The organism is Aeromonas sp. FDAARGOS 1419, from assembly GCF_019047045.1.
Lineage (GTDB): Bacteria > Pseudomonadota > Gammaproteobacteria > Enterobacterales > Aeromonadaceae > Aeromonas > Aeromonas veronii.
In genome coordinates this window covers 2,876,990-2,932,752 of sequence record NZ_CP077209.1, presented here as the reverse complement: position 1 = coordinate 2,932,752, position 55,763 = coordinate 2,876,990, and the positions used below count along the sequence as shown (strand labels likewise).

At 60.8% G+C, this 55,763-nt stretch carries 55 protein-coding genes (2 of these 55 running past the window's edge); 33 read left to right on the top strand and 22 right to left on the bottom strand.

Annotated features, from left to right (window positions below):
- A protein-coding gene (locus I6L49_RS13215; protein ID WP_216949710.1) for a S41 family peptidase crosses the window boundary here: on the bottom strand, positions 1-2,755 show its 5' portion. It extends 413 nt beyond the left edge of the window; 2,755 of the gene's 3,168 nt are visible here — the first part of the coding sequence; its start codon is at positions 2,753-2,755; its stop codon lies beyond the left edge, outside the window.
- 279 nt (positions 2,756-3,034) lie between these two features.
- Here I6L49_RS13215 and I6L49_RS13210 point away from each other — a divergent pair, with 279 nt between their 5' ends.
- The 6 genes from I6L49_RS13210 (at position 3,035) to I6L49_RS13185 (ending at position 7,688) form a co-directional block, all read left to right on the top strand.
- Positions 3,035-3,514: a murein L,D-transpeptidase family protein gene (locus tag I6L49_RS13210; RefSeq protein ID WP_042084254.1), complete on the top strand. Its 480-nt coding sequence runs from the start codon at positions 3,035-3,037 to the stop codon at positions 3,512-3,514.
- Between the two features lie 120 nt (positions 3,515-3,634).
- Positions 3,635-4,342 (top strand): AzlC family ABC transporter permease, encoded by a 708-nt coding sequence (locus tag I6L49_RS13205; RefSeq protein ID WP_005348822.1) that lies wholly within the window; start codon positions 3,635-3,637, stop codon positions 4,340-4,342.
- A gap of 1 nt (position 4,343) precedes the next feature.
- The gene (locus tag I6L49_RS13200; RefSeq protein WP_005340292.1) at positions 4,344-4,679 is read left to right on the top strand and encodes an AzlD domain-containing protein; all 336 of its coding nucleotides are present in this window, start codon (positions 4,344-4,346) and stop codon (positions 4,677-4,679) included.
- 122 nt (positions 4,680-4,801) lie between these two features.
- On the top strand, positions 4,802-6,328 hold the full coding sequence (locus tag I6L49_RS13195) for a YjjI family glycine radical enzyme (RefSeq protein ID WP_216949709.1): 1,527 nt from the start codon (positions 4,802-4,804) through the stop codon (positions 6,326-6,328).
- Between the two features lie 10 nt (positions 6,329-6,338).
- Entirely contained in the window at positions 6,339-7,226 is an 888-nt protein-coding gene (locus tag I6L49_RS13190) for a YjjW family glycine radical enzyme activase (protein ID WP_216949708.1), read from the top strand.
- Positions 7,227-7,364: 138 nt separating this feature from the next.
- Positions 7,365-7,688: a DUF1820 family protein gene (locus I6L49_RS13185; protein WP_005340296.1), complete on the top strand. Its 324-nt coding sequence runs from the start codon at positions 7,365-7,367 to the stop codon at positions 7,686-7,688.
- A gap of 63 nt (positions 7,689-7,751) precedes the next feature.
- Here the strand turns inward: I6L49_RS13185 and I6L49_RS13180 are convergent, their stop codons facing one another.
- The 3 genes from I6L49_RS13180 to I6L49_RS13170 all read right to left on the bottom strand — a co-directional run bounded on the left by I6L49_RS13180 (position 7,752) and on the right by I6L49_RS13170 (position 10,458).
- Positions 7,752-8,684 (bottom strand): LysR family transcriptional regulator, encoded by a 933-nt coding sequence (locus tag I6L49_RS13180; RefSeq protein ID WP_216949707.1) that lies wholly within the window; start codon positions 8,682-8,684, stop codon positions 7,752-7,754.
- A 174-nt stretch (positions 8,685-8,858) separates the two neighbouring features.
- Complete coding sequence (locus I6L49_RS13175) at positions 8,859-10,055, bottom strand: amino acid aminotransferase (protein WP_216949706.1); 1,197 nt, start codon at positions 10,053-10,055, stop codon at positions 8,859-8,861.
- 127 nt (positions 10,056-10,182) lie between these two features.
- Complete coding sequence (locus tag I6L49_RS13170) at positions 10,183-10,458, bottom strand: metal/formaldehyde-sensitive transcriptional repressor (protein WP_106843869.1); 276 nt, start codon at positions 10,456-10,458, stop codon at positions 10,183-10,185.
- Positions 10,459-10,529: 71 nt separating this feature from the next.
- Here I6L49_RS13170 and dmeF point away from each other — a divergent pair, with 71 nt between their 5' ends.
- Positions 10,530-11,504 carry a CDF family Co(II)/Ni(II) efflux transporter DmeF gene (dmeF, locus tag I6L49_RS13165; protein WP_216949705.1) on the top strand — a complete coding sequence of 325 codons (975 nt, stop codon included), beginning with the start codon at positions 10,530-10,532 and terminating at the stop codon, positions 11,502-11,504.
- A 47-nt stretch (positions 11,505-11,551) separates the two neighbouring features.
- Here dmeF and I6L49_RS13160 read toward each other — a convergent pair whose 3' ends face one another.
- Entirely contained in the window at positions 11,552-11,965 is a 414-nt protein-coding gene (locus I6L49_RS13160) for a hypothetical protein (protein WP_005348835.1), read from the bottom strand.
- Between the two features lie 262 nt (positions 11,966-12,227).
- Between I6L49_RS13160 and pulA the strand changes: the two genes are divergently transcribed.
- Positions 12,228-16,292 (top strand): pullulanase-type alpha-1,6-glucosidase, encoded by a 4,065-nt coding sequence (gene pulA, locus I6L49_RS13155; RefSeq protein ID WP_216949704.1) that lies wholly within the window; start codon positions 12,228-12,230, stop codon positions 16,290-16,292.
- Positions 16,293-16,502: 210 nt separating this feature from the next.
- Here pulA and I6L49_RS13150 read toward each other — a convergent pair whose 3' ends face one another.
- Entirely contained in the window at positions 16,503-18,950 is a 2,448-nt protein-coding gene (locus I6L49_RS13150) for a zinc/cadmium/mercury/lead-transporting ATPase (RefSeq protein ID WP_216949703.1), read from the bottom strand.
- Positions 18,951-19,134: 184 nt separating this feature from the next.
- On the opposite strand from I6L49_RS13150, the gene tpx reads away from it, so the two are divergent.
- The gene (tpx, locus tag I6L49_RS13145; protein WP_151286196.1) at positions 19,135-19,635 is read left to right on the top strand and encodes a thiol peroxidase; all 501 of its coding nucleotides are present in this window, start codon (positions 19,135-19,137) and stop codon (positions 19,633-19,635) included.
- Positions 19,636-19,693: 58 nt separating this feature from the next.
- Here tpx and I6L49_RS13140 read toward each other — a convergent pair whose 3' ends face one another.
- Entirely contained in the window at positions 19,694-20,521 is an 828-nt protein-coding gene (locus I6L49_RS13140) for a transporter substrate-binding domain-containing protein (protein WP_005348844.1), read from the bottom strand.
- 144 nt (positions 20,522-20,665) lie between these two features.
- On the opposite strand from I6L49_RS13140, the gene I6L49_RS13135 reads away from it, so the two are divergent.
- Entirely contained in the window at positions 20,666-21,886 is a 1,221-nt protein-coding gene (locus tag I6L49_RS13135) for a DEAD/DEAH box helicase (protein WP_216949702.1), read from the top strand.
- 2 nt (positions 21,887-21,888) lie between these two features.
- On the opposite strand, the gene I6L49_RS13130 is transcribed toward I6L49_RS13135, so the two are convergent.
- The 3 genes from I6L49_RS13130 to I6L49_RS13120 all read right to left on the bottom strand — a co-directional run bounded on the left by I6L49_RS13130 (position 21,889) and on the right by I6L49_RS13120 (position 25,018).
- Positions 21,889-22,674, bottom strand: coding sequence for a hypothetical protein (locus I6L49_RS13130; protein ID WP_216949701.1), 786 nt, complete (start codon positions 22,672-22,674; stop codon positions 21,889-21,891).
- Entirely contained in the window at positions 22,671-23,987 is a 1,317-nt protein-coding gene (locus tag I6L49_RS13125; RefSeq protein ID WP_216949700.1) for a sphingomyelin phosphodiesterase, read from the bottom strand. Before I6L49_RS13125 ends, I6L49_RS13130 begins: the two co-directional genes overlap by 4 nt.
- Positions 23,988-24,187: 200 nt before the next feature.
- Positions 24,188-25,018 (bottom strand): CPBP family intramembrane glutamic endopeptidase, encoded by an 831-nt coding sequence (locus I6L49_RS13120; protein WP_216949699.1) that lies wholly within the window; start codon positions 25,016-25,018, stop codon positions 24,188-24,190.
- A 120-nt stretch (positions 25,019-25,138) separates the two neighbouring features.
- Here I6L49_RS13120 and I6L49_RS13115 point away from each other — a divergent pair, with 120 nt between their 5' ends.
- Positions 25,139-25,876, top strand: a complete 738-nt coding sequence (locus I6L49_RS13115; RefSeq protein WP_216949698.1) for an ABC transporter substrate-binding protein — start codon at positions 25,139-25,141, stop codon at positions 25,874-25,876.
- Positions 25,877-25,944: 68 nt separating this feature from the next.
- Here the strand turns inward: I6L49_RS13115 and I6L49_RS13110 are convergent, their stop codons facing one another.
- Positions 25,945-26,241: a hypothetical protein gene (locus I6L49_RS13110; protein ID WP_005340323.1), complete on the bottom strand. Its 297-nt coding sequence runs from the start codon at positions 26,239-26,241 to the stop codon at positions 25,945-25,947.
- A gap of 53 nt (positions 26,242-26,294) precedes the next feature.
- Positions 26,295-26,669, bottom strand: a complete 375-nt coding sequence (locus I6L49_RS13105; RefSeq protein WP_031227767.1) for a YacL family protein — start codon at positions 26,667-26,669, stop codon at positions 26,295-26,297.
- A 209-nt stretch (positions 26,670-26,878) separates the two neighbouring features.
- On the opposite strand from I6L49_RS13105, the gene I6L49_RS13100 reads away from it, so the two are divergent.
- The 7 genes from I6L49_RS13100 to I6L49_RS13070 all read left to right on the top strand — a co-directional run bounded on the left by I6L49_RS13100 (position 26,879) and on the right by I6L49_RS13070 (position 34,306).
- Positions 26,879-27,994, top strand: coding sequence for a sugar diacid recognition domain-containing protein (locus I6L49_RS13100; protein WP_005340325.1), 1,116 nt, complete (start codon positions 26,879-26,881; stop codon positions 27,992-27,994).
- A 118-nt stretch (positions 27,995-28,112) separates the two neighbouring features.
- Positions 28,113-29,375, top strand: coding sequence for a GntP family permease (locus I6L49_RS13095; protein WP_005340326.1), 1,263 nt, complete (start codon positions 28,113-28,115; stop codon positions 29,373-29,375).
- A 9-nt stretch (positions 29,376-29,384) separates the two neighbouring features.
- Positions 29,385-30,518: a glycerate kinase gene (locus tag I6L49_RS13090; protein ID WP_216949697.1), complete on the top strand. Its 1,134-nt coding sequence runs from the start codon at positions 29,385-29,387 to the stop codon at positions 30,516-30,518.
- A 232-nt stretch (positions 30,519-30,750) separates the two neighbouring features.
- Positions 30,751-31,314 (top strand): NnrU family protein, encoded by a 564-nt coding sequence (locus I6L49_RS13085; RefSeq protein ID WP_216949696.1) that lies wholly within the window; start codon positions 30,751-30,753, stop codon positions 31,312-31,314.
- Between the two features lie 58 nt (positions 31,315-31,372).
- Positions 31,373-31,909, top strand: coding sequence for a glutathione peroxidase (locus I6L49_RS13080; RefSeq protein WP_005341435.1), 537 nt, complete (start codon positions 31,373-31,375; stop codon positions 31,907-31,909).
- An 82-nt stretch (positions 31,910-31,991) separates the two neighbouring features.
- A complete protein-coding gene (locus tag I6L49_RS13075; protein ID WP_005340335.1) occupies positions 31,992-32,927 on the top strand; it encodes a LysR family transcriptional regulator in 936 nt (311 codons plus the stop codon).
- 182 nt (positions 32,928-33,109) lie between these two features.
- Positions 33,110-34,306, top strand: a complete 1,197-nt coding sequence (locus tag I6L49_RS13070) for a NupC/NupG family nucleoside CNT transporter (RefSeq protein WP_005348874.1) — start codon at positions 33,110-33,112, stop codon at positions 34,304-34,306.
- A gap of 101 nt (positions 34,307-34,407) precedes the next feature.
- On the opposite strand, the gene I6L49_RS13065 is transcribed toward I6L49_RS13070, so the two are convergent.
- From I6L49_RS13065 to I6L49_RS13045, 5 genes are all read right to left on the bottom strand, one after another.
- A complete protein-coding gene (locus tag I6L49_RS13065) occupies positions 34,408-34,827 on the bottom strand; it encodes a DUF4426 domain-containing protein (protein ID WP_150390230.1) in 420 nt (139 codons plus the stop codon).
- A 43-nt stretch (positions 34,828-34,870) separates the two neighbouring features.
- Positions 34,871-35,173, bottom strand: a complete 303-nt coding sequence (yggU, locus tag I6L49_RS13060) for a DUF167 family protein YggU (protein ID WP_123173809.1) — start codon at positions 35,171-35,173, stop codon at positions 34,871-34,873.
- Entirely contained in the window at positions 35,173-35,724 is a 552-nt protein-coding gene (locus I6L49_RS13055; RefSeq protein ID WP_042011910.1) for a YggT family protein, read from the bottom strand. Before I6L49_RS13055 ends, yggU begins: the two co-directional genes overlap by 1 nt.
- Before the next feature lie 11 nt (positions 35,725-35,735).
- The gene (gene proC / locus I6L49_RS13050; RefSeq protein ID WP_216949695.1) at positions 35,736-36,560 is read right to left on the bottom strand and encodes a pyrroline-5-carboxylate reductase; all 825 of its coding nucleotides are present in this window, start codon (positions 36,558-36,560) and stop codon (positions 35,736-35,738) included.
- Positions 36,561-36,702: 142 nt separating this feature from the next.
- Positions 36,703-37,404 (bottom strand): YggS family pyridoxal phosphate-dependent enzyme, encoded by a 702-nt coding sequence (locus I6L49_RS13045; RefSeq protein ID WP_204480235.1) that lies wholly within the window; start codon positions 37,402-37,404, stop codon positions 36,703-36,705.
- Positions 37,405-37,443: 39 nt separating this feature from the next.
- On the opposite strand from I6L49_RS13045, the gene tapT reads away from it, so the two are divergent.
- The 4 genes from tapT (at position 37,444) to I6L49_RS13025 (ending at position 41,057) form a co-directional block, all read left to right on the top strand.
- On the top strand, positions 37,444-38,478 hold the full coding sequence (gene tapT, locus I6L49_RS13040; protein ID WP_005340354.1) for a type IVa pilus ATPase TapT: 1,035 nt from the start codon (positions 37,444-37,446) through the stop codon (positions 38,476-38,478).
- Positions 38,479-38,506: 28 nt separating this feature from the next.
- Positions 38,507-39,616 carry a type IVa pilus ATPase TapU gene (tapU, locus tag I6L49_RS13035; protein ID WP_005340356.1) on the top strand — a complete coding sequence of 370 codons (1,110 nt, stop codon included), beginning with the start codon at positions 38,507-38,509 and terminating at the stop codon, positions 39,614-39,616.
- Positions 39,617-39,663: 47 nt separating this feature from the next.
- On the top strand, positions 39,664-40,437 hold the full coding sequence (gene yaaA, locus I6L49_RS13030; RefSeq protein ID WP_064338818.1) for a peroxide stress protein YaaA: 774 nt from the start codon (positions 39,664-39,666) through the stop codon (positions 40,435-40,437).
- 194 nt (positions 40,438-40,631) lie between these two features.
- Entirely contained in the window at positions 40,632-41,057 is a 426-nt protein-coding gene (locus I6L49_RS13025) for a hypothetical protein (RefSeq protein WP_005340360.1), read from the top strand.
- 158 nt (positions 41,058-41,215) lie between these two features.
- Here I6L49_RS13025 and I6L49_RS13020 read toward each other — a convergent pair.
- The 3 genes from I6L49_RS13020 to arfB all read right to left on the bottom strand — a co-directional run bounded on the left by I6L49_RS13020 (position 41,216) and on the right by arfB (position 43,681).
- Positions 41,216-42,435 (bottom strand): IS3 family transposase gene (locus I6L49_RS13020; RefSeq protein WP_216949694.1). Its coding sequence is split into 2 segments (ribosomal slippage): positions 41,216-42,087 and positions 42,087-42,435, totalling 1,221 coding nucleotides; the frame shifts between segments, so codons are not numbered across the junction.
- 307 nt (positions 42,436-42,742) lie between these two features.
- Entirely contained in the window at positions 42,743-43,234 is a 492-nt protein-coding gene (locus I6L49_RS13015; RefSeq protein WP_216949693.1) for a methylated-DNA--[protein]-cysteine S-methyltransferase, read from the bottom strand.
- Between the two features lie 30 nt (positions 43,235-43,264).
- On the bottom strand, positions 43,265-43,681 hold the full coding sequence (gene arfB, locus I6L49_RS13010; protein WP_111806077.1) for an alternative ribosome rescue aminoacyl-tRNA hydrolase ArfB: 417 nt from the start codon (positions 43,679-43,681) through the stop codon (positions 43,265-43,267).
- 201 nt (positions 43,682-43,882) lie between these two features.
- On the opposite strand from arfB, the gene glnK reads away from it, so the two are divergent.
- The 5 genes from glnK (at position 43,883) to I6L49_RS12985 (ending at position 49,278) form a co-directional block, all read left to right on the top strand.
- On the top strand, positions 43,883-44,221 hold the full coding sequence (glnK, locus tag I6L49_RS13005; protein WP_005341406.1) for a P-II family nitrogen regulator: 339 nt from the start codon (positions 43,883-43,885) through the stop codon (positions 44,219-44,221).
- Between the two features lie 258 nt (positions 44,222-44,479).
- Complete coding sequence (locus I6L49_RS13000) at positions 44,480-45,487, top strand: Fe(3+) ABC transporter substrate-binding protein (RefSeq protein ID WP_005357960.1); 1,008 nt, start codon at positions 44,480-44,482, stop codon at positions 45,485-45,487.
- 39 nt (positions 45,488-45,526) lie between these two features.
- Entirely contained in the window at positions 45,527-47,152 is a 1,626-nt protein-coding gene (locus tag I6L49_RS12995; protein WP_216949692.1) for an iron ABC transporter permease, read from the top strand.
- Positions 47,153-47,234: 82 nt separating this feature from the next.
- Complete coding sequence (locus I6L49_RS12990) at positions 47,235-48,269, top strand: ABC transporter ATP-binding protein (RefSeq protein ID WP_216949691.1); 1,035 nt, start codon at positions 47,235-47,237, stop codon at positions 48,267-48,269.
- A 103-nt stretch (positions 48,270-48,372) separates the two neighbouring features.
- Positions 48,373-49,278, top strand: a complete 906-nt coding sequence (locus I6L49_RS12985) for a Dyp-type peroxidase (protein ID WP_005340377.1) — start codon at positions 48,373-48,375, stop codon at positions 49,276-49,278.
- A gap of 90 nt (positions 49,279-49,368) precedes the next feature.
- Here the strand turns inward: I6L49_RS12985 and argR are convergent, their stop codons facing one another.
- Positions 49,369-49,839, bottom strand: a complete 471-nt coding sequence (gene argR / locus I6L49_RS12980) for a transcriptional regulator ArgR (protein ID WP_005340378.1) — start codon at positions 49,837-49,839, stop codon at positions 49,369-49,371.
- A 201-nt stretch (positions 49,840-50,040) separates the two neighbouring features.
- Between argR and I6L49_RS12975 the strand changes: the two genes are divergently transcribed.
- From I6L49_RS12975 to I6L49_RS12950, 6 genes are all read left to right on the top strand, one after another.
- Positions 50,041-50,781 (top strand): ATP-binding cassette domain-containing protein, encoded by a 741-nt coding sequence (locus I6L49_RS12975; protein WP_216949690.1) that lies wholly within the window; start codon positions 50,041-50,043, stop codon positions 50,779-50,781.
- A 24-nt stretch (positions 50,782-50,805) separates the two neighbouring features.
- Positions 50,806-51,543 (top strand): transporter substrate-binding domain-containing protein, encoded by a 738-nt coding sequence (locus I6L49_RS12970; RefSeq protein WP_019445594.1) that lies wholly within the window; start codon positions 50,806-50,808, stop codon positions 51,541-51,543.
- Positions 51,544-51,546: 3 nt separating this feature from the next.
- The gene (artQ, locus tag I6L49_RS12965; RefSeq protein ID WP_043826111.1) at positions 51,547-52,197 is read left to right on the top strand and encodes an arginine ABC transporter permease ArtQ; all 651 of its coding nucleotides are present in this window, start codon (positions 51,547-51,549) and stop codon (positions 52,195-52,197) included.
- A gap of 3 nt (positions 52,198-52,200) precedes the next feature.
- Positions 52,201-52,863, top strand: coding sequence for an arginine ABC transporter permease ArtM (artM, locus tag I6L49_RS12960; RefSeq protein ID WP_005348902.1), 663 nt, complete (start codon positions 52,201-52,203; stop codon positions 52,861-52,863).
- Between the two features lie 221 nt (positions 52,864-53,084).
- On the top strand, positions 53,085-54,020 hold the full coding sequence (mdh, locus tag I6L49_RS12955) for a malate dehydrogenase (RefSeq protein WP_108541556.1): 936 nt from the start codon (positions 53,085-53,087) through the stop codon (positions 54,018-54,020).
- Positions 54,021-54,415: 395 nt separating this feature from the next.
- Positions 54,416-55,000 carry a tetratricopeptide repeat protein gene (locus tag I6L49_RS12950; RefSeq protein ID WP_216951651.1) on the top strand — a complete coding sequence of 195 codons (585 nt, stop codon included), beginning with the start codon at positions 54,416-54,418 and terminating at the stop codon, positions 54,998-55,000.
- Positions 55,001-55,099: 99 nt separating this feature from the next.
- On the opposite strand, the gene hmpA is transcribed toward I6L49_RS12950, so the two are convergent.
- A protein-coding gene (gene hmpA, locus I6L49_RS12945) for an NO-inducible flavohemoprotein (RefSeq protein WP_216949689.1) crosses the window boundary here: on the bottom strand, positions 55,100-55,763 show its 3' portion. 530 nt of this gene lie beyond the right edge of the window; only the last 664 of its 1,194 coding nucleotides appear in the window; its start codon lies beyond the right edge, outside the window; the stop codon is at positions 55,100-55,102.

Here is a 55,763-nt window from a genome sequence, read left to right as displayed (position 1 = left end):
TGCCGCTGCCGGTCAGAAACTCCACCAGGGTATTGGCGAGATAGCCGCCGCTGTTGAAGCGGACATCGACAATCAGCGCATCGCGATTGCGCTGTCTGCCGAGGGCATCCGCCACCACCGCATCGTAGACCTCGCTATTCATCGCCGGCAGATAGACGTAGCCGACTCGTCCTCCGCTCAGGCTGGCCACCAGCTCCCGCCGTTTCTCAATCCAGCGATCCTGTTGCAGCTGGTACTCCTGCTGTTTGTCGATGGCGGTGAGCACCACCTCGTCAGTTTGCTTGTTGCCCTCCTGCAGGAAGGTGAGGGCAAGCCGGGCGCCAGCCTGATGGTTGAGGGCCCGATCCAGCTCGGCCAGATTGGCAATCGGGACGCCGTTGATGGCGAGCAGGCGGGCGCCCGGGGCGATATCGCTCTCCTGATCCAGCGGGCCGCCAGAGAGCAGGGCGGTGAGCATCACCCCTTGCTCGCTATCCTGCCAGTAGCCGCCCAGGCTGGCGGTTTCGTCCGCCATGCGCGGGAAGGGGGCGGGGCCGCTGCCCCAGGTGTGGGAGACATTGAGCTCGCCAGCCAGCTCCGCCAGCAGGTTGCCAAAGTCCCGCGGGTTGCCGATGCCCGGCAGCAGGCGGCGGTAAGCGGCGACATAGCTATCCCAGTTCACCCCGTTCATGTCGTCCAGATAGAACTCGTCCCGGGTGAGCCGGGCGATCTGATCGAAGGCGGCGGTCATGCGTTCCTGCCAGCGGCTGGTGGGCTGCAAGGCGAAGGGGGCGCTGGTGGCCTCGCCGGAGTCGAGGTGGATCCGGGTGATCTCCCCATCGCGCACCAGGGTAGCCAGGGTGCCCTGCTGGTTGAGGCTTGCCAGCGCTGGGCCGGGCTGTTCGCCAAACAGTTCGCTGGTTTTGCCCTTGCGCAGGTCCTGGCTGTAGCCCTTGATCTCGCTCTCGCTGTTGACCCCCATCTCCTCCACCAGATAGATCAGCTGGTCGCCGATGATGCGGCTGGCAAGCAGGGTGCCAGTGGGTTGCAGCAGCAGCGCTTCGCGATGGTTGAGACGATCGCTCTCAAAACCGTATCCCCCTTTCGGCGGCTCCAGTTCGGCAATGGCATCGGCTCTGGCGGCGCGGCTGCTGTAAATGCCGAGCAGGTTGGTGACGAGGGGCTCGCCATCGGGCCCCAGTGCGCCAAACCGGGTCGATTGCCAGTAGAGGATGGCGCCATCCTGACTCCAGACCGGTTGCCCATCCTGATAGCCGTTGAGGCTGACATTGACCGGTTTGGCCTTGGGATTGGCCGTGTCGATCACCGCGATCTCCTGCTCTGCCGCATCGGGGCGGAAGGTGAGCGCCAGATGGCGGGAGTCGGGAGCAAAGGCGAGATGCACCTCGTGGCGCGAGGGGTTGAAGCTGGCAGGTACCAGCTCCCGCTGCTTGTTGCTCGCCAGGTCCAGCAGGTGGATGGCCTGGCCATCTACCACGAAGGCGAGCTGCTTGCCGTCGGGGGAGAGCACCGGACGGCTGATCCCCTTGCCGGGAATGGCCAGCAGCAGACTCTCGGTCAAAGTGCCGGGATCGCTGAACAGCAGATCCGGCTCTCCCTTGCGCAGGCGATAGAGGGCGGCGTGCCCCTGCTTCTCCGATAGATAGATGAGGGCGCGTCCCTGCTCGGCGAAGAGGGGGCTGGACTGCTCGCTCGGGTCATGAGTCAGCTGGCGCACCCGCTCCCGCTCGGGGTCGACGGCAAACAGGTTGCCCTCGCTCACCAGGATCAGCTCATCCGCCTCTTCGCTGACCAGCGCTTCGTCTGCCAGGGTCAGGGTCTCGCTCGCCTCATCCGGCGCGCTCGCCACTTGCGGGGTGAGGGTCAGCTTGCGTGGCTCGCTGCTACCGGCATCGAGGCGATAGAGCTCGCCCAGCCATGACCAGACCAGATCGCCACTGCGAGAGGCGCTGAGCCCCCGCACCGGATGGCCCTGATAGTGGGTCAGCTGTTGCTCCTTGCCGCTGGCGAGATCCCGGCACCAGACGTTGAAATCACCGCTGCGCTCGCTCAGGTAAAAGAGGGTATCTCCCTTGTCGCTCCAGACCGGATCGGTGGCCGCCACCCGATCTTCGGTCAGCTGCTTGTGCTGCTTGCCATCAAACAGCCAGAGACGGGGCACCGCGAACGAGTGCTGATGCTTGCGAAAGGGTTGATCCGCCGCGGGCATCTGGTAGACGAGCCGCTCCCCGTGGGGACGGGCGAGGGTCGCAGGCAGCGGCAGATCGGCCTGCAAGGTGCCGCCGGTGATCGGGGTCCAGTAGAGCTCGCCCCATTGGTAGCCTTCCGCGACAAAATGGTCGGCATCGGGCGCGCCCAGGCGCTGGCTGCTCAGCAGCAGTCGTTTGCCATCGGCGCTGAAGGCTTGCGGCAGATCGGTGCGCGAATCGCGAGTGAGGCGCACCATCTCGCCGCCGCTGGCGGGTACCACGAACACATCCTCGTTGCCGTAGAAATTGGCGGCAAAGGCGAGCTGTTTGCCATCCGGTGACCAGATTGGCCGCTGGCTCAGGTAGTCGCTGCCGGTGAGCGCCGTAGCGGGGCCACCCTCGGCACTGGCGACAAAAATGCGCCCCTGCCAGGTGAAAGCAAGCTGCTTGCCATCGGGGGAGAGGGCGGGCTCGCGCAGCCAGAGTGCATCGGCGGCGACACTGGCGGGCAGCCAGAGCAGGAGTGGCGAGAACAGCAGGGTGGCGAGGCGGCACGAAGAGCGCATGGCATGATCCTGTCGGGGAGTGGAGTGTTATCTTCGCCGATCATTGCCCCGGGTGCCAGCGCGATAATTTTTGGTATCTTGTTGTTTTAACTATTAATTACCAATGTCAAATGACGGCGTTCAAGGAAGATGGCCTGGCTGCGGCAAGATATGTTTTGCCGGGCATATTGAGTATTGATGGCGATCCAATATCATGGCGCTCGCTCGCCGCTCGGCGGGCATCGTTCAGATGATCTGGTAACAAGAAAAGCCCGCACCAGAGGCTTGTCGAGGGATGGAATGAGAGCCGTATTACTGTGTTTGTTGGGGCTTTGGCCCGCATTGAGTTTTGCCTTTACCGAAAAAGCCGATTTGGTGGTGGTCAAGAAGTCGACCTATAGCCTGACCCTGATGAAGGATGGCAAAGAACTGAAGCGCTACTGGATTGCTCTGGGCCCGGCGCCCAAGGGGCACAAGCAGCAGGAAGGGGATCAGCGTACGCCGGAAGGGCGATACACCCTCGACTACAAGAAGACCAATTCCGGCTACTACAAAGCCATCCATATCAACTATCCGAACCTGGATGACATCAAGCGCGCCAATGAGCTGGGTGTTCGTCCGGGTGGCATGATCATGATCCACGGCCAGCGCAACAGTATTGGCAACCGCAGGGTTCAGCCTTCCAACTGGACCAACGGCTGTATCGCCATGCTCAACCACGAGCTGGATGAAGTGTGGGACGCTATTGACCCGGGTACGCCCATCGTCATCGAGCCCTGATCCCCTTGTGCACGCCCGCGACTCCGCGGGCGTTTTATTTCCCGCCAGTGATGACGTGACAGCGCTTGCTGTCCCGTGCTAGTTTTTTCGGCTCGCTTTGGCTGTGACAAGGAAGATCACATGATGTCAGTAACGAGCGTGCCCGAGCGAACGGGGATGCTCTGGTGGCGTGCCACACTGGATATGCTCCCGCTCTCCATTTCGGTGATCCCCTGGGGGATCCTGTGTGGCGCTTTGGCGTTGCAGGCAGGGCTGAGTCCGCTTCAGGCTCAGCTGATGTCGTTGCTGGTCTACGCCGGAGCCGCCCAGCTCTCGGCCACGACCCTGTTCGGGGCGGGCACGCCCCTGCTGCCCATCATGGGCTCCACCATGGTGATCACTTCCCAGCATCTGCTATACGGCTTCACCTTCCGCCGTGACGTATTGCCGCTCTCCCTGCGCTGGCGTGCCAGCCTTGCTTTTTTCCTGACTGATGAGATGTTCGCTGTGGCGCTGAAAGACCGGGAGCGCAGCGGCCACTTTGATCCGGCCTACGCGCTCATCGCGGGATTCGTCTTCTATCTGTTCTGGAATCTGGCGACCCTGCTCGGCATCGCGGCCGGTCAGTACATCGATGGACTGGACAGCATGGGGCTGGATTTTGCCATCGCGGCCACCTTCATCGCCATGACCATTCCCGCCATGAAAAACTTGCCCATGGTGGCGGCCACTCTGGTGAGCGGCGGCACAGCGTTGCTTACCAAGCCGCTGCTGGCGGAGATCCACATCATCGTCTCGGCTCTGGCTGGCATGGTGGTGGGCTATGTGCTGCACCGGATGAGGAGGTAGCGTGAGCTGGCTGATGATTGGCCTGCTGGCCCTGATCACCTTTTTCAACCGCTTCGCTTTCTTTTCTCGGTTGACCCGATATCAGCCGGGTGCAGAGATGGGGGCGTTTCTCGGCTTCTCGGCCCAGTCGGTGCTGACTGCAATCTGGTTGCCCATCGTCTTTAGCTACGAGCCGGGGATAGGTCTTGACTGGGATCCTGACTACCTGACTGCCACCCTATGGGTGATGCTTTTGACCCTGTTGCGGCTGCCGACTCTGGTTGTGGTGGTGGGCGGAATGGGGGGCTTCTTTCTGCTGCGCTGGCTGGGAGGCATAGCCGAGCTCTTGCCTTGGTGAAGCGCGAGCCGTGATCTTGTGTAATGGATGTCATTATTCGACATCCGTCATGTCATGAATGTCACTTCAAAAAAAGCCTGCAAATGGTAAGGATATGGGCTCTATCCGTGAAGGAGTGTCCCATGTCTTTGATCGAAACCTGTCAGCGCATCGTGCGCGATCCCCATCTCTCCGCCGCCCAGAAGAGCCACGCGCTGGCGCTGGCCGCCGAGAATGCGTTGCCCTACCCCGACCTGCCTGCCGCAGTCGCCGAGGCGATGGAGCAGGGTTTTATCTGCGACATGTTCGAAGGGCACGCCCCCTACAAGCCACGTTATGTGCTGCCGGACTATGAAAAATTCCTGACTCAGGGCTCTGCCTGGCTGGAGCTGGCGGCGCCGCAGGATTTCGATGAGGCGCTCAACGCCCTGCGCATCCTCTATCACCATGTCCCCTCCGTCACCGGCATGCCGGTCTGGCTGGGGCGGCTCGACCATCTGCTGTTGCCGTTTGTCGGCGAACTGGATGACGAGACCCTCTATCGCAAGCTGAAGGGGTTCTGGGTCTATCTGGACAGGGTGCTGCCGGACGCCTTCATGCACGTCAACATCGGGCCGGATGACAACCGGATCTGCCGCCTGATCCTGCGCATCGACAACGAGCTCAAGCAGGTGGCGCCGAACCTCACCTTCTTCCACGATCCGGAGCAGACCCCGGACGATCTGCTGCTGCAGGCGGTGAAGAACATCGCCGAGTGCAGCAAGCCGCACATCGCCAACTACCCGATCCACCGCGATACCTTCGACACTCGTGGTTTTGGTATCGTCAGCTGTTACAACGCCCTGCCGCAGGCGGGTGGCGCCAATACCCTGGTGCGGATCTCCCTCAAGCGGGTCGCCGAGCAGTGTCAGGGGATCGATGACTTCCTCGGCTGCCTGCTGCCCCACTACTGCCGTCTGGCCTCCCAGCTGATCGAGGCGCGGGCCGCCTTCCTCCACGATGAGTCCGGTTTCTTCGACAGCTTCCTGGTGAAAGAGGGGCTGCTGGATGAGGATCGCTTCGTCCCCATGTTCGGCATCTACGGCATGGCGGAAGCGGTCAATATCCTGATGGATAAAGAGAATCTGCCGGATCGCTACGGCCATGGCGAGGAGGCGAACCAGCTTGGCTATCGCATCTCGGCCCAGCTCTCCGCCTATGTGACCACGACCCAGCAGACCCATGCCTGGGGTGGCCGCGCTTTATTGCATTCGCAAGGTGGCCTCAGCATCGATGTGGCTGTTACCCCCGGGGTGCGCATTCCCTACGGGCATGAGCCGGATCCGGCCAGCCATGTGCTGGCGCTGGCGCCGCACCACACTTATTACCATTCGGGGATCAGCGAGATCCTCACGCTGGATCCCACCATCCGTCAGAACCCGCAGGCCCTGCTGCAGCTTTGCAAGGGGGCGCTCGCCATCGGTATGCGCGAGTTCACCGCCAACGTGGCCGACAGCGATCTGGTGCGGGTGACCGGCTACATGATCCGCAAGAGCGACGTAGCTCGTTTTGCAGAAGAAGGGTCGCGCTTGCAGACCACCTGTCTCGGTGCCGAGGCGAGTGAAGTGACCGCCATTCGTCAGCGGGCACCGCGAGTGGTCGCCCACGAATCGACTATCGGCGAGTATTGAGTTCGCACCGATGGCTGATGTCTTGCCAACACGCAGCGCCCTGGTAAGCAGGGTGCTGCCGTTCTCCTGTGTCGACGGGCCGGGCAACCGGCTGGTGCTGTTTCTGCAGGGTTGCAACTTTCGTTGCCCCGGCTGCCACAACCCGCACACCATAGGGCTGTGCGACGATTGTGGCGACTGCCTTGCGGTCTGCCCGAGTGGCGCCCTTACCCTGAGTGAGGGCAAGACCCATTGGCAGGCAACGCTCTGCACCGATTGCGACGCCTGTCTGGATGCCTGCCCGCGCAGTGCCAATCCCAAGACGGCCAGCATGACGGTGGCCGAGGTGCTGGCCCTGCTGCGCCGCTACGGCCCACTGCTGAGCGGGATTACCGTCTCAGGCGGTGAGGCGACCACCCAGCTCCCCTTTGTGGTTGCGCTGTTTGCTGCCATCAAGGGCGCGCCGGATCTGACCCATCTCACTTGCCTGCTCGACAGCAACGGCTCACTGGCCGAAACCGGCTGGCAGCGGTTATTGCCGGTGCTCGACGGCGCCATGCTCGATCTCAAGGGGTGGCGTGACTCGGTGCATCACACCCTGACCGGCTATGGTCGCGAGCGGGTGCTAGGGTCGCTGCAACTGCTGGCACGCCACGGCAAGCTGACCGAACTGCGGCTGCTCCATGTGCCGGGCAAGAGCGATTTTCTGGATGCAGAGGGGAGGCTCGATCGCGGTCTCGCCGATTTTCTGCGTCAGCTCGGCGCAGTGCCGATTCGGCTCAACGGCTTTCGCCACCACGGGGTGCGGGGGGCGGCTGCGCAATGGCCAGAGGCTCATCAAACCGAGCTGGAACAGCTGGCCAGCCGTTTGCGTGCAGCGGGATTGGGGCCGGTCTCACTGCCTGCCTTGATGGGCTGAGTGGCTGCGTCATCCGGTGACCGTCATCGCGTGAGGTGCGGCATGGAAAGGCCGCAACTGTGATTTCTGTCTATTGGATGGGGCGAGAACGGCGGCTAGAATAATGGCCATCTTCTTACCCCTCAATGACAGATAATCATGAGTGAAAGCAAGGCGTTATATCGAGTTCAGTTTATTTGCCACAGTGAGCGCTACGAAGTCTATGTGCGCGAAGTCAATCAGGGCCAGCTGTTCGGTTTTATCGAAATTGCCGACTTTGTCTGGGACAACCACACGGCGCTTATCGTCGATCCCAGTCACGAGAAGCTCAAGAGCGAATTTGCCGATGTGCGCCAGACTCTTATTCCCATGCATCAGGTGCTGCGCATCGATCAGGTGAAAAAGCAGGGGGCTGCCCGCATCACGGATCTGGGCAGCAACGTCGCCTCCTTCCCCAGCCCCATCTATACCAAACGTCCCTAGTCCCTGCTTGCCCTTGATGTTTCGCCGCGGTGAAACATCAATCTCTTCTCGTTGTCGTCCGGCTCAGGGCTCAATCAATTCGCGACCCAGTTGCAGGATCCGCTGGCGGAACCAGTGACGGGCCGAGCCATCACCGGCCGGGCCATACCAGACCAGACTGTGACTCACCTTGCCGTAATCGAACGGTGCCGGACGTATCACCAGATCCGGCTGACTGGCCATGCAGGCCGCCCAGCCACCGATGGCGGTGAGGATCAGATCAGTCTGGGGCAGCAGGGCCGCCGCGCTGGCAAAATCGGGCAGGGTGGCGCCAATCTGACGACGCACCTGCTGCTGGGCCAGGCTCTGCTCGAAGAAGGGGTTAGCCAGCTCCTGATCCCGGATGGCGATATGGCGCCAGCTCAGGTAGGCATCGAGATCCCAGGGCTTGGCCAGCGCGGGGTGGTCTTTGCGCAGCAGGCAGACCAGTTTCTCTTCCCGCAGGGTCTCCCATACCAGCCCGGGCTGGCGCGGCAACGGCTGGCTCTGGTCATGGGGCAGGATCACGAAGTCGAGTTTGCCCGCTGCCAGCGCCTCCAGCCCCTGTTCATCCTTGTTCCAGATCTCCGGCACCATGCCCGGCACCTCTTTCATCAGCTGACCCAGAATAGGGCCCACCGGCCAGGTCATGACGCTTTCGCGCAATCCCAGCCGCAAGCTGCCCTGCCACTGCTGCGGGTTGAAGGCGTTCTGGCGAGTGAGGCCGTTCAGCTCCCCCAACAGCCGGTGCAGGGTGGGCGCCAGTCGCTCGGCCATGGGGGTGAGCAGCAACTGGTTACCCTGACGGTAGAGCAGTTGATCCCCCAGCAGATCCCGCAGCTGGTTGAGGGTCTTGCTGACGGTGGAAGGGGTGGTGCAGAGCCGCTCGGCGGTGCGGGTGACGCTCTGGTTGTCAAGCAGCAGGTGCAGGGTGACCAGATGGCGACCTCCCAGCCTAGAGAGAGCGATCAGACCCATAGTGGCTCCTGAAGTGGATAAAGATAAGCGGATGAAAAGACAGGCTCTGAATCAGTACGATACAGCGTGACCTGCTGGCATTCTCTCACAGCAGGGGGAGGGTGAGCAGACCCATCAAGAGGTGACTGCGAACGCAACAGACAAAAAGCCCCGCCAAAGCGGGGCTGATGCGGATTAGCCTTTGAGCACCGCCGCCATGGCGTCGGCCACATAGTCGACGTTGCGGCTGTTGAGGCCCGCCACGCACATGCGGCCTGAGCGCACCAGATAGACGGCGAACTCTTCGCGCAGTCTGTCAACCTGCTCCGGGGAGAAGCCGGTGTAGCTGAACATGCCGCGCTGGTTGATGAAGTAGCTGAAATCGCGGCCCGGCACCTTGGCGCTCAGCACTTCGAACAGCTTCTGGCGCATGGCCTTGATGCGGGTGCGCATCTCGGTCACTTCATCGACCCACAGGGCGTGCAGCTCGGGTTGGCTCATCACCGCCGCGGTGATCTGGCCACCGTGAGTGGGCGGACTTGAGTAGTTGCGACGCACGGTGGCCTTCATCTGACCCAGCACCCGGCTCGCCTCTTCGGCATCCTGGCAGATCACCGACAGGCCACCACAGCGCTCGCCGTAGAAGGAGAGGTTCTTGGAAAACGAGTTGCTGACGAAGAAGCTGACGCCGGCGGCCACCATGGCGCGGATGGCGTAGGCATCCTCTTCCAGTCCGTCACCGAAGCCCTGATAGGCGATATCCATAAAGGGGATCAGGTTCTTCTCGACCACCAGCGCGATCACCCGATCCCACTGGGCACGGGAGAGATCCACCCCGGTCGGGTTGTGGCAGCAGGGGTGCAGCAGCACGATGCTCTTGGCCGGCAGGCTGCTCAGGCAGTCGATCATCGCATCAAACTGCACGCCGCCAGTGGCCGCATCGTAGTAGGGGTAGTCATGCACCTTGATGCCGGCCCCCTCGAACATCGCCTTGTGGTTGTCCCAAGTGGGATTGCTGACCCACACCTCGGAGGTCGGGAAGTAGCGCTTGAGCAGATCGGCGCCGATCTTCAGCGCGCCTGAGCCACCGATGGTCTGGATGGTGGCGATACGTCCCGCCTTGACCGCTTCATGGTCGGCACCAAACAGCAGGTGTTGCACTGCGGTGCGATAGTTGGCGGCGCCTTCCATCGGCTGGTAGGGGCGCGGCGCCGGGGCGGCGGCGCGCTGGGCTTCGGCCTGCTGCACCGATGGCAGCAGCGGAATGCGCCCCTGCTCGTCGTAATAGAGGCCAATCCCCAGGTTCACCTTCTGCTCGCGGGTGTCTTTGTGGAAGGTCTCGACTAGCGTCAGGATGGGGTCGCCAGCATAGGCATCGACGTGTTCAAACATGGGGGATCCTTGAAATTGACTGTCCAGTAAAACCGGCGGTCAGCCGGGCTGGACATCATGGCGCAAAGCTGGCGGTGGCTCAAGCCCGACGCTGGTCGAGCCTGAAGGGATGGTGCCGCGATCCTGCTTACTTCAAATAGGATCGCAGGACGCTGACCACCTGATCCAGATCCTCCAGCCGCTCGGCCGGGGTGGCATCGGGGGCGCCGAGATGCTCGCGCATATGTCCTTCCAGCACTTCCAGCATCAGGCCGTTGACGGCGCCGCGGATGGCTGCGATCTGCTGCAAAATGGCGGCGCACTCGCTCTCCTGCTCCAGCGCACTCTCCAGCGCCCCGGCCTGTCCCTTGATGCGGCGCACCCGTGCCAGCAGCTTCTTCTTGTCGTGGATGGTGTGTGACATGCAGGATCCTCTCGATCAATAAAACTATACTGGGGTATAGTATATTGCATTATAGTTCTCAGGAGAAATTCATGTCATCCCTCGCCTCATCCCACTGCCACCAACCCGTTGTGCACGAAGGCAATCCGCTGGCCGAACAGAAGACTCGCTGGGCCGTGCTGCTCACTGTCATCATGATGGTGGCGGAGATCGGCGGCGGCTGGTTCTACAACTCCATGGCGCTGTTGGCCGACGGCTGGCACATGAGCTCCCACGCGCTGGCGCTGGGTCTCTCTGTGCTGGCCTATCGCGCCGCCCGCCACTTTGCCCGCGACCACAGATTCAGCTTTGGCACTTGGAAGATCGAGGTGCTGGGTGGCTTCACCAGCGCCCTGTTGCTGGTGGGAGTGGCCGGGTTGATGCTGTTCGAGTCGGTGTTCCGGCTGCTCGATCCCAGCCCGATCCACTATCAACAGGCGATCGCTATCGCGCTGGTGGGGCTGCTGGTAAACCTCGCCTGTGCCTGGCTGCTCAAGGATGATCACGGCCACCACCATCATCACGGACATGGGCATGACCACCATCATGAGCATCACGACCACGATCATCATCATGACCATGACGATCACCACGGCCATCAGGACCTCAATCTGCGCGCCGCCTATATCCACGTGCTGGCGGATGCGGCCACTTCCGTGCTGGCGATTCTGGCGCTGGTAGGTGGCATGCTGTGGGGGGCCGACTGGCTGGATCCGCTGATGGGCATAGTGGGTGCCGGACTGGTCTCGGTATGGGCCTGGGGTCTGCTGTGCGACTCTGGTCGGGTGCTGCTGGATGCCGAGATGGATACCCCGCTGGTGGCGGAGATCCGCGAGGTGATTGCCGAGCTGCCGGGCACTGATATCCGCGATCTGCACGTCTGGCGGGTAGGGCAGCAGCAGTATGCCTGCGTGCTCTCTCTGCTGATGGTCAATCCGCTACCGGCGCAGCAGATCCGCGAGCGGCTGGCGATCCATGAAGAGCTGGTACATGTGACCATCGAGATCGCCAGCGAACAGGATAAATAATGTGGGCCGTTGGCCCCCTTGGTTTCAGTGCCGTTGGCACTCTGATGTCAGTGCGGCTGCCCGGTGATTTCATCCTGGGGCTTGTGTTGCCACACAGCGCCGAGCAGCAGCTTGAGCAGCAGCCCGGGCGGGTTGTCCAGCAGCTTGCCGGACTCCAGCAGCAGCTGGCCATCGGCGCGAAATCCGAGGCTGGCATCTATGGTGCCATCCTCCGAGACCACCTGGATCAGGCCATTGAGGGCGGAGCGCTCACCGGGCTGACAGCGCAGCCGCAGCTCGCGGGGTTCCCCCAGCAGGGTGAAGGCGCGGCTCAGCGGGGGCGAGTCTTCATAATCGGGCCAGTTGAAGAAGTGATACTGCTCGGCCAGGGTGCCAGCCTGCTGGCAAAACTGGTCGAATAGCTGCCCGATCGCCTGATACTCCTGATCGAGTCGTCTTGCCTGCTCTTCAATCCGTTTCATTGCTTACTCCTTGTCTATCCACTTGATCAGATATTGCTTTTCTGACCCCGTGACTGCCGTTTTCCAGATATGAGGCCAAATGGCTGCGAGGTCTGTGAGCCGGATCGAAGTTTCAGTCTGAAAACGTTATCTTGTTGAAACTGGATGGTTTTTTTGCCTTTCCGCTCACATTTGAATCGATTGCCGCTGATTAATATGGCACCGCCTGGCAATGACCGGGTGCTCGACTATCGAGACTAACTACAGCGGGAATTATAAAAATATGGATATGAAAAAGACCAAAGTGGCGCTGGTAACAGCCTCACTGCTCGCGCTTTTGTCTGGCTGTAATGACAACAGCTCTGATGCCTCCGGTGTGAACCCCGTCCCCCCTACACCGCCTACACCTGAAGTCACCGATGGGCCTGTCGCTCGTCTGCCCAAGATGGATCCCCCGAAAGAGTTGCTGGTTGCCGGCGAAAATCAGGTGGTCATTGCGCTGGTGGATACCCAGTCGGCAGCCAAAGGGGCCAAGGCACCGTTTGACAGCCACAGCCTGCACCTTTGGAACAACGATGCCTGTAACGCTACCTCTGATAGCGGCCTGAATACCGGGTGGGATGACAAGAGCAAGACACCGGCCACCGCCGACAGCTTTGGTCCGGCCTGGGTCGTTCCGCTCAAAAATGTGGAAGGGTGCATCAACTTTATCGCCCGCAACGGCGATCTGGCCAACCTGACCGGCAGCGATATGAAGGTGAGCTTCAGTGAGCACCCGGATCGCACCGTGGCTATCGTCGCGGGCAAGAAAGATCTGTTTGGCAGCCGTGCCGAAGCCTTTACCGCCGCCTTTGGCGTGGCGGGGGCCAGCGCTCATCTTATCGATGGCAATACCCTGATTTGGCAAGGGGGCAAGGACAAGCCCCACGTTCGCCTCTATTACACCGACTCGGGCACTATCAAGGCCAATGCCGATGGGGTGTTCGATTTCCCCTATATCAGCCTGACCGCGACCAGCCTCACTGCCGAGCAGCAGGCCAAGTATCCGCATCTCAAGGATGCCGCCGCTTTTGCCCTGCCAGCCGGTAAAGATCTCAAGCCCCTGCTCAAGGGGGAACTGGTGGCTATCGGCACAGATGCCGACGGTATCCTGCAGGGGGCGACCCTGGTGCAGAGCGCCGGCGCCCTCGATGCACTCTATGCCCCAGAGGCGACCAAGTTGAGCTATGGCGCCGTGGTAGAGGGTAACCGGGTGACCTTCCGCCTCTGGGCGCCGACCGCCAAGTCGGTCAAGCTGGCCCTCTACAACGCCAGCCACCAGAAGAGTGGCGAGGTGGCCATGACTTTCGACAGCGCCAGCGGCAGCTGGAGCTACGAGGGGGGCAGCGAGCTGATCGGCCAGTTCTACCGCTACGACATGGAGGTTTACCATCCGCTGAGCCGCAAGGTTGAGCACTACGAGGTGACCGATCCCTACTCCCTGAGCCTCGCGATGAACTCCGAGTTCAGTCAGGTAGTGGATCTCGACGACCCGGCCCTGAAACCGGAAGGGTGGGACAGCCTCAAGGCGCCCCACAGCCAGCAGAACCCCGCCGATATCACCATCTATGAGGCCCATATTCGCGACCTGACCGGTAACGATGCCTCCACCGATGAAGAGAAGCGCGGCAAATTTGTCGGTCTGACCCAGCCCGACTCTGTACCGGTCAACCATCTGAAAGCGCTGGCAAAAAGCGGCGTCAGCCACCTGCACCTGCTGCCGGTGTTCGATATCGCTACCGTCAACGAGGATCCGGCCAAGGTGGCCAATCTCGGCGATGACTTCAGCAAGCTCTGCCAGGTCAATCCGGATGTGAAAACATCCAGATTTGGCGGCTATTGCGGTGGCGGTCAGACTGTGGGAGATGTGCTGGCCGACCTGCAAGGGGGCGACAGCAAGGATAATCCGCAGGTGCAGGAGCTCTCCGGCTACCTGCGCGGCGTCGACTCCTTCAACTGGGGTTATGATCCCTACCACTACACCACGCCGGAAGGCTCCTACGCCACCAACGCCGAGGGGACCAAACGTATTCTGGAGTTCCGCGAGATGGTCAAGGCCATCAAGCAGAACATCGGCATGAACGTGGTGATGGATGTGGTCTACAACCATACCAACGAATCCGGGCTCGGCCCCAAGTCGGTGCTCGACAAGATCGTGCCCTGGTACTATCAGCGCCTCAATCCGGAGACCGGCTCGGTGGAGAACTCCACCTGCTGCTCCAACACGGCGCCGGAACACGCCATGTTCGCCAAGCTGATGGATGACTCCTTGGTCACCTGGGCGCGCGACTACAAGATCGACGCCTTCCGCTTCGACCTGATGGGCCACCATCCGAAAGATCAGATGGTGCAGGCGCTGGCCGCGGTGAAGAAGGTCAATCCCGAGATGTACTTCTACGGCGAGGGGTGGAACTTCGGCGAAGTGCAGGATGACAAGCGCTTCGTGCAGGCTACCCAGAAGCATCTGGGCGGTACCGGTATCGGCTCCTTCTCCGACCGCTTGCGCGATGCGGTGCGCGGCGGCAGTCCGTTCGACGGTGGCGATACCATTCGCAAGACCCAGGGCTTTGGCAACGGTGCTTTCGTCGATCCTAACGAAATGAGCAAGATGGATCTGGCGACGGCCTTGCACCAGTCCGATCTGGTGCGGCTCGGCATGGCGGGCAACCTCAAGGAGTTCGTGCTGACCGACAAGGATGGCATGCCGAAGAAAGGCGCCGAGATCGACTACAACGGTCAGCCTGCCGGCTATGCCCAGGATCCGGTGGAAGTGCAGAACTATGTCGATAAGCACGACAACCAGACCCTGTTCGACAACCTGATATACAAGGCGCCTGCCGGAGCCGATCTGGTGCGGATGCAGGGGGTCTCGCTGGCGACAGCCATGCTGGGTCAGGGCATTCCCTTCACCCACGCCGGTGTCGAGCTGCTGCGTTCCAAATCCATGGAGCGGGACAGCTATGACTCGGGTGACTGGTACAACAAGGTCGACTACACCCTGGGCGACAACAACTTCGACAAGGGGTTGCCGCGCAAGGACAAGGATGGCGACAACTATCCGCTGATCGAGCAGGTGCTCGGCAAGCATGCCAAGCCGGGCTCGGCCGAGATGGCGCAGATGGTGAGCTTCTATCAGGAGCTGGTGGAGCTGCGCAACTCCTCCTGCCTGCTGCGTCTGGGCAGTGGCGCCGAGGTGATCAAGCGGGTCGACTTCCGCAATACCGGCCCGGATCAGGTGCCCGGCCTTATCGTGATGACGGTGGATGATGGCGTCAGTGCCGGAGCGGATCTGGATCCGGCCATCGACGGTCTGGTGGTGATGATCAACGCCAGCAACCAGAGCCAGAGCATCGGCGACTTCCGTGACGGTAACGATCAGCCCATCGATCTGAGCGGTATGGTGCTAAGCAGCAAGCATCGCGCTGTCGACAGCATCGCCAGCGGCGCCGCCTATGATAACGGCCAGCTGACGCTGGGGGCCTGGTCTGCCGCCGTGTTCGTCAAGCCGCAGTCTGGTGCACAGGGCGCGGGCCTGCCGGTCAGCAAGAAGACCGACCTGAGCACCCTGCCACCGTTTGGCAACACCGATGTTTATCTGAAGGGGTTCCTCGATGAGTGGGGCAACACCAACCAGATGACCTTCAGCGGCAACTTCATGTACGAGTTCACTACCGAGGTGAGCACCGACAAGCTGGGTACCACCAACGTCAAGATCGCTGACGCCAGCTGGGGGCCGGTCAACTACGGCAGCTGCAACGCCGGTGACAAGCTGGTGGTTGGCACTCCTCTGACCCTTTGCAAGGGGGGAGAAACCGGCAATATCGGTGTCGATCTGGCCAAGGCAGGCAGCTACAAGTTTGTCTTTACCGCCATGAACAAGGACAAACCGACCCTGAGCGTCAGCTTCACCGAGCCGGTGCAGAGCTGCAAGGTGCTGGATACGGTGGCGGGCAATCCGCTCGGCTACAACTTGTTCGTCAAGGGTGAGCTCTCCGGCTGGAATGCCCAGCCCCAGTACCAGCTGAGCTACAAGGGGATGGACGGCGATCTCGCCATCTATCAGGCGGCGTTCAACTACGCTGGCAGCACCGAGTTCAAGGTCGCCAACGAGGACTGGAGCAAGGAGTACCTGCTCAACGGTGGCGGCGCGGTGAACGCTGAAACCGGCTATTCGTTCGCCTTCTCCAAGGGGGGCAGTGCCAATAACAGCATCACCCTGCCGCAGGGGCTGTGGAGTGTGCTGGTGAAGGTTGACCCGGCTGGCGTCAAGGCGGGCACAGCCGTCATTCAGGAGTGCAGCGTCAAGTAAGCAAGCCATTGAGTCCGGGGGATGGCTCGGCGCCCCCGGGTTGAATTCCACCTCGCCAAGGGTGGGATAACTCCGAGAGAGTAAGCAAAGCGCGACTGCCGACCGGCAGGCGCGCTTTTTCTTTTACGGGGTGCCGTGAGAGGAATGAGAGGAAAAAGAAAAGCCGTCCCGGTTGGGGGATGGCTTTTGGCTGGGATGCTATCGGCTGGCTTAACCCTTGCGTAGCAGCCGCAGGGCGTTGGCGGTGACCAGTGCGGTGGCGCCGGTATCGGCCAGCACCGCAATCCACAGGCCGGTGATGCCGAGCAGGCTGGTGACCAGGAAGATGGCCTTCAGCCCCAGCGCCAGCGCGATATTCTGGTGAATATTGGCCAGTGCCGCCCGAGACAGCCGGATCATCGCGGCGATGCCACCAAGCTGGTTGTGGGTCAGCGCCGCATCGGCGGTTTCCAGCGCCACATCGGTGCCGCCCCCCATGGCGATGCCGATACTGGCCCGCTTCATGGCGGGGGCATCGTTGATGCCATCGCCGATCATCGCGACTTTCTGCGAGCTGGCGAGCTTGGCAATTTCATCGACCTTGCCCTCCGGCAACAGGCCGGCACGCCAGCCCATCCCGAGTTCACCGGCGATGGCCTCGGCAGCGCGGGGGTTATCCCCAGTCAGCATGATGCTGTTGAGCCCGAGCCGGTTGAGCTCTTGCAGAGCGGCTGCCGCCTCCGGCCGGATCTGATCCCGCAGCGCCAGCAGGGCAACCGGCAACGCCTGAGCATCGCTGCTCTGGCAGAGCACCACAACGGTCTTGCCCTGCCGCTCCAGCGACCCAATCCGGGTTTGCTGTTCCGTATTCAGGGTCGCCACCCGGCTCGGTGCCAGCAGTTGCCACCGTTCACCGTTGATGCGTCCCTCAACCCCCATGCCCGGCAGTACGCGCAGGTCGCGGGCCTCCGCCAGCGTCAGCCCCTGTTCGGTCGCGTTGGCGACCACGGCGCGGGCCAGCGGGTGGTGGGAGCCCTGCTCGATGGCAGCCGCCAGTGCCAGCAGCTCGGTTTCCGGCTGGCCATTAAGGCTCACCAGCTCGGTCAGTTGCGGCTTGCCCAGGGTCAGGGTGCCAGTCTTGTCAAAGGCGACGGTGTCGATATGGGCCAGTCGCTCCAGTGCGGCCCCGCCCTTGATTAGCGCCCCCTGACGGGTGGCGGCGGCCAGCGCCGAGGTAACCGCTGCCGGGGTGGAGATGACCAGCGCGCAGGGGCAGCCGATCAGCAGCAGCGCCAGCCCGCGATAGATCCACTCGTCCCAGCTCTGGCCGAAGGCAAGGGGCGGCACCAGCACCACCAGCAGGGCAACCAGCATCATGGCCGGGGTGTACCAGCGGCTGAAGCGGTCGATAAAGCGCTCGATGGGGGCGCGCTGGCTTTCGGCCTCCTCGATGAGGTGCAGAATGCGGTCGATGGCGTTGTTGCCGGGCTCGGAGACGACTTCAAGACGCAGTACCCGATCGGCAGCCAGACTGCCGGCAGGCACCTTGTCCCCCTGGCGACGTTCCACCGGAATGGATTCACCGGTCAGGGCGCTCTCGTCAAACGCGCCGAGGGCGTCGAGCAGGCGGGCGTCGGCAGGCAAGCGGGCACCCGGGGCGATTTCGATGATATCGCCGGGACGCAGCTCATCGGCGCCGACCTCTTCGCGCACCTCGCCCTCGGCAGTGGTACGGATCCGCAGCGCCTTGTCGGGCACCAGCGCCATCAGGGCGGTCACTCCGGCCCGGGCACGTCCGGCGGCGTAGGCCTCCAGATGCTCACCCAGCATAAAGAGCAGCAGCACCATGGCCGCTTCGGCGGTTTCGCCGAGGAACAGGGCCCCTAGGGCGGCGACTGTCATCAGGGTCTCGATGGCGAAGGGGGAGCCGCTTTTGGTCAGCGCCCACGCCTTGCGAGAGATGGGCCACAGACCCCAGAGGGTCGCCAGGGTAAAGAGCGGCTGACCGAACTCTTTCGGCAGCAGGGCGGCGACCAGCATCAGACTGGCCAGTGACAGGGGCTGCCAATATTTGCCCAAAAAGTTACCGAATAGATTGCCCTGCAGGGGCGGTTGTGAAGCTTGCTTGCGGCCAGCTGCCTGCTTGTCAGCGCTTTCCCCCTTGAGCTGGAAACCGGCGGCCAGCACGGCGGCGGTGACGGGATCGGGGGAGAGACCGGGGGCCAGATCCACCACCAGCTTCTCGGTGGCAAACAGCACGCGCGCCTGCTGCACGCCGCTCACCCGGCTGACGGCGGTCTCGATCTTGCGGGCGCAGCTGGGGCAATCCATTCCCATCACCTGCCAGCTATGGCGGCTGTTGCCTTGCGCAGGCGCAACCAGCGGGTCTGCAGGGGGCATATCGTGCTCGTGATCATGCTTATGATCGTGAGCTGGCGATAAGGGGGCGCTGCAGCACGCTTGAGCGTGACCGCTTCCTCGGGGAGGCTCTTCATCCCCGGGGGATTCATTGCCGTCACGGGATGCGTGCTCATGAGGCGTCGGGCTTGAACAGCAACTGACGGGCGTGGTGTTGTCGCAGCAGTGGCTATCGTGGTGATGCTCACTCTGGCCGGGGGCCGCCTTGCTGACGGCCTTGATGGGGGCGGCGTGCTGATGATTGCAGCAGGATTTGCTCATGATGAGTCCCTCTTGATGGATCCCGCCCCTGCGAGATCCCTGATTACCGAGAAGGAGTCTAAACCTTGGTGTTAAGTCCAAGGTCAACCCCTTTATATCCCTTGTCTTCGCGGGTGTTTGTCTGGTCTCGCCGCCCCTATACTGATCACCCGGATTTTTACTACACCAATAAAGGACATAACACATGAGCAACTCAGTCACTCTGCAAGGCAACCCGGTTTCCGTCGCTGGTCACTTCCCGGTCGCCGGTGAGCAAGCCAAGCCCTTCTCCCTGGTGGCCAAGGATCTCTCCGACGTGACCCTGGCAAGCTTTGCCGGTCAGCGCAAAATCCTGAACATCTTCCCGAGCGTCGATACCCCGACCTGCGCGACCTCTGTGCGCAAGTTCAACGAGCAGGCCAGCGCGCTGGAGAACACTGTCGTGCTGTGCATCTCCGCCGATCTGCCGTTCGCCCAGTCCCGCTTCTGCGGCGCTGAAGGTCTGGACAAGGTAGTGACCCTCTCCACCCTGCGCGGTGCGGCCTTCATGGAAGATTACGGCGTGGCCTTCTCTTCTGGTCCGCTGGTCGGTCTGACCGCTCGCGCCATCGTGGTGCTGGATGGTGACAATAAGGTGCTGCACAGCGAGCTGGTCGCCGAAGTGGCCGACGAGCCGAACTACGCTGCGGCGCTGGCCGCGCTGTAAGGCTGCAAGCCATAAAAAATCCCGCTTCGGCGGGATTTTTTATGCGGGAATTGTCCGTTCAGGGCGTAGCTGGCGGGGTGGTCGCCGGTTCAGCCTTGGCGGTTGGGGAGGGTTGCCACTCCACATAGGGGCGGTGGATCTTCTCGTAGATCTCGGCCAGTTTGCCGGTGGCGGCCAGCTGATCGATGGCTTGGCGGAGAAATTCGTCCATCTCATCACCAGCAGCCCCTTTCTGGATGATGAAGACATCCTCGAAATCACCGAAAAATTCTCGCCTGATATTGGTCAGCCCCAGCTGCTTGAGCATCAGGTCGGCCTCCTCTTGCGCCCAGACAAAGGCGTCGATACGGCCGCGTGAGAGCTTGCGCAGTGACTGCTCGATACTCATCGAGCGCTGCACCGGGAAGGGCATATAGTCGGGAACGGCCTCGATCAGCAGATCCCGTTTGGTGGGCACTATGCCATAGGCCATATCTGTGGTGACCGGATAGGCGGTATTGCTGTAAATCACATGGGCAACCTTGCCAAAACTGCGGGTGCTGAAGCGATAAGCCAGCATATCGATATCCTTGAGGTTGCGGATGGCGGGCAGCCCCAGGTCAGCCTTGCCGGAGATCACCCCAGCCATGGCACGGGCGATGGGGTAGATGGTGATCTTGATGGTCACATCGGGGTAGAGATCATCGATGGCGTGCACCAGGTCGACAAAGGGGCCTGTCTTGTCGGCATTGATCAGCCCCGGCAGCTCGCCAAGGTGGGCATTGAGGATGCGCACCGGTTTCGGCGGCTCGGGGGCGGCGTCGTTCTCCGGAGTCTGCGACAGGCCGAGGGTGGCGCTGCCGAGCAGGGTGACCACGAGCAGCAGAAGGGGGATGTGTCTGGTCATGGCGAGTCTCTCTTGGTGATGGGTCAGCTAAAGTGTAGTCAGCCCGTCGTCAGCGCCCCTTGGCCAAACCATCATGGATAGGGTTTTACTTCTCGGCCCCCGCTCACTAGACTTCGCCTCCCACTTCTTTGTTGACGTAGCGCCATGACCTTTAGCGAACTTGCCCTCCATCCCGCTCTTCTTGCCTCTTTGCCCGCCACCTTGCAGACGCCGACCCGCATCCAGCAGCTGGCCATTCCGGCGGCGCTGGCGGGGCAGGATCTGCTGGCGCTGGCCCAGACCGGTAGCGGCAAGACCCTGGCGTTTGGCTTGCCGCTGCTGCAACGGCTGGATCCTGCCTCCAGTCAGGTGCAGGGTCTGGTGCTGGTGCCAACCCGCGAGCTGGCGATTCAGGTCACTGCCGCGCTTGAAGAGGGCGCCGAGGCGCTGGGGCTGCGTATCGTGACGCTGTGTGGGGGCGTTGCGCAGGAGCGGCAACAAGCCGAACTGGCGCTGGGGCCACAGCTGCTGGTCGCCACGCCGGGGCGGCTGCGGGATCTGCTGACCCAGCAACTGTTGGGGCTGGATGGTTTGCAACTGCTGGTGCTGGATGAAGCGGATCGCTTGCTGGAGATGGGCTTTGCTCCCGACATCAAGGCGCTGCTTGGCTTTATTCCGGCGGGTCGCCAGACCCTGCTCTTCTCCGCCACCTTGCCTGCCGAGCTGGAGGCGCTGGCCAACGGCCTGCTGCGCGAGCCTACCCGCATCGAGGCCACCCCCCTCAACAGCGTGGTGAACGAGATCGAAGAGCGGCTCTATCTGGTCAACAAGAGCAGCAAGGTCCCGGCGCTCATCAGCTTGCTCAAGGAGCAGGCATGGCCGCAGGTGCTGGTCTTTATCAGTGCGCGGGATGATGCCGACGGGGTGGCCAGAAAGCTGGCCAAGGCGGGCATTGCGGTGGCCGCCCTTCATGGCGAGAAGGAGCAGGCGGTGCGCGAGCAGGCGCTCGGCGATTTCAAAGAGGGCAAAATTCGGGTGCTGGTGGCCACCGACCTGATGGCGCGCGGCATCCATGTGGAGGCGCTGCCGGTGGTGATCAATCTGGATCTGCCCGCCAGCGCCCCTGTCTATGTACACCGCATTGGTCGTACCGCCCGGGCTGGCCGCGAGGGGCTGGCCATCTCGCTGGTCTGTCATGGCGAGAGTGACATGCTGCAAGCCATTCGCACCCTGACCGGCCGCGAGCTACCGTTGGGCGATCTGGCTGGATTCCCGGTTACCGACCAGCCTGCCAGCGGGGAGGGCAAGCGCCCCCCTCGTGATAAGCAGGCCAATCGCCGTACTCAGGCCAAGCGCAGCGTCAAGCAGTTCAAGGGCAAGCGCTGACCTCAGGGGGTGCCTTGCTCCCGCGCGAAGAAGTCACGACGCCACTGGCTCAATACCTCCTCCTTGTGTTGTTGCCACAGCGCAGGATCCATCTGCTGTTGGCTGGCCGCCAGTTGCTGCTCCAGCTCGGCCAGCTCTCGCTGGTAGCGGCTGCGTTGATCGAGCTGCTGCTGGCGCGCCCCGGCAAACACCAGCGTGGCTTCGGCCTGCTCTGAGGGCAGGAAGTGGCGGGCCAGGGTGGCCAGCTCCTCATCTCCCCACAGCTGACGAGCTTGCTGCAGGCGGGCATCCGGGTTGAACAGATCCACCGCCAGATCCGGATGATCCGCTGCCCACCGGTCCTGCAAGCGGCTGAGGGCGTCTAGCCGCTCGGCCAGCGGCAACTGCTCGCTCTCTTGCGCCAACTGATCCAGCGCCAGGGCATAGCGCCCCTGTAGCCGGATCAGGCTCTCACCCTCGCTCAGCCACCCGGCCTCTGTTGCTTCCAGATTGCTCACACGCTGCGCCAGCGGCAACTCGCTGTCGCTGATCTCGCTGGCAAGCTGGTTGATCAGTTCATCCGGCATCGCCTGCCAGCTGCTGGGCACTTCTTTGCTTTTGCCATCCATCCCCTCAGCGTTTGGCATTCGGGGAGGCGGGCTCCCCGGTTCTGTTGGCAACTGCATATCGGCCAGAGAGGGCGTCGTCGACCGTTCTGGCGATATCGGAGACGGCTCTTCCTGCCAGCCCAGATTCACCAGCAAAAGGGTCAGGATAGCCAGCGCCAGTATCCCGTAACGGCGAGTCATCGGCTGATCTCTCCCTTGACCGGGAAGTGGTCTGAGAGGTTGCTGGCGGGCCAGAGGCTGCCATCGCTGCTGCGCGGGATCCAGACCGTGTTGAGGTTGTGGCTGGCGTTGCCGTACTCCCGGCTCACCACCAGATAGTCCAGATACTCGACGTTGGCGCCACCGGAGAGCGGGCCACCGGCATAGGGGTTGATCCTGGGATCGAAGGTGGCTTCGGTATAGCCGCCATAGGCAGGTTCATGAGCGTTCAGATTGGCCAGCATGTTGGCGTAGTCATCGGCAAACTTGCGTTTGTTGACGTTGAAGTCGCCGCCATAGATGACGGTGTCCGTGACCGGGATCTTGAGGCTGGCTGCCAGAGAGCGGATCTGACCGAACTGGATCTGCCGCAGCTTGCGCGCCTCGTCGGTGTCAAAGCTGGCGGTGTGGGTGGCGAACAGGTGCCACGCCTTGCCCCCCTTGATCACCTCGGCGTACATCACCCCCTTGTCGGCGAAGCAGTCGGTGCCGGTGCATTGGGGATAGACCAGCTGGGCCTCCCGCACTATGGGATAGCGGCTGACGATCACCACGCCGCCGTCATGAATGTTGACCCCGGGCTTGTCGAGTACCTTGGTCTGGTAGGGGTACTCTTTCGCCAGCGCCTGCAAAAAGCCCTCGCGGCGGCCATCAAATACCTCTTGCAGCAGCAGGGCGTCATAACCCTTGAGATAATCAGGCAGCAAGGTCAACCGCTCGCCGATGCTGGAGGCGATCACCGGCAGCGCCCAGACGTTGTAGCTGGCCACCTTGAGCCGGTGTTCTGCTGGTTCCGGTTGCTCCTGTTTTTGGGGGGGCGTGATCATATAGTGCAGATCGTCGTAGCGGCCGGTGAACTTGGCGGCAAAGGCCAGCTCTTGTGGCCCGGCAACGCGGTGGATCGCTCGATCGTTTTGCCAGCCGGATGCGCCGGTCGGTGTCTCGCCACCGTGCTGCAAGGTGGTGTTCCACCAGGTTCCCTCCATCAGCTGGTTGAGCCGATAGACGTCGCCACCCGCTGTGGTCACGCGGGTTTCGAACAGATAGCTCTTGCCCGCCTTGACCCCCTCATAGCGATTGAAGCTGAGTACCATGGCGCTCTCCCACGGGCCCAGCTCGGTGCGGTGCTGGCTCCACTGACTGCCGGGTTGCAGCTGGCCGCTGCCGCTTTGGCGGATGTCGATCTGGATCGGTTCAGGACTGTTGTTGGTGAGGTAGACATCGGTATCGGCCAGTGCCAGTTGCGGGAACTGGCTGACCAGCAGCAGGGCGGCATAACTGAGGGTTTTCTGCATCACAGGATCCTTTTGGTTGCAGGGCAATGGAAAGTGACTGTTATGGCGAATGCAGAGGTCAGTTTGTTTACATTTTGGTTACAAGTAAATGAATTGGTTTTGTTTGGAGCTTTGTGGAGGTGTAAAGCGAGCGAGGCAGCACGCTTAAAGAGAGAGGGGGAGGTGCGAGGGAAGGCGCCCGTGTCAGGCGCCTTCAGGAGTTAGCGGTGGGCCAGCGGGTAGGTGAAGAGCGCCAGATGGGCGAAGTTGAAGGCGAAGTGGATCAGGATGGCCACGGAGAGTCGCCCGCTGAGCTGGAATGCCAGGCCATAGCAGCAGCCTGCCAGGGTCGCAAACAGCGCCAGCAGTGGGCCACCGGGCAGGTGGATGGCTCCGAACAGTAGCGCAGCCACGACGATGCCAATCCAGGGGCGGTAACGCTCGGTCAACCCCTGCTGGATAGCTCCACGAAACAGCGCCTCTTCCGCCACGCAGGTGAACAGCAGATTGTTGAGTGCAAACAGCCACCACCAGTGGGGCAGACCCACTTCCGGTTTCAGTGCCCCCAACTGCCAGGCGATGACCAGCAGGGCACCCAGCGGCAGCAGCAACAGGGCCAAAGGGCGCCAGCTGATGGCGTCCCCCTTGCCCAGCAGCATCGGGCAGGCCAGCAGCAAGCCAAAGAGCAGCAGCGGCTTGTCTAGGTTCAGATACATGTTGAACGGCACGCTGGCGGGGCCTGCCAGCGCCTGATCCAGCACCTTGAGATTGTTGAAGCCGGGGATGAGGTGCAGGGTCAGCGCAATCGCCCAGAGGATCAGCACCACTCTGGCCGCCATCGCCCAGCGGGCGGGGAGGGTTGGCGTACGCCACGCCAGCAGTAATCCTGCGACCGAGACCAGCAGGGCGGGTAGCGTCATTCGGTCAAGCCACAGGGCCAGCAGCAGGGAGAGTCCCAGCAGGGCAAAGGCGGGAAGACGTTGGCGGAAGAGGGCAAGCAGCACGGCCAGTGCCAGCGCGCCCCAGATAAATGAGTCGGGGAGGGGTAACATTGGATCTCCTTGAACGAGGCAGGCGGCAACCTTAACAAGAGGGCGTCAGCAGGACAACCGCGCAGGAGGTGGTCGGATCCCTTCTCTATACTCATCAACAGGGTAAAGGGAGAGCAGCTGATGAAGCACTGTCTGTGGTTGTTGTGGTGTTGGTGTGTCTGGCTGCAGGCCGCCCCCTTGCTGCTGGTGACCGGTGAGTTCACCCCCTATACCGGCAAGGCCCTGCCTGAAGGCGGCGAGAGCACCCGGCTGGTGACGACCCTGCTGCAAGAGGCCGGGTATCGAGAGCTCCAGGTCGACTACCTGCCCTGGCCCCGCGGCTATCAGTTGACCCGCAATGGGTTGGTCGCGGCCACCTTCCCCTACGCCTGGACTGCCGAGCGGGCCAAGCTCTTCCACTACAGCGCTCCCATTCATATAGATCGCCTCTCCTGGTTCACCTATCGGGGGAGCGAGGCCATTCAGGCTGGCCGCTGGCAAGGGTTGCGAGTCTGCATTCCGCTGGGGTGGAGCACCAGCCATGCCGACGGGGTGATCAAGCGTTTCGGGCTGGATCTGCAGCGCCCCAAGACCCTGGCACAGTGTCTGCAACTGCTGGATCGCAAACGGATCGACCTGCTGCCGATGAACGAGACGGTGACCCGGGATGCCAGCCGTCAGCTGTTTGGCGACCCCTGCCATCTGCAGGCATTGCCCCACTTTCGTCAGAGCGACACCTTTTACCTGATCATTTCACGGCAGTACCCGGAGGCCGCCAGCCTGCTTGAGCGCTTCAATCATGCTCTGGCTGCCGCCCGTGCCGATGGTCGCTATGACCAATTGGTCTCCCGAGCCGGAAAGGGGATCGATTGCCGTTGAGAGTGCACGGCCGGAAAACAAAAAGCCGGAGCAGTGGCTCCGGCTTTCTTTAATTGTTTCAGAGGCGATTAGCGGCCTGATTCGGCGATCACGCGGGCGATGATATCGGCGCGCTTGCTGGCTTCCAGTTCGCCCAGGGCGATCAGGCCAGCCTTGAAGATGACGTTCTTCGGCAGGCTGACATCGTCCAGCGTGGCGATCGCTTCAACGTGCATGCCGTTCAGACGGCTGGCATCGCGCGGGCTCAGGTTGACCTGAGTGTTCATCACCTGCTTGCCTTTCTTCTTGGCAGGTGCAGCCGCTTTCTTGGTGGATTCCTGTTCTTCGTCTTCCGGCAGTTCGTCATCAAAATCGTAAATAGACATAGTCAATCCTGTTGAGTTAGGCAAAAGGGCACATTTGCCCGACATTGGGTCAATCAGCCCATATCCTCGTTACGGATAAAGGCGCGCCAGGAGCCGAGCACCTGGGCAAAATCTTCCAGCCCGCACATGGCCAGCTGTTCATCATCGTAGTAGGCGAGATCGTCAAGATCCTCACCCAGCTCGATATTGAGGGCGTTGGCTTTCACCTCCGCCTCTTCATGGGTCAGCAGCAGGGAGTAGTCACCGCCGTTGAGCCGGTATTCGACTCGGGTGCGGTTGGAGAGCTGATCAATGATGGAGAAGAGCTCGTCGAGCTTCTCTTCATCCTTGCCAACCTCGTCGATCAGCCACTGACCGATGGCTTCATGGCCCATGGAGAACCGGGCGCGATAGCCACCAAACGGGTCGCGGCGAAATTCATAATCCATAGCACAGTCCAGATCGGAGGGATGGGCCATCACGGGCAGGCGGGTGCAAGCACGCAATTCCTGCTCCATGGCGGGGCACACATCGGTTAAAGTGGCCTATTCTAGCGATCCCCCTCTCGCTTGTCTTGATGATGTGGCATCTTTGCGCCCATGTGCCCTGAATCGCCCCGTGGTGGTGCCGCCAGATCAGTTCCTTGTCCGGAGATGTTATGCAGCTAAACGATAATCTTGCCCGCCAGATCGTCGCACGGGCGATGAAGATCCTGTCGTTCTCGGTCAACGTGATGGACGAACATGGCCTCATCATTGCGTCCGGCAATCCGGAGCGGATCCATCAGCGCCACGAAGGGGCCGTGCTGGCGCTGACCGAAAACAGGGTGGTGGAGATCAGCGAAGCGACAGCCTTGCAGCTCAAAGGGGTGCGACCCGGCATCAATTTACCCATCTCCTATCAGGGGGAGCTGATCGGGGTGATCGGCATCTCCGGCGATCCGGAGGAAGTGCGTGCTTACGCCGAGCTGGTGCGAATGACCGCCGAGCTAATCCTGGAGCAGGCGGCGCTTACCGAGCAGTTGCAGTGGGACAAGCGCCACAAGGAGGAGCTGGTGTTGCAGCTCATTCGTGGCGAGGGGCGAGTCGATCAATTGCAGCAGGCGGCCCGCTTTCTCGGGCTGGAGTTGGCCCAGCCTCGGGTGGTAGCCGTGCTGGCGCTGGAGGAGGCGGATCCGGCGCGTCTGCGGGAGCTGGTCCATCAGCTGGAAAATCCGGAGCGGGACAATCTGGTCGCCATCAACGGGCTCGACGAGATAGTGGTGCTCAAACCGGCACAATTGAGTGATGGCGTCTGGCAATCGGCGCAGGAGCGCAGCCGGATCAAGCAGTTGCTGGCGCGCATTCCCCACTTCAAGGTGCATATCGCGGTGGGCGATTACTTCGCCGGGATCGACGGGCTGGCGCGCTCTTACCAGACGGCGCGAGATACCCTGCGCCGTGGCATGCGGCAGGCGCCGCGCAAACAGGTCTACTTCTTTGAGGACTACCGTTTGCCAGTGCTGCTGGGCAGTCTGGCGGACTCCTGGCAGGCGGATCAGCTGCGCACACCGCTGCAGAAACTGGCCCGGGAAGATGGCAAGGGGGCGCTGCAGAAGACCCTGCGCCACTATTTCTTGCAGGATTGTGATCTGCATCGCTGTGCCGAAGCCCTGTTCATTCACCCCAATACCCTGCGCTATCGGCTGGGGCGGATAGAGCAGATAACCGGGTTGAATTTCAACAAGTTAGACGACAAATTTTTGCTCTATCTCGGCCTGAATCTCGACTTGTGATTGTGAAGTTGGACAAAAAAACACGTTTTCATGACGCAATTTTTGGTTTGTAAGCCAAAGCATTCTGATTGCAGATCTCCATAATGGCGGCCATTCACTCCCATTAAAGGTGTCCGTCATGATCCCGGTTACAGCCCTTGGCGCCATCGCGGCGCTCTCCATCGCCATCATCCTCATTTTGAAGAAGGTGCCGCCCGCTTACGGCATGATCGTGGGGGCTTTGGCCGGTGGCCTGATTGGCGGTGCCGATCTGACCCAGACCGTCGCCCTGATGATCGGCGGTGCCCAGGGGATCACCACTGCGGTGATGCGGATCCTGGCGGCCGGTGTGCTGGCGGGCGTACTGATCGAATCGGGTGCGGCCACTACCATCGCCGAGACCATCGTCAAGAAGCTGGGGGAAACCCGCGCCCTGCTGGCGCTGGCACTGGCGACTCTGATCCTGACTGCGGTCGGCGTATTCGTGGATGTGGCCGTTATCACGGTCGCCCCCATTGCGCTGGCCATTGCCCGCCGTGCCGACCTCTCCAAGGCGGCCATCCTGCTGGCGATGATCGGCGGCGGCAAGGCGGGCAACGTCATGTCCCCCAATCCCAACGCCATTGCCGCGGCTGACGCCTTCCATCTGCCCCTCACCTCTGTGATGGCGGCGGGCATCATTCCGGGTCTGTTCGGTCTGGTGATGGCCTACTGGCTGGCCAAGCGGCTGAACAACAAGGGCAGCAAGGTTGCTGCCGACGAGGTGGTGAGCTTTGCCGGTGCCAAGTTGCCGGGCTTTGCCGCCGCCATCAGCGCGCCGCTGGTCGCCATCCTGCTGCTGGCACTGCGACCGGTCGCCGGTATCGTGGTGGATCCGCTGATTGCACTGCCGCTCGGTGGTCTGGTCGGCGCCCTGATGATGGGGAAATTCAGCAAGGTGAACCAGTTTGCGGTATCCGGTCTCGCCCGCATGGCGCCAGTCGCCATCATGCTGCTGGGTACCGGTACCCTGGCAGGCATCATCGCCAATTCCGGCCTGAAAGATGTGCTGATCAGCGGCCTGACCGCCTCCGGTCTGCCCTCCTACCTGCTGGCGCCCATCTCCGGTGCCCTGATGTCGCTGGCGACAGCCTCGACCACCGCCGGTACCGTGGTGGCCTCCAACGTATTCAGCTCCACCCTGATTGAACTGGGGATCAGCAGTCTGGCCGGAGCAGCCATGATCCATGCCGGTGCCACTGTGTTTGACCACATGCCCCACGGCTCCTTCTTCCATGCCACCGGTGGCAGCGTCCACATGGGGGTGGGTGAGCGTCTGAAACTTATCCCTTACGAAACTGCAGTCGGTCTGACCATTGCCACTGTCTCCACCCTGATGTTTGGCGTGTTTGGCCTCGCCTAAGGAATTGATATGAAAATTGTTATTGCCCCCGATTCATTCAAGGAGAGTCTGAGCGCCATGGCGGTGGCTGATGCCATCGAGGCCGGTTTCAAGCAGGTACTGCCGAACGCCACTTACGTCAAATTGCCGATGGCCGATGGCGGTGAAGGCACGGTGCAATCGCTGGTCGATGCCACCGGTGGCCGCATCCTGCCGGTCGAAGTGACCGCGCCCCTAGGTAACAAGGTGCAGGGCTTCGTCGGCCTGCTGGGTGATGGCGAGCGCGCCGTCATCGAGATGGCCGCCGCCTCCGGCATCCATCTGGTCGCTCCCGAGCAGCGCAATCCACTGCTCACCTCCAGCTTCGGCACCGGCGAGCTGATCCTGGCCGCGCTGGAGATGGGAGTGAAGCACCTTATTCTCGGTATCGGTGGCAGCGCCACCAATGACGGCGGTGCCGGCATGATCCTGGCGCTCGGCGGCAAGTTGCTCAAAGCGGATGGCTCTGCCATCGAGCTGGGTGGCGCAGGTCTCAGTGAGCTCGTGACCATCGATCTGAGCGGTCTGGATCCGCGTCTGGGTGAGCTGGTTATCGAGGTGGCGTGCGATGTGAACAACCCGCTGTGCGGCCCGAAAGGCGCCTCTGCAGTGTTTGGCCCGCAAAAGGGGGCGACTCCAGAGATGGTGGCGCAACTCGATGCCAACCTCTCCCGTTATGCCGACTGCATTGAGCAGGCACTTGGCAAGCAGGTGAAGGATATTCCGGGGGCGGGTGCCGCCGGTGGCATGGGGGCCGCGCTGGTCGGCCTGCTTGGTGCCGAGCTCAAGCCCGGCATCCAGATCGTCATCGAAGCGCTGAAACTGGCCGATGAAGTGGCCGATGCGGATCTGGTCATTACCGGTGAAGGTCGTATCGATAGCCAGACCATCCACGGCAAGACGCCAATCGGTGTCGCACGCTGCGCCAAGCAGTTCGGCAAGCCGGTGATCGGTATCTCCGGCTGTCTGACCGATGATTGCGGTGTGGTACATGATCACGGGCTGGATGCGGTGTTCGCCGTGGTCAACCGTGCCATGTCTCTGCCGGAAGCACTGGAGACCGCCAGCACCAACATTCAGCTGACTGCGCGCAACGTCGCGGCACTCTATCAACTCAAGGGTTGATCCGGTTCGGCCGATGGGCGCCATCGGCCACTCAATATCCCCGTTTGGGGCATCTCCCATCCCGCGAGATGTCTGACTGCCCTGGCACTTATTTGCCGATCCATCGTGATCGGCTCTTTTCTTTCTGCTCCTTTGTCTTGCCACACTTTTGACTCCATGAGGCAGCGCGGTTTTGATAGGCGCACATCTCCCTTTACGGCATAGTAGTCGTACCAAGTACAAGGAGAGACTCATGTTCCTGCTGACCCTGGGGGTTGCGCTGTTTACCCTGATCCATCTCTACCCCTGTTTTGCGGTTGCCCATCGGGCGCGGCTACGCGAGCGGCTGGGTGAGAATCGCTACAAGGGGCTTTTCTCCCTGCTGGTGTTTGTCGCCATTGCCTGCATCATCGCCGGTTGGCGCTCGGCCAGCTCGCTGCCGCTCTATTTCCTGCCGGAGTGGGGGCCGATGACCATGACGGTGATGATGCCCTTTGCGCTGATCCTCTTCTTCTCCGGCCAGGGGCCCAACCATCTGCGCCGCTGGCTGGTGCATCCCCAACTGCTCGGTACCCTGCTCTGGGCGGTGGCCCATCTGCTGGCCAACAGCGAGGCTCGCTCTCTGGTGTTGTTTGGCGGCATCGGGCTGTGGGCGCTGGTGAGCATGGTCTGGATTTCGGTGCGGGACTGGCAGCGATTTCCCCGCCCGGCGGCCAACTGGACGGGCACTGGCATCAGCGTCGGGGCGGGCCTGGCTGCCACTGCGCTGCTGGTGTTCTGGGGCCACGGCTGGCTGACCGGCATTCCCCTGCATTGAGAGTGAACTGCGGCTCTGGTAACCGCGTATGATGGACAAAACAAAAGGAGTTTTGGTGATGAAATGGTTCACTCTGTTGCTGTTATTGGGGGCCGGCGCGGCCTCTGCGGCGTGCCCCGATTATTTCAATGTGGAGATGCGGGAGCTCAACAATGCCCAGCGCCACAACCTCTGTCAGCTGACCGAGGGCAAGGTGGTGCTGGTGGTCAATACCGCCTCCTACTGCGGCTACAGCGGCCAGTTCCGCGATCTGGAGAAGCTCTACCAGAGTTACAAGGATAAGGGTCTGATTATTCTGGGCTTCCCCTCCAACGACTTCTGGCAGGAGGCGGGCAACGAGACCAAGACCGCCGAGGTGTGTCGCCGCGACTATGGCGTCACCTTCCCGATGTTCAATCGAGTGGCGGTGCGGGGCTCCGATGCGGTACCGCTGTTCAAGGGGCTGGCGGCGGCCGCTGACGGGGATGAGCCGAACTGGAACTTCCACAAGTATCTGGTGGGGCGCGATGGCAAGCTGATCGCCAGCTACGGCGCCAACCAGAATCCGGCTGACGACCCCCTCAAACTACAGATCACCCGGGCGCTGGGGCTCTGACCCTACCCCTTGGCGGGCGGCTCTGGAATAATGGGCTCCCGCCACTCAATCCGGTTATCCTGTGCTGCAACGTCTTCCTCAAATGGTGATCTTCGATGCGCTGGTGCGCGAGCAGGGGATCTCTGCCGCCGCCCGTCGTCTCGGGGTCTCCAAATCCCATATCAGCAAGCAGCTGGCGCTGCTGGAGACCACCCTTGGCGCCCAGCTGGTACAGCGCACTACCCGCCGTTTCGTCCTGACCGAGCTGGGTCAGGAGTATGCCCGTCACTGCCATGCGCTGGTGGCGGTGGCGCAGGAGGCTGACTCCATGATCGCCGAGCGGCGCGGCAAGGTGAGCGGGGTGCTCCATCTCGGGGTGGGACAATCCTTCGGCCGTCTGCACGTCATTCCCCATCTCAAGGCGTTTCAGGATCGCTATCCCGAGCTGGAGCTGGAAGTCTCGCTGTTCGACCACAGAACCAATCTGGTGGATGAGGGGCTGGATCTCTGGCTCACCACCTATGAGGACAAGCCGGAAGGGCTGGTGGGACAGCGGCTGGCCGACATCGGCTTCGTGGTTGCGGCTTCGCCGGATTACCTGCTGAGCCACGGCACGCCGCTTCATCCCAAGGATCTGGCCCAGCACAACTGCATCACTTACCAGAGTCGGGAGCGGCGCTATCACCAGTGGTCGTTTCGCCAGGGCAAGGAGCGCCAGACGGTGCAGGTGGCGGGCAACTATCGGGTGGATATGGCGGAGGCGGTGCGGGATGCGGCGCTGGCCGGGCTCGGTATTGCCTATATTGCCAACTACTTGCTGGACAAGGAGTTACAGAGTGGCAAGCTGATCCCTGTGTTGCCAGGGTGGCGACCGAACCAGCAGATGGCGGTACACGCCGTTTATGCCCGGCGCGAACATCTGGATCCCAAGATCCGTCTCTTCATCGATTTTCTCAAGGCCCGCTTTGGCCCCGAACCCTATTGGGAGCAGCGACTGGCCCCCTGGCTCGGGGGTAAATTGTCCGGCGGTGAGGAATGATTGTTTCCATTTAAGAACTCTCGATTTCTCCTGATACTAAAATCGAACCAAATCAGCCAGTTGGCGCAACCGATATCGTGCAAACGTTTTTTCTAACAGGCTTGTAACCAAGCGGACTTGCAGTGACGGGGTGAGAGGCGCAGAATCCGCGCCCATCTTTTGCCCCACCTGATGGAGTCCCTATGATTGCCCTGCTCGGCATCCTGAGTATCCTGGCGCTTGCCGTCATCTGCTCTGATAATCGTCGTCGTATCCCGCTGCGAACAGTTGGCCTTGCCCTCTGCCTGCAAATCATGTTTGCCGGTCTGGTGCTCTGGCTGCCTGCCGGTCAGCATGTGCTGAACGGGGTCAGCGAGAGTGTAAGCAGCGTGATCGGTTATGGTCAGGAGGGGATCGCCTTCCTGTTCGGCGATCTGGCCAAGTTCAAGCTGGGCTTCATCTTTGCCTTCAACGTGTTGCCGGTCATCATCTTCTTCTCTGCAGTGATCGCCATCCTCTATCACATCGGCATCATGCCGCGGGTGATCGCCCTGCTGGGCGGCGGTCTGCAGAAGCTGCTGGGCACCGGCCGTGCCGAGAGCCTCTCCGCGACCGCCAACATCTTCGTCGGCATGGTGGAAGCTCCACTGGTGGTCAAGCCCTACCTCTCCAAGATGTCCGATTCCCAGTTCTTCGCTGTGATGAGTTGTGGTCTCGCCTCCGTCGCCGGTGGCACCCTGGTGGGTTATGCCAGCCTCGGGGTTGAGTTGAAATACCTGATCGCTGCCGCCTTCATGTCGGCCCCTGCCGGTCTGGCGATGGCCAAGATCCTGGTGCCGCCGGGAGCTGAAGAGGTCGATCACCATCAGGATGTAGAGATCCCCCGTGCTACCAACGTGATCGAAGCGGCGGCCGATGGCGCCATGTCCGGCCTCAATATCGCGGTGGCGGTCGGTGCCACCCTGCTGGCTTTCGTTGGCGTGATCGCCATGCTGAATGGCCTGCTCGGCTGGGCTGGCGGTCTGGTAGGGCTGGACCTGAGCTTCCAGATCATTCTGGGTTGGCTGTTTGCCCCCGTCTCCTGGCTGATCGGTGTGCCCTGGGATCAGGCGCAAGCCGCTGGCGCCCTGATCGGCACCAAGATCGTGGTCAACGAGTTCGTCGCCTTTATCGGCCTGGTGCAGGATCAGACCCTGAGCGAGTCGAGCAAGGCCATCGTGACCTTTGCCCTGTGTGGCTTTGCCAACATCTCCTCCATGGCGATCCTGATCGGCGGTCTGGGTTCCATGGTGCCGGAGCGCAAATCCTTCATCGCCCGTTACGGAATGCGCGCCATTCTCTCCGGCGTGCTGGCGAACCTGATGAGCGCCTGTCTGGCCGGTCTGTTCCTTGCCCTGTAACCGCTGCGGCACGGAATAGATGCAACAAGGGCGCTGCGATGGCGCCCTTGTCATGTGGATAAAATGAAGCCCCGGCCTTGTTCGGGGCTTCTTGTTGCCGCTCAGTCGACGTAGAAGGTCTGCTGGAAGCTGAGGTTCTGTTGCTGCCCACCGCCCATGATCTTCAGAGTGAATTGATAGGTATCTTCGTTGCGGTAGGGGAGGGTTGCCAGATAGTAGATGGCATCCCCCTCTTTTACCTCCTGAAAGTTCAGGGTGCGGATGGTGCCGGTCAGGTTCTTGGCCTCACCGGTGATCCCCACGGCTTGCGCCACTTTCTGCTTGTCCTGTACCGCGATATTGATGATAGCGTTGTAGCGACTGCGCTCCAGTCCATACGCCTTGGCGACCTCGGGGGTGAGGAAGCTGGAGTTGAAGGCGCTGTAGTGCACCAGCCAGGGCCCCAGCTCCTTCATCTGTTCTGCCTTGAGCGGCAGTGTCATCAGTAATGCCAGCAGGCCACTCATCCAGGCTGTTTTCATCTGTCATCCCTCTCATATCTACGGTTGGCGCAGGCCGATTCATTCAGCCTTGCGTGTCATTCAGCAGTGCACTCACTTCTTGCGGCAACTGTTTGGGGCTGTCGATGGTGACGGTTTTGTGTCGCCCCAGCTCGCCCCGCACTATGGTGATCTGTCCCTTGGCCACCTTGAACTGCTTGGCCAGAAACTTGATCAGATGGCTGTTGGCTTGGCCATCGACGGGCGGCGCCGTGATGGCCACTTTCAGCTCTTCGCCATGCAATCCGATGATCTGATCCCGACTCGCCTTGGGCTGGATCACCAGATGCAGTACCAGTTCATCCCCTTGTTGCAGGACGGCTGGCATCAAATCATCCACCACAGCTGGCCGAACAGGTCACCCAGCAGGTAGTTGATGGCTTGCAGGCCGATAAAGGCGACCAGCACCGAGAGATCCAGTCCGCCCAGTGCCGGCAGTACGCGGCGGATAGGGGCGAGGAACGGCTCGGTCAGCTGATGCATCACGTATTCGATGGGGTTGCGGCCCTGGCTGACCCAGCTCAGGATGGCGCGGATCAGCAGTACCCAGAAGATCATCGAGCCCGCTTTCTTCAGCACGGTCAGCGCGGCGAACAGGCTGATGCTGAGCCAGTCCGCCAGCAGCACATTCATGCTCTTGAGTAGGGCCAGCTTGGCGAAGGCGATGACCAGCGCCAGCACCACAGAGGCGAGGTCGATGCCGCCAAAGCCCGGGATAACGCGGCGCAGTGGGATCACCAGCGGATTGGTCAGCTTGACCACCATCTGGCTCATCGGGTTGTAGAAGTCGGCACGGGCCCACTGCAGCCAGACGCGCAGCAGGATCACCATCAGGTAGAGATCGAAAACGGTGTTAATCAGAAAGTAAGCAGTGTTCATCTGGGCTCCTGTTAGAAGAGGGTTTCCATTTCGGTGGCACGAGCAACGGCCGCCTGCATGGCTTGCGCAGTCAGCGGCATCAGCCCCTGCAGCTGGAATGTCTTGATGGCTTCAGCTGTGGTGCCGCCCTTGCTGGTGACCTGCTCACGCAGGGTTTGCAGCGCCAGCTCAGGGTTCTGCTCCACCATGGCGGCTGCGCCCAGCGCGGTCTGCTGCACCAGCAGGCGTGCCTGATCGGGCGAGAAACCCATCGCCTCCGCCTCTTCGGCGATCGCCTGCATAAAGAGGAAGAAGTAGGCCGGAGCACTGCCCGCCGCGGCGATGACGCCGTTGATGCCAGACTCCTGCTCCACCCAGAGGGTCTTGCCGACCGCCTGCATCATCTGCTCGGCAAAGTCACGATCCACGGCGGCAATATGTTCGGGTGCATAGAGACCGGTCATGCCCAGACCCAGCAGGGCAGGGGTATTGGGCATGGTGCGGATGATGCGGTCATGGCCACCGGCCATCTCGCCAAGGCGCGCCACCTTGATGCCAGCCGCGATGGAGATGAGCAGCTTGCCCTCAAGGGAGCCCAGCTCGGCAACCAGAGCGGCTAGCATGCCTGCCATCAGCTGCGGCTTGACTGCCAGCACGATCACTTCGGCGTCTCGGGCCGCCTCGGCATTACTCTGGGTGATGCGAATGCCATGTTCGCTCGCCAGCGTCTCCAGCTTGGGCAGACTGGGGTTGGCGGCCGTGATCTGCCAGGCGGGATAACCCGCCTTGACCAGTCCGGCGATGATGCTGCGGCTCATGTTGCCCGCGCCGATAAAGGCCAGCGTTCTATGCTGCATCAGATGCTCCTGTTGCACATGGGGTCGCGGCGGGGTTGGCGCTGCCTGCACCACCTGACGCCAGAATTCGGTGTTCCATCAAACGCTCCTGTTGATGAAGTCGCGGCAAGAGGCGGACGTATGGGTTATCCGCTGGCCTTGCCTATGAGTAGTCACGGGCGCCGAAGATGGCGGTGCCGACCCGCACCATGGTGCTGCCGTGGGCGATCGCCAGTTCAAGATCCTCGGTCATGCCCATCGAGAGGGTATCCACCGTGGGGTATTGTCGCGCAAGCTCGGTGAACAGAGTCTGCATACGGGTCATTTGGGCGGCCAGTATGCTCTCGTCACTGGTGTGCTCTGGAATGGCCATCAGTCCCCGCAGCACCAGTCGCTCACTTTGAGAGACCAGCTCGGCAAGGCGGAAAATCTCTTGTTCCGACGTTCCGGATTTGCTGCTCTCTCCGCTAATATTGATTTGCAGACAAACATTTAGCGGTGCCATTGTAGTTGGGCGCTGGTTGTTGAGGCGGTCGATCAGCTTGTCCCGATCCACGCTCTGCACCCAGTCAAACCGTTCGGCGACCAGTTTGGATTTGTTCGATTGCAAAGGGCCGATAAAGTGCCACTCTATGTCGCTATATTCCGGCTGCTGGCGCAAGGTATCGATCTTGGCCGCTGCTTCCTGAGCGTAGGATTCGCCAAAGCAGCGCTGACCTGCGGCATGGGCGGCCATGATGGCCTCGACCGGCTTGGTCTTGCTCACGGCCAGCAGGCGGATCTGCTGCAGGTTGCGGCTAGCCCGTTCGGCGGCCTGGGCAATACGTTCCTTTACCTGAAACAGGTGCTGGGCAATCTGGTTCATATTTCGTTAGTGATCTTGTGATGGGAGAATGACAAGTCTATGGATATCACAGAGTTATTGGCTTTCAGTGTAAAGCATAAAGCCTCGGATCTACACCTCTCGGCCGGGGTTCCCCCGATGATCAGGGTTGATGGTGAGGTTCGCAAGATCAATTTGCCCGCCCTGGAACACCGGGAAGTGCATGCCCTCATTTACGACATCATGAACGACCATCAGCGCAAGGAGCTGGAGGAGAACTTCGAGGTCGACTTCTCGTTCGAGGTACCCAATCTGGCCCGTTTCCGGGTTAACGCCTTCCAGCAGGCGCGCGGCTCGGGCGCGGTATTTCGTACTATCCCCAGCACTGTGCTGAGCCTCGAGGATCTCGATGCGCCGGAGATCTTCCGCAAGATCGCCGAGTTCCCGCGGGGTCTGGTGCTGGTGACCGGCCCGACCGGCTCGGGTAAGTCGACCACCCTGGCGGCCATGGTCAACTACATTAACGAGAACTTCCATCACCACATCCTCACCATCGAAGACCCCATCGAATTCGTCCACGAGAACAAACGCTGTCTGGTGAACCAGCGGGAAGTGCACCGCGATACCAAGAGCTTCAGCAACGCCCTGCGCTCGGCGCTGCGGGAAGACCCGGACATCATTCTGGTGGGCGAGATGCGCGACCTTGAGACCATTCGTCTGGCCATGACCGCCGCCGAAACTGGCCATCTGGTGTTTGGTACCCTGCACACCTCGTCGGCGGCCAAGACCATCGACCGTATCATTGACGTCTTCCCTGGCGCGGAGAAGGACATGGTGCGCTCCATGCTCTCCGAATCCCTGCGGGCGGTTATCTCCCAGACCCTGCTCAAGCGTATCGGTGGCGGCCGGGTGGCGGCTCACGAGATCATGATGGGCATTCCGGCGGTGCGTAACCTGATCCGGGAGGACAAGATTGCCCAGCTTTACTCGGTGATCCAGACCGGGATGACCCACGGCATGCAGACCATGGATCAGAGCCTCAAGCAGCTGGTGAGTCGCGGTGTGGTGGCATCCCTCGATGCCAAGGCCAAGGCCGTCGATCCCAACAGTATTTAAGCGACTCGCACCCAGGGAGGGATAGATGATGAATCTGGATGATCTGCTGAGCGAGCTGGTCGAGCGAAAGGGATCGGATCTGTTTGTGACGGTGGGCTCGCCGCCCACCCTCAAGGTGAATGGCCATCTGGTGTCGCTGGGGGGGGAAGCGCTCGACAAGAAGGGGGCGCTGACGCTGGTCAGGGATACCCTCAGCAGCGATCACTTCGAGCGCTATATCCGCACCAAGGAGGCCAACTACGCGATCTATCGCGAAGCGCTTGGCCGTTTTCGGGTCAGTGCCTTCTGGCAGCAGGAGCTGCCCGGCATGGTGGTGCGGCGTATCGAGACCCGCATTCCCACCTTTGAAGATCTGCAGCTACCCAAGATCCTGCAAGAGGTGGCGATGGCCAAGCGGGGACTGGTGCTGTTTGTCGGCGCCACCGGGGCGGGCAAATCGACCACCCAGGCGGCGATGATTGGCTATCGCAACCAGCATGCCGATGGTCACATTCTGACGGTGGAAGATCCGGTGGAGTTCGTCCATCAGCATGGTCGTAGTCTGGTGACCCAGCGAGAGGTGGGGATCGACACCGAGTCATTCGATGTGGCGCTGAAAAGTTCGCTGCGACAGGCGCCGGACGTGATCCTGATCGGCGAGATCCGAAGTCAGGAGACCATGGAGTTTGCCCTGCAGTTCGCCGAGACGGGACATCTTTGTCTCGCCACTTTGCATGCCAACAATGCCAACCAGGCGCTGGATCGCATCCTCCATCTGGTGCCGCAAGACAAACACCGCCAATTCCTGTTCGATCTCTCTTTCAACCTCAAGGCCATCGTTGCCCAGCAGCTGGTGCCGAGTATGGATGGCAAGCGGCGCTGCGCCGCGTTCGAGATCCTGCTCAATACCCCGCTCATCACCGACATTATCCGCAAGGGAGAGATGCATCGCCTCAAGGAGGTGATGACCAAATCCACCGAGCTGGGTATGCAGACCTTCGATCAGGCGCTCTTCAGCCTGTTCTGCGCCGGCCAGATTGGCTACAGTGAGGCACTTGCCCACGCTGACTCGGCCAACGACCTGCGATTGCTGATCAAGCTCTCCGGTCGCGAGCGGCTCGGCACTGGCACGCTGGACAATGTGACGCTGGATGAATGAATCATGGGGCCGCTCCGCCGTTCGGCCCCTCGCCATAAAGGAACGTTATGCTGATTGTGGTTTCCCCGGCCAAGACGCTGGATTACGAGTCACCGCTGGTGACTCCCCGTTTCACCCAACCCGAGCTGCTGGATCACTCCGCCGAACTGATTAGCCGGGCCCGCCAACTGAGCCCTGACCAGATCGCCACACTGATGAAGATCAGCGACAAGCTGGCCGGTCTCAATGCCGCCCGTTTTGCCGAGTGGCAGCCGGATTTCACCCCCGCCAATGCCCGTCAGGCGCTGCTGGCTTTCAAGGGGGATGTCTACACCGGTTTGGCGGTAGAGGATTTTAGCGAGGCCGATTTTGACTTCGCTCAGGCACACCTGCGGATGCTCTCAGGCCTCTATGGCGTGTTGCGTCCCCTCGACCTGATGATGCCCTATCGACTGGAGATGGGGACCAGGCTCGACAATAGTCGCGGCAAGGATCTTTACCAGTTCTGGGGGGAGGTGATCACTCACCATCTCAACGACGCGCTGGCAGCGCAGGGGGATGAAGTGTTGATCAATCTGGCCTCCGACGAGTATTTCAAGTCGGTACGACCCAAGAGCCTGAAAGGGCGGATTGTCACGCCGGTGTTCAAGGATGAGAAGAACGGCCAGTTCAAGATCATCAGCTTCTACGCCAAGAAGGCGCGCGGCATGATGGCTCGCCACATCATCAAGCACCGTCTGACCGAGGTGGAGCAGCTGACCGGTTTCAACGCCGAGGGTTACTACTTTGTGCCGGAAGAGTCGGACGCCAATACCCTGATGTTTAAACGCGCCGAAAATTAATTACAAAAAGAGGGAACCAATCTTTCGACCCACGGGTCTGAATATGTGAATCCTCTGTTGTAAGCACTTTTTATTCGCCGACGTTTGATACGTCGGCTTTTTTATTGCCGTTTTTACTGTCCATCGATTGCCTTCGCCGGGACTATGTGGTTCAGATAGACTCAAGACAGGGAGCGAGTCGTCGTGAGGTGAATATGGAACAGAAAAATGCCATTCGGCAGGTTGCCGTACCTTGGGCTCCGTCCCGCCAGCTCCCACCTGGGCTGGTCGTTGCCGAGCTGCATCAGGATCTCTGGAGCGACTCTCTGACCATCATGCTGGGGCGGGCACGCAGCATCGATCTACCCCCGCAAATCCTCTGCCGGGTCTATTTTCGCCATATCTACGCCCTGCGTGTTATCGAAGATTGCGATCTGGCCGAGGGGAAGGATAGTCACGCCATCGAAGAGCAGATCCAGCTCATCACCCCATCCCGTTTTGCCAGCTGGTTCCATCAGGAGTCGGATGGTCTGCATCTGGATGAAGATCTGCAGCACTATCGCATCTCGACCTGGGATTATTGCGCCGATGTGCTGACCTCCTCGGCGCCGGAACTGCAGTTCCTGCCCCAGAGCGAGTAGCCAGCTGTTACGTCAGAGGCGAAGGATGGTCCTTCGCCTCTTGGTTTTTGGGCGGGCGCAGATTTTGTTGCGTTCAGGCCATTCAACCCAAGTGGTGGCCTGTTGTGTCTGTCTAGTCCTGAAATAGGTTTACACATTTTCAACTAGCATTTCTCTACTCAGAACCCCCTATGTACCGCATCGGGGGTTCTGTATTTCAACGCATGATGCGGCCGCTCCGCGTTGTAAATATCCACCGCTTCACGCACCATTTCCCGCGCTTGCATCAAATCCTGCGGGCTTTGCAACAACAACTCTCCTTTCAAAATCCCGTTCACCCGCTCCGCCAACGCATTCTGGTAACAGTCATACCCATCCGTCATCGAGCATTTCACCCCGTACCGTTCATGTAATGACTGATACAGTCCCGAGCAATACTGCACGCCGCGGTCTGAGTGATGGATGAGTTCACCGTCGCCACGCCGTTGCTTCAGTGCTTTCCTGAACGCCATCGCCACCGACTCCGCGTGCATCCCTTCGTGTACGTGGTGGCCTACTATCTTGCGTGAGTACGCATCCGTCACCAGGCTCAGGTACAGCGGTCCGCTCCTGGCTGGCAGATAGGTGATATCAGCGACCCAGACCTGCTCCGGGGCCACCGGTGTGACCTGCTCTGGCCCCGCCTTGAGCAAGTTGGGATGACGGTAGAAACGGTGAAAACTGTGGGTGGTCTTGTGATAAGCCCGTCTGGGTGGCACCAGCAGGCGGTGCTCGGCCAATATCCGAAACAACCTGTCCCGCCCGACCTTGAGCCCGCCATCATCCTGACCCTGGAGCAGATAATGCAGCTTGCGAGTGCCCACCCGAGGTTGTCGCAGTCGAACCTGACGCACAAAACGCACCACTTGCAATCCCTGTGCATGGCGCTCGTCGGCGACCCGATTGCGCTTGTAGTAAGCCTGCCGGCTTATCCCCAGAAACAGGCAAGCCCTGACCATGGTCAGCCTCTCGACTTGCCGCTGCGAGAGGACTTGCCGGGTCGCTTTTTTACGATGGAGACGCCGTAGTCATTCTTCAGTACATCGACGATGGCCTCAAAGAACCGGGCCTTCTGACTCATCAGCGCCAGCTGCTGCTCGAGTTCCTTGATGCGCTGTTCGGGCGTCTGGTTGTCGGGGTCAGGCATGGTGATGCTCCTGCCGGCGCGTACAGAAGCCCCCTGGCTCCAATCTTGCCGACCATGTTTACGCAACCATACCAGAACGGTGGAGCGGCCCTGAATGCCATAACGCACCTGAGCCTGTTTATAGGTGAGCTCGCCTTTTTCAATCTGCTCGACCAGTGCCAGTTTAAAAGTCAGCGAGTAATCGCGCTGTGTCCGTTTCACACCTTGTCCCATCGGGTTCTCCATTTATTGGGAGGAAAGGTGTAAACCATATTCAGGACGGGACAGTCGACACAAAAAAAGCGCCTCAGAGGAGGCGCGGGGAAAAAGACAGATTGGAAGCGTCACATGGGTGCTACTTGAATCAGCGAATGAGCCGTGCCATTCAAGTATGGAGCCATCATGCCAAGCTCAATCTGAAGTAGTTCTGAGGCGATTCTTCATTTTCTGTTCATCTTGTCAGCAAAGCGTGGTCACTGACTGAAAGCCTTTTCATTCTGGTCACCATATTGTCCCGTCCCTCTCCGGGGCGCTCATCGTCTCATGGGGCCAGCTCGAATGTTGTGCCTGTCTGTTCCAGTGCCAGCAACCAGCGCTTGATGGGAATGCCGCCAGCATAGCCGGTCAGCTCACCGCTGCGTCCGATCACCCGATGGCAGGGCACTATGATGCTCAGCGGATTGCGGCCATTGGCAGCGCCTACTGCTCGCACTGCCTTGGGATTGCCGATAGCCTGGGCAATCTCGAGATAGCTCACGGTCTCGCCATAGGGGATATCACACAAAGCGTTCCACACCGTTTGCTGGAACGGGGTGCCCTTCGCTGCCATAGGCAGATCGAACTGCTGCAACTTTCCGGCGAAATAGGCGGTGAACTGGGCAAGATAGGGGGCCAGCGCCTTGTCATCCCGTTGCCAGTCAGTTTGCGGCATGACGGGCCGCTCTCCGTGCATGAACTCCACGTGGCGCAGACCATCCTGATTGATGGCAATGAGCAGGGGGCCGCGAGCGCTGTCGCAAAAACTGTATCTCATCGGCTGACATCCTTTGGAGGCTGGGGGGGCTCAGTCCAGCACCGGTTTGCCGCGGGCGGATTTGATATCCCCCTTGCGCTTTTTGGCATCGACCCGCTTGCGTTGGGAGCTGCGGGTCGGCTTGGTGGCATGGCGGGCCTTGGGGCGCCAGGCTGCTTTCTTCAGCAACTCCACCAGACGGCTCATCGCCTCCTTGCGATTCATGTCCTGGCTGCGATGGCTCTCGACCCTGATCATGATAAAGCCGTCGTGTACCCGGCTGTCGCTCAGCTTGTCGAGACCCTCCTTGTAGAGGGGCGTCAGGCTGGGAGAGTTGCGGTAATCGAATCGCAGCCAGACGGCGGAGTCGGTCTTGTTGACGTGCTGTCCACCGTTGCCCTGTGCCCGCATGGTCTGAAATTGCAGCTCATGCCAGGGAATCGTGACGCTGTTGGAGATAACTAACATGCTGTTTTGCTCTTGTTTGGTGCATACCCGCTGACCGCTGCAGCATGGTGCCTCATTATGGGGCGTGCTGGCCGGTTATGGGGATGTGCCTGGCGAATGGCGCGGTCATTAAACTCTATCTATATGAAATAAAACAATAAAAATACTTGGCATAAGAATTGAAACCCGATTCATGACACACCATGGATTGGGAGCAACCAGATGAAGCTGATTAGTGCGATTATCAAACCGTTCAAGTTGGACGATGTCCGCGAGGCTATTGCCAACCTGGGGGTGGAAGGGCTGACCGTGTCCGAGGTCAAGGGATTTGGCCGCCAGAAGGGACACACCGAATTATACCGGGGAGCCGAGTATCAGGTCGACTTCCTGCCCAAGGTGAAGCTGGAGATTGCTACCGCCGATGATAACGTGGAAGGGGTGATCGAGGCGATCTGCAAGGCGGCCTATACCGGCAAGATCGGCGACGGCAAGATTTTTGTCTACGACTTGCTGCAAGCGGTGCGCATCCGCACCGGCGAGAGTGACGACGAGGCGCTGTGATGAACCGCATCCGTGACGTACAGATCTGTTGACCTCCTGATCTCGGGGAATCCCGATGGAGTGAGCGCTTATTGAAGCCTGATCAACATAACGTTTTGCTCTGAAGAGGCCGAATGGGATTCCATCCGGCCCTTTTCATTTGTGGGCGATTAAATATGTGATGTGGCGACGGCGAGCTTTCTTGATCCGCTTATAAGATGTATGCAGAATGCAAACGGAAATCGTTATCACTCTGTATAGCTAATCAAGGAATGGATGATGAAAATGAAGATGTTGGCACTGGCTTTCTCTGCGTTGGCAGCTCAGTCGGCATTGGCGGCCGGGGAAGTGAATGTCTACTCCAACCGGCAGGATGAGCTGATCAAGCCCATCATCCAGCAGTTCGAGAAGGAATCTGGCATCAAGGTGAACGTGGTGTTCGCCAAAGAGGGGTTGAACGAGCGTCTGGAGCGGGAAGGCAAGCTCTCTCCGGCCGACCTGATGCTGACCGTCGATATCAGCCGTCTGACCGATCTGGTGGACAAGGGGTTGGTGCAGCCGGTGGACAGCAAGATCCTGCAGGAGAACATCCCCGCCATCTATCGTGATCCGGAGAATCGCTGGTTCGCGCTGACCACCCGGGTTCGCGCCATCTACTCCAGCAAGGAGCGCCTCGGCAAGCTCGACACCATCAGCTACGAAGATCTGGCCAAACCGGAATTCAAAGGGAAAATCTGCACCCGCAGCGGCAAGCATGAGTACAATGTGGCGCTGGTCTCCTCCATGATTGCCCATCACGGCATGGCCGAGACCAAAACCTGGCTGGAAGGGGTCAAGGCCAACCTGGCGCGCAAGCCGCAGGGCAACGACCGGGATCAGGTCAAGGCGATCAAGGATGGTATCTGTGACGTGTCACTCGGCAACAGCTACTATCTGGGTGCCATGTTGAAAGATCCTGCTCAGAAGTCCTGGGCGGATGCGGTCTATATCAACTTCCCGAACCAGGCTGACCGCGGTGCCCACGTCAACGTGAGTGGCGTGGCCATGACCAAGTATGCCAAGAACAAGGCCGAGGCCCAGAAGCTGATGGAGTTTCTGGCTGGCGACACCGCCCAGCACATGTATGCGGACGTGAATGCCGAATATCCGGTCAAGGCCGGGGTCGAGCCTTCCGCCATGGTCAAGTCCTGGGGCAGTTTCAAGTCTGACGCACTACCGGTCAGCGATTACGCCAAGCACCGCAAGGACGCCTTGCAGTTGCTGGATGAGGTGAAGTTCGACTTGTAATCAGATGGGGCCAACGGCCCCATCAACATCTGTGGTCTCATGAAAAATTTTGGATGGATGACCGGCAGCTGGGCTATCGCCCTGCTGCTGGGTTTACCGGTTATAGCCCTGCTTTTCTCTGCCTTCTCGGCTGAGGGGGAGCTGTTTCGCCACCTCGCCGATACCGTGCTGCTCGATTATCTGGGCAATACCCTGGGGCTGGTGGTCGGTGTGGTACTGCTCAGCCTGCTGTTTGGTGTACCCACCGCCTGGCTGGTGGCCATGTGTCAGGTGCCGGGGCGCCGTGCCCTGCAGTGGGCGCTGATGCTGCCGATGGCGATGCCCTCCTATATCGTCGCCTACGTCTATACCGACTTGCTCGATTACTCGGGCCCGCTACAGGCCGGGTTGCGAGCACTCTTTGGCTGGAACAGTCCTGCCGATTACTGGTTTCCGGCCATTCGTTCCCTTGGCGGCGCCGCCTGGGTGCTGGCGCTGGTGCTGTTCCCCTATGTCTATCTGCTGACCCGCGCCTCTTTTCTCGAGCAGTCAGTCAGCCTGATCCACTCCAGCCGCCTGCTCGGCTGTACCCCGTGGCAGAGCTTTCGCCGCCTCAGTTTGCCGTTGGCGCGTCCCACTATCATGGTGGCGGTGTCGCTGGTGGCGATGGAGACGCTGGCTGATTTCGCCACCGTCCACTTCTTTGCCATCAACACCCTGACCACGGCGGTCTACGACACCTGGCTTGGTTATGGCAGTCTGGCCACCGCGGCCAAACTCTCCTGCCTGATGCTGCTGGCTGTGGTGCTGCTGATCGCGCTGGAGCGCCGCTCGCGCAGTCGGCAGCAGGTGTTCCAGAAGTCCATGGGCCATGAGCAGCCGCTGCGCTATCCGCTCAAGGGGATTGGCCGTTGGTTGGCCTGTCTCTGGTGCTGGGGGCTGGTGCTGGCCGGTTTTGGCCTGCCATTCGTCATCCTGCTCGATTACGGGGTGCGTTACTTCGAGTTGTCATGGACGCCGGAGTTTGTCCGCTTTGCCGGCAACAGCTTGGCTATCTCGGCGCTGACCGCTCTGCTGGCGATGGGCATCGCCCTGCTGCTCGGCTTCTTCCGTCGCCTCGATGGCGGGATAAAGAGTTTGTTGCCCCTGCGCATCGCCGCCATGGGCTACGCCATGCCGGGTACAGTGCTCGCCATCGGTGTGCTGGTGCCGCTAACCGCCCTCGATTTTGCCATCAACGATCTGGCCGAGTGGCTCGGGCGTCAGGGGCCGGGCTTGCTGCTGACCGGCACCATCACCGCCATCGTGTTCGGTTATCTGGTGCGCTTCGTGGCCATCGCCATCGGCTCGGTGGAGAGCAGCATGGGCAAGATCTCCCCCAGTCTCGACATGGCGGCCCGCTCCCTGGGACAAGGGGATGGCGGCATGCTGCGGCGGGTTCATCTACCGCTGGTGCGCCGTGGTCTGTTTGCCGGTGCCATGCTGGTATTCATCGAATCCATGAAGGAGCTGCCCGCCGCCCTGCTGCTGCGGCCGTTCAACTTCGATACCCTGGCGACCCACGTCTATCAGTTCGTCTCGGACGAGATGCTGGAGCGCGGTGCGCTGGGGGCTATCGTCATCGTGCTGGTGGGGCTGTTGCCGCTGATCTGGGTCAACCGCAGTCTGGATAGTCCGGGCCACTGAGTCGCCGCGTCGGTCAATGAAATTGCATGCGGTGTGCTGAACCGAAAGGCAGTGCGCCGCCAGAAACGAGAGGAAGTCAGCCTTGTCCTGTTTGCAGGTTGAAGATGTCAGCTGCCGTTACAACGGCCGCAATGTGCTGGAGCAGCTCTCCCTGACGGTGGCAGACAACGAGATCGTCTGCCTGCTGGGAGCCAGTGGCTGCGGCAAAACCACGCTGCTCAAGGCTATCGCAGGGCTGCTGCCGTTGGCAGAGGGCACGATTCGCCTCGGCGATACCCTGCTCGACGGGCCGGGTGCCAGCGTGCCGCCCGAGGCGCGCAATATCGGGATGATCTTTCAGGATTACGCCCTCTTTCCCCACCTGACGGTGGCCGACAACGTCGGTTTCGGGCTGACCAAACTCGACCGCGGTGCCCGCCAGCAGCAGGTGGACGAGGCGCTGGCGCTGGTCAATCTGCAGGGGCTGGGGGAGCGCTATCCGCACCAGCTCTCCGGTGGTCAGCAGCAGCGGGTGGCCATCGCCCGAGCGCTGGTGTGCAAGCCGCGGTTGATGCTGCTGGATGAGCCCTTCTCCAACATCGATACCCAGGTGCGGATGAAGCTGATCCTCGAGATCCGCGCCCTGCTCAAGCAGCAGGGGATCGGCGCCATCTTCGTCAGCCACAGCAAGGAGGAGGCGTTCGCCTTCGCCGATCGGCTGGCGCTGTTTCGCGCCGGTCACATCGAACAGGTGGGCCAGCCAGAGCAGCTCTATCGCCGCCCGCAAAACCGCTTCGTGGCGGAGTTTCTCGGTGGGGTCAACTATCTGGCTGCCGAGGTGGTGGACAGCCACTGCGTGCAGACGGCGCTCGGGGTCATTTGTGGCAGCGAGCCTCATGGCCGCGCGGTGGGCGAGCAGTTGCAGCTGATGCTCAGACCCCAGCAACTGCTGCTGGAGAGCGCCGCAGATGGCGAGCTCAAGGTGGTGGAGCAGCAGTTCCTCGGCCACCACTGCCGGGTGCTGTTCGAGTGTGGCGATCTGCAGTTGGAGGCCAGCATTGGCGAGCCCCTTGATGGGATGCGGGCACGGATCAAGGTTGCCCCCCATGGGCTGGTGTTGTTTGACCCTTTGCCCTGAACGCGTGATATCGTCGTGAAATCAAAGAACTGGATCCACTCTGGTTTATAATCGCGCAACGCAAATAGCCCGTAACGCTAACGCCTACTCAGGGGAGAGATATATGAAAGCCCAAGCCGGGATCTGCGCAGAGCCGAATCTGCACGCCCTCTATCTGATGTTCAATCGTACCGGCGATGCCGCCGAACTGGTCGGCCGTCTGGCCAAACTGCCCGCCCTGTGGCAGGCGGTGGCTGCCGATTTCCCCGATGCCGGGTTCAGCGGTCTGGTTGCCGTGGGCGCCGATGCCTGGGATGGTCTCTACCCTGCCGCCCGTCCGCCCCAGTTCCGCAGCTTTATGGCGCAATCCGCCAACGGTCAGGAAGCCCCCAACACCCCGTTTGATCTCTTTATTCAGCTGCGCGCCGATCGGGTGGATGTGCTGCACCACGCCGGTCACCGTGTGATGGCACTGCTGGCCGGACTGGTCGAGCTGGCCGAAGAGGTGCGTGGCTTCCGCAACCTGGATTTCCGTGACCTGACCGGTTTCGTTGACGGCACCGAGAACCCGCAGGATGAGCACCGTGCCGAAGTGGCGCTGGTGGCCGATGGCGAGTTTGCCGGTGGCTCCTACATTCACGTCCAGCGCTGGGTCCACGCCATGAGCGACTGGGAGAAGCTGGCGCAAAAAGAGCAGGAAGACATTATCGGTCGCACCAAGCCCGACAACATCGAGTATGAGTCTGCCGCCAAACCGCTGACCGCCCACATCAAGCGGGTCAACCTCAAGACCCCGAAAGGGGAGTCCATGGAGATCCTGCGCCAGAGCATGCCCTGGGGCACCATGACCGAGCAGGGGCTCTACTTCATCTCCTGCTGCCGCACTCCGCAGCACTTCAACGCCATGCTGGCCAGCATGTACAAGGGAGAGGGCAGCCACTTCGACCATCTGCTGCGCTTCACCAAGGCGGTGACCGGCGCGGCTTTCTTCGCACCATCGGAAGGTTTTCTGATGGCGCAGGGCAAATAAGCCCGCCTGACGAAGACTCAGAAAACAAAAATCCCGGCCTTGGCCGGGATTTTTCGTTCTGGCGTGACCGCTATGACGCGGTAGCGGCCATTACGGCGTCTGTTCGAACAACTCGAGGGCGGAGAGGTAGAGCTCTTCGATATCGGTGTCGCTGGTCGGGGTGATGAAGATAGTGTCATCACCAGCGATGGTGCCGAGGATCCCCTCTGCCTTGCCGAGGGAGTCGAGCAGGCGGGCGATCAGCTGGGCTGCGCCCGGGCTGGTGTGAATCACCACCAGTGCGCCGTTGTGATCGACGTCCAGCACCAGATTCTTGAGCGGGCTGGAGGTGGTGGGCACGCCCAGTTCCACTGGCAGGCAGTAGACCATCTCCATCTTGGCATTGCGAGTGCGAACGGCGCCGAAGCGGCTCAGCATGCGCGATACCTTGGACTGGTTGATGTTCTCAAAGCCCAGCTCTTGCAGGGCGGTGACGATTTCTGCCTGGGAGCCAAAGCGCTCTTCTTTCAGCAAGGCTTTAAAGGCCTTGGCCAGTTTTTCTTGCTTGTCGTTGTGTTTCATCTTGGTCTCACGAATGAGGAGGTGTGGCGGCCTGTGCGATACAGGCGGCAGATACGAACAGCGAGGCCATTTTGCATTCATATGCCGTTTTTTGCAAGGAAGCGGCGCTTGTTCTGCATATTGATTCAAAAATGGCTTGCATCAACCTTTATTAGGGATAGAATCGGGATGAAATTTTGAAAACTTATTCAATTGGGCTGTATGGGTATTGAATTAATAAGCATCGAGAAGTCCTGGCACAAGGTGCCGGTTCTGCAACAGGTCAGCTTTCGGACGTCTCCCGGTGAAACCTTGGTGTTGCTGGGCCCGAGCGGTGCTGGCAAGAGTTCCCTGCTACGGATGATGAACCTGCTGGATACCCCAGATGCGGGTGTTCTGCGGATTGGTGAAAGTGAATTTTCTTTCCCGAACTCCCTCTCTGCTGCCGAATTCAACCGCCAGTCCCAACTGCTGCGTCGCAAGGTGGGCATGGTGTTCCAGCAGTACAATCTCTGGCCACATCTCACTGTGATGGAGAATCTGATTGAAGCGCCGGTCAAGGTGCTCGGCATCAGCAAGGAGGCCGCCATCGAGAAGGGGGCCTACCTGCTGGCCCAGCTGCAACTGGCCGACAAGCGCGATGCCTGGCCGGCACGTCTCTCCGGCGGTCAGCAGCAGCGGGTGGCCATTGCCCGTACCCTGATGATGGACCCGGAAGTGTTGCTGTTTGACGAGCCGACTGCTGCCCTCGATCCCGAGATCACCAAGGAGGTGGCTGAGATCATCCGCAACCTGAGCCAGACCGGCATTACCCAGGTGGTGGTGACCCACGAGGTCGACTTTGCCCGCAAGGTGGCCAGCCAGGTGATTTATCTGGAGAAGGGGCGGATCATCGAATCCGGCACCGCCGCCATTTTCCAATCCCCGCAAACCAGCCGGTTTGCCGAATTCTTGATGCATTGATATTGAATCGATAAGGAAGCTGTCATGAAAAAGAGTCTGTTGTTGGTTGCTGCCATGGGCCTGTTGAGTACCTCCGTCATGGCCAAAGAGATCAAGTTCGCCACCGAGGCCACCTACGCACCGTTCGAATACCTGGATGACAAGAACGAGTTTCAGGGTTTTGACATCGATCTGGCGCGCGCCATCTGCGAGCAGGCCAAGCTGGAGTGCAGCTTCCATAACCAGGCCTTTGACAGCCTGATCCCCAGCCTGAAATTCCGTCGCTATGATGCAGCCATCGCCGCCATGGACGTGACCCCGGAGCGCTCCGCTCAGGTCGATTTCTCTGACATCTATTACGAGAACTCGGCAGTATTCGTCGCCAAGAAAGGGGCCTTCAAGGGGCCGGAAGAGATGGTCGACAAGACAGTCGGTGTGCAGAACGGTACCTCTCACCAGTCCTATCTGGTGGATAACTGGGTGAGCAAGGGCCTGCTGACCGTGCCGTACGCCAGCTACCAGAGCGCCTTCCTCGACATGATGAATGGCCGTACCGACGGTGTCTTTGCCGATACCGCCGTTGCTGCCGACTGGCTGAAGCAGCACAAGGAGTATGCGGTGGTGGGTGCGCCGGTGACCGATGCCAAGTACTTCGGTACCGGCTTTGGCATTGCGGTCGCCAAGGGCAATCAGGAGCTGCTGACCCAGCTGAACAAGGGGCTGGCCGAGATCAAGGCCAACGGCACCTATCAGAAAATCTTCGACAAATACTTCGCGCAGTAAGCCATGTTGAGCCTGTTGTTGGATGCAGCCTGGATGACCCTCGGGCTGGCCTTGGCATCACTGGTCGGGGGCATGGTATTGGCACTGGCGTTCAGCGCCGCCGAGCTCAGCAAGCAGCGTGCATTGGTGTGGCCGGTGGCCACCCTGACCACGCTGATCCGTGGCCTGCCCGAGTTGCTGGTGGTGCTGTTCATCTACTTCGGCTCGACCCAGGTGCTGTTCCTCATCACCGGTGAGTATGTGGAGTTCAGTCCGTTCGCCTGTGGCGTGCTGGCACTCTCCCTGCTGTTCGCCAGCTATGCGACCCAGACCCTGCGGGCGGCGCTCAATGCGGTGCCTTCAGGTCAACGGCTGGCGGCGCTGGCGCTGGGGTTGAGCAAGAGCCACATCTTCTTTCGCATCGTGTTGCCGCAGGCGTGGCGTCACGCCCTGCCGGGCCTCGGCAACCAGTGGTTGGTATTGCTGAAAGATACCGCGCTGGTGTCGCTTATCGGGGTGAACGAGATGATGCGTCAGGCGCAGATGGCCTCGGCCAGTACCTATGAGCCCTTCACCTGGTATGCTGCCGCCGCCCTCATCTATCTGGCCATCAGTCTGGTGAGTGAATATGGCCTTGGGCTGGCTGCCCGCTACACCCGCCGCTACGGAGGCTAACTGATGCAAGAGTATCTCGTTACGTTGCTGGGCGGTCTGGTTACCACGCTGGAGCTGACCCTGTTCAGCCTGCTGCTGGGGATTGTGTTGGCAGCCCTGATGACCTGGGTGTTGGAGCTGCGCCTGCCGGTGGCGACCCAGCTGGTGCAGCTGTGGGTGCTGCTCTTTACCGGTACGCCGCTGCTTATCCAGATCTTCCTGATTTACTACGGGCCGGGCCAGTTCGAGTGGCTTAAAGCCAGCCCGCTCTGGCCGCTGCTCAAGCAGCCCTGGTTCTGCGCCGTGCTGGCGCTGGGTCTCAACACGGCGGCCTACTCCACCCGGTTGTTCAAGGGGGCGCTCGATGCCATCCCGGCCGGTGAAGTAGAGGCGTGTCGTGCACTTGGTTTTAACGGCCGCCAGACTTTGTGGATGAAGGTGCGCCACGCCGCCCGTCATCTGGTGCCTGCCTACTCCAACGAGGTGATCCTGGTGCTCAAGGGGAGCTCCCTCGCCAGTACCATCACCATCATGGACATCATGGGGCTGGCGCAGGGGTTGAACGCCCAGACCTACGATACCCTGGCGGTGTTCGGGGTGGCTGGTGGGCTTTATCTGGCGATGAACGGATTGTTAACAATTGGTTTTCGCTGGTGTGAAAAACGGGCGCTGGCATTCCAATCCTGAGACCCTCAGATCTACCTCTTTATGGTAAGGAGAAGTGCAGAAAAACTGTGCTTCTCCTCCAACTTTTTGTATTTCCCTCCAATTTTTGCTCCCGCATGTTTCGTGGCTCACAGAACCCGTGACTGCAACTGTTATCAGATTGTTTTTTATGGGGGGATCCATTAAGGTTGGGCGCACAACAACAAACAACCTTAAACCTACGCTTAAACATGGAGTTGATCATGAAAGTTGCCGTTCTGGGTGCCGCTGGTGGCATCGGTCAAGCCCTCGCTCTGCTGTTGAAAAACCGTCTGCCGGCTGGCTCCGAGCTGAGCCTGTATGACATCGCCCCGGTTACTCCGGGTGTGGCCGTTGACCTCAGTCATATTCCTACCGACGTCGCCATCAAGGGCTTCTGCGGTGAAGATCCGACTCCTGCGCTGGTTGGGGCCGATGTGGTGCTGATCTCCGCCGGTGTGGCACGCAAGCCGGGGATGGATCGCTCCGACCTGTTCAACATCAACGCCGGTATCGTCAAGAATCTGGTCGAGAAGTGCGCGGCCACTTGCCCGAAAGCACTGATCGGCATCATCACCAACCCGGTCAACACCACTGTGGCCATCGCCGCCGAAGTGCTGAAGAAAGCCGGTGTCTATGACAAGCGTCGTCTGTTCGGTGTCACCACCCTGGACGTGATCCGCGCCGAGACCTTCGTGGCTGCCGCCAAAGGGCTGAACATCGACAAGGTACGCGTCAACGTGATCGGTGGTCACAGTGGCGTGACCATTCTGCCGCTGCTCTCCCAGATTGAAGGCGCCTCCTTCACCGCTGAAGAAGTGGCAGCCATGACCAAGCGCATCCAGAATGCCGGTACCGAAGTGGTGGAAGCTAAAGCCGGTGGCGGTTCTGCGACCCTTTCCATGGGTCAGGCGGCTTGCCGTTTCGGTCTCTCCCTCATCAAGGGTCTGCAGGGCGAAGCCAACGTTGTTGAGTGCGCCTACGTGGAAGGCAACGGCGAGCACGCCACCTTCTTCGCGCAGCCGGTACTGCTGGGCAAGAATGGCGTCGAGACCGTACTGGATTACGGCAAGCTGAGCGTGTTCGAGCAGGAAGCGATGGAAGGCATGCTGGCTACCCTGAAAGCCGATATCCAGCTGGGCGTCGATTTCGTCAAGTAAGCGGGTCAACCGTGCCAACAAGGGAGCTTCGGCTCCCTTTTGTATTGATGAGATCCGCCCGGCAGGCTAAGGGGATGGGGCTTGGTGCCGATAACAGAGTGCAGCAGGAGATCCTTATGATGAAACCCCTTACCCTTCTCGTTCTTGTCGGTGCATTCACCGCGCCCCTCTATGGTGCCGAGGCGGTATCGGCTGCCGTATCGAGCGATGCGCCTGCAGCAAGTGCATCGGCACCGACAGCAAGCAGTGCTGCGGTGTCAACGGCCCCTGTCTCTGCTGCTACGCCAGCGCCCTCTGAGGCAGTCCCCGTCTTGCTCCCGGCCGAGCCGGTCACACCCGTTGCCAGCAGTGGCGAGGGGGCCGCGCCGCTGCCAAAACCGGCTGAGCCTGCCGCTGTGGTTGCGCCTCCCGCACCTCTGGCCGTTGGCGAGTTGCAGGCGGTGCCGCTCTATCGTCAGGACGAGCTGCTCAACTGGATTGAGCAGGGGCGCCACCTCACTCAGGTGAAGCAGGATCGTTGTCAGCTGACTCAGGATATCGAAGCGCGCGCCTCGGTGATGAAGATCCCGGCCTATCAATTCCTCTGGGGGGATATGCTGGCGTGGGGTATCTGTACCAAACCCAATGCCGAGATCGGGGTGCAATATATGTGGGAGGCGGCCAATCAGGGGTTGGCGCCGGCGCTGGAGCAGTTGGGTCGCTACTACTGGAAAGGAACTTTGGTGCAGAAGGATTTGGTGCGAGCCGAGACCCTGATGCGCGAGGCAGCCAGCCTCGGTTTTCTGCGGGCTCGCATCGAGTGGGTCGAGATGCTGTTGCAGGGGATGGGCAGTCCGCTCGATTATGAGGACGCCTATCGCTGGCTCCATGGCTCCGTCATCGGTGACAAGGCGCTGCACCAGAAGGCGGCGAGTCTGCTCAACCGTCTTGGCAACCGGATGCCGGCCAACGTGGTGGCCCGCGCCAAGGCGATGCACTGATCCAAAAAAATGACCCACAGGTCTGCACCTGTGGGTCCGGTTCCAGCCGCCGTGCCATGACAGGCCGGAACCTCCCTCTGTTATATGGCTGCCTGCGCCTTAGAGATCTTGGTGGGGGCCAAAAACTTCGTAATGGAGCTGCCCCGTTGGTACCCCAACAGCCAGCAGCTGCCGCTTGATCTCTTGCATGAAGCCGACGGGGCCACAGAAGTAGTAGTGGGCCTCTGGCGTGATGCGCTCCTTCACGGCAGTCAGATCCATGGTGCCAGCCAGGTCGTAATCTTCACCCTGTACATCGCTGGCCTCCGGCTCCCGATACCAGACCCGGCTCAGCAAGTTGGGGTGCTGGCGGGATTTTTGCTGAATATTCTCCCGGAAGGCGTGTACATAGCCCTGTTCGCAGGAGTGCAGCCAAGTGATCTCGGCCTGATGAGCACTCTCCAGCAACTGGTTGAGCATGCTCATCATCGGCGTCACGCCGACACCGGCGGAGAGCAGTACCACCGGGGTCTGGCTGTCGGCTTTCAGGTAGAAATCGCCGGTAGGGGGCATCACCTCGATCTTGTCACCCGCCTGCAGGTGATCGTGCAGCAGGTTGGAGACCTGGCCCTGCGGCTCACGCTTGACGCTGATGCGGTAATCCTGCCCATTGGGGGCATCGGAGAGGGAGTACTGGCGGATCTCCTGATATTCCAGCTCGGGGTGAACCAGCTTGATGCTGAGGTATTGGCCCGGTTTGAAGGTCAGTACCGGCTTGCCATCT

Bases quoted from the DNA above. Each gene is read 5' to 3' on its own strand.
- I6L49_RS13080 (WP_005341435.1), top strand. From the start codon at position 31,373: ATGAAATGGTTCACTCTGTTGCTGTTATTGGGGGCCGGCGCGGCCTCT.
- yggU (WP_123173809.1), bottom strand. From the start codon at position 35,173: ATGCCAGCCGTCCTGCAACAAGGGGATGAACTGGTACTGCATCTGGTG.
- I6L49_RS13190 (WP_216949708.1), top strand. From the start codon at position 6,339: ATGGCTGATGTCTTGCCAACACGCAGCGCCCTGGTAAGCAGGGTGCTG.
- I6L49_RS12995 (WP_216949692.1), top strand. From the start codon at position 45,527: ATGAAAAATTTTGGATGGATGACCGGCAGCTGGGCTATCGCCCTGCTG.
- I6L49_RS13125 (WP_216949700.1), bottom strand. From the start codon at position 23,987: ATGCAGAAAACCCTCAGTTATGCCGCCCTGCTGCTGGTCAGCCAGTTC.
- mdh (WP_108541556.1), top strand. From the start codon at position 53,085: ATGAAAGTTGCCGTTCTGGGTGCCGCTGGTGGCATCGGTCAAGCCCTC.
- I6L49_RS13205 (WP_005348822.1), top strand. From the start codon at position 3,635: ATGATGTCAGTAACGAGCGTGCCCGAGCGAACGGGGATGCTCTGGTGG.
- I6L49_RS13175 (WP_216949706.1), bottom strand. From the start codon at position 10,055: ATGTTTGAACACGTCGATGCCTATGCTGGCGACCCCATCCTGACGCTA.
- yaaA (WP_064338818.1), top strand. From the start codon at position 39,664: ATGCTGATTGTGGTTTCCCCGGCCAAGACGCTGGATTACGAGTCACCG.
- I6L49_RS13090 (WP_216949697.1), top strand. From the start codon at position 29,385: ATGAAAATTGTTATTGCCCCCGATTCATTCAAGGAGAGTCTGAGCGCC.
- tapU (WP_005340356.1), top strand. From the start codon at position 38,507: ATGAATCTGGATGATCTGCTGAGCGAGCTGGTCGAGCGAAAGGGATCG.
- I6L49_RS13055 (WP_042011910.1), bottom strand. From the start codon at position 35,724: ATGAACACTGCTTACTTTCTGATTAACACCGTTTTCGATCTCTACCTG.
- I6L49_RS13160 (WP_005348835.1), bottom strand. From the start codon at position 11,965: ATGAAACGGATTGAAGAGCAGGCAAGACGACTCGATCAGGAGTATCAG.
- I6L49_RS13065 (WP_150390230.1), bottom strand. From the start codon at position 34,827: ATGAAAACAGCCTGGATGAGTGGCCTGCTGGCATTACTGATGACACTG.
- I6L49_RS13115 (WP_216949698.1), top strand. From the start codon at position 25,139: ATGAAGCACTGTCTGTGGTTGTTGTGGTGTTGGTGTGTCTGGCTGCAG.
- arfB (WP_111806077.1), bottom strand. From the start codon at position 43,681: ATGTTAGTTATCTCCAACAGCGTCACGATTCCCTGGCATGAGCTGCAA.
- I6L49_RS13100 (WP_005340325.1), top strand. From the start codon at position 26,879: ATGCAGCTAAACGATAATCTTGCCCGCCAGATCGTCGCACGGGCGATG.
- I6L49_RS13075 (WP_005340335.1), top strand. From the start codon at position 31,992: ATGGTGATCTTCGATGCGCTGGTGCGCGAGCAGGGGATCTCTGCCGCC.
- I6L49_RS13045 (WP_204480235.1), bottom strand. From the start codon at position 37,404: ATGAACCAGATTGCCCAGCACCTGTTTCAGGTAAAGGAACGTATTGCC.
- I6L49_RS12985 (WP_005340377.1), top strand. From the start codon at position 48,373: ATGAAAGCCCAAGCCGGGATCTGCGCAGAGCCGAATCTGCACGCCCTC.
- I6L49_RS13170 (WP_106843869.1), bottom strand. From the start codon at position 10,458: ATGTCACACACCATCCACGACAAGAAGAAGCTGCTGGCACGGGTGCGC.
- I6L49_RS13140 (WP_005348844.1), bottom strand. From the start codon at position 20,521: ATGACCAGACACATCCCCCTTCTGCTGCTCGTGGTCACCCTGCTCGGC.
- I6L49_RS13070 (WP_005348874.1), top strand. From the start codon at position 33,110: ATGATTGCCCTGCTCGGCATCCTGAGTATCCTGGCGCTTGCCGTCATC.
- I6L49_RS13025 (WP_005340360.1), top strand. From the start codon at position 40,632: ATGGAACAGAAAAATGCCATTCGGCAGGTTGCCGTACCTTGGGCTCCG.
- I6L49_RS13105 (WP_031227767.1), bottom strand. From the start codon at position 26,669: ATGGATTATGAATTTCGCCGCGACCCGTTTGGTGGCTATCGCGCCCGG.
- I6L49_RS13210 (WP_042084254.1), top strand. From the start codon at position 3,035: ATGAGAGCCGTATTACTGTGTTTGTTGGGGCTTTGGCCCGCATTGAGT.
- I6L49_RS13120 (WP_216949699.1), bottom strand. From the start codon at position 25,018: ATGTTACCCCTCCCCGACTCATTTATCTGGGGCGCGCTGGCACTGGCC.
- I6L49_RS13085 (WP_216949696.1), top strand. From the start codon at position 30,751: ATGTTCCTGCTGACCCTGGGGGTTGCGCTGTTTACCCTGATCCATCTC.
- tapT (WP_005340354.1), top strand. From the start codon at position 37,444: ATGGATATCACAGAGTTATTGGCTTTCAGTGTAAAGCATAAAGCCTCG.
- I6L49_RS13000 (WP_005357960.1), top strand. From the start codon at position 44,480: ATGAAAATGAAGATGTTGGCACTGGCTTTCTCTGCGTTGGCAGCTCAG.
- I6L49_RS13095 (WP_005340326.1), top strand. From the start codon at position 28,113: ATGATCCCGGTTACAGCCCTTGGCGCCATCGCGGCGCTCTCCATCGCC.
- proC (WP_216949695.1), bottom strand. From the start codon at position 36,560: ATGCAGCATAGAACGCTGGCCTTTATCGGCGCGGGCAACATGAGCCGC.
- I6L49_RS13135 (WP_216949702.1), top strand. From the start codon at position 20,666: ATGACCTTTAGCGAACTTGCCCTCCATCCCGCTCTTCTTGCCTCTTTG.
- dmeF (WP_216949705.1), top strand. From the start codon at position 10,530: ATGTCATCCCTCGCCTCATCCCACTGCCACCAACCCGTTGTGCACGAA.
- argR (WP_005340378.1), bottom strand. From the start codon at position 49,839: ATGAAACACAACGACAAGCAAGAAAAACTGGCCAAGGCCTTTAAAGCC.
- pulA (WP_216949704.1), top strand. From the start codon at position 12,228: ATGGATATGAAAAAGACCAAAGTGGCGCTGGTAACAGCCTCACTGCTC.
- I6L49_RS13185 (WP_005340296.1), top strand. From the start codon at position 7,365: ATGAGTGAAAGCAAGGCGTTATATCGAGTTCAGTTTATTTGCCACAGT.
- I6L49_RS12970 (WP_019445594.1), top strand. From the start codon at position 50,806: ATGAAAAAGAGTCTGTTGTTGGTTGCTGCCATGGGCCTGTTGAGTACC.
- artM (WP_005348902.1), top strand. From the start codon at position 52,201: ATGCAAGAGTATCTCGTTACGTTGCTGGGCGGTCTGGTTACCACGCTG.
- I6L49_RS13110 (WP_005340323.1), bottom strand. From the start codon at position 26,241: ATGTCTATTTACGATTTTGATGACGAACTGCCGGAAGACGAAGAACAG.
- glnK (WP_005341406.1), top strand. From the start codon at position 43,883: ATGAAGCTGATTAGTGCGATTATCAAACCGTTCAAGTTGGACGATGTC.
- I6L49_RS13130 (WP_216949701.1), bottom strand. From the start codon at position 22,674: ATGACTCGCCGTTACGGGATACTGGCGCTGGCTATCCTGACCCTTTTG.
- I6L49_RS13150 (WP_216949703.1), bottom strand. From the start codon at position 18,950: ATGAGCAAATCCTGCTGCAATCATCAGCACGCCGCCCCCATCAAGGCC.
- I6L49_RS13015 (WP_216949693.1), bottom strand. From the start codon at position 43,234: ATGAGATACAGTTTTTGCGACAGCGCTCGCGGCCCCCTGCTCATTGCC.
- I6L49_RS13195 (WP_216949709.1), top strand. From the start codon at position 4,802: ATGTCTTTGATCGAAACCTGTCAGCGCATCGTGCGCGATCCCCATCTC.
- artQ (WP_043826111.1), top strand. From the start codon at position 51,547: ATGTTGAGCCTGTTGTTGGATGCAGCCTGGATGACCCTCGGGCTGGCC.
- I6L49_RS12975 (WP_216949690.1), top strand. From the start codon at position 50,041: ATGGGTATTGAATTAATAAGCATCGAGAAGTCCTGGCACAAGGTGCCG.
- I6L49_RS13180 (WP_216949707.1), bottom strand. From the start codon at position 8,684: ATGGGTCTGATCGCTCTCTCTAGGCTGGGAGGTCGCCATCTGGTCACC.
- tpx (WP_151286196.1), top strand. From the start codon at position 19,135: ATGAGCAACTCAGTCACTCTGCAAGGCAACCCGGTTTCCGTCGCTGGT.